The 57,671-nt window shown below is 46.2% G+C and carries 45 protein-coding genes and 1 pseudogene (2 of these 46 running past the window's edge); 33 read left to right on the forward strand and 13 right to left on the reverse strand.

Annotation, left to right across the window (positions count from 1 at the left end; translation table 11 throughout):
* Together MusilaSJ_RS02460 and MusilaSJ_RS02465 are read right to left on the reverse strand one after the other, a co-directional pair.
* Positions 1-475 carry the 5' portion of a histidine phosphatase family protein gene (locus MusilaSJ_RS02460; protein WP_274988492.1) on the reverse strand. Its footprint begins 86 nt before the window's first position, so the window shows 475 of its 561 coding nt (coding positions 1-475); its start codon is at positions 473-475; the stop codon falls past the left edge of the window.
* Positions 476-584: 109 nt separating this feature from the next.
* Positions 585-1,373, reverse strand: coding sequence for an alpha/beta hydrolase (locus MusilaSJ_RS02465; protein WP_274988493.1), 789 nt, complete (start codon positions 1,371-1,373; stop codon positions 585-587).
* Positions 1,374-1,591: 218 nt separating this feature from the next.
* Between MusilaSJ_RS02465 and MusilaSJ_RS02470 the strand changes: the two genes are divergently transcribed.
* From MusilaSJ_RS02470 to MusilaSJ_RS02520, 11 genes are all read left to right on the forward strand, one after another.
* Positions 1,592-1,825, forward strand: a complete 234-nt coding sequence (locus tag MusilaSJ_RS02470) for a hypothetical protein (RefSeq protein WP_274988494.1) — start codon at positions 1,592-1,594, stop codon at positions 1,823-1,825.
* Positions 1,826-2,002: 177 nt separating this feature from the next.
* Positions 2,003-2,713 (forward strand): sigma-70 family RNA polymerase sigma factor, encoded by a 711-nt coding sequence (locus MusilaSJ_RS02475; RefSeq protein ID WP_274988495.1) that lies wholly within the window; start codon positions 2,003-2,005, stop codon positions 2,711-2,713.
* A gap of 10 nt (positions 2,714-2,723) precedes the next feature.
* The gene (gene ppk1, locus MusilaSJ_RS02480; protein ID WP_274988496.1) at positions 2,724-4,838 is read left to right on the forward strand and encodes a polyphosphate kinase 1; all 2,115 of its coding nucleotides are present in this window, start codon (positions 2,724-2,726) and stop codon (positions 4,836-4,838) included.
* Positions 4,795-6,000, forward strand: coding sequence for a Pycsar system effector family protein (locus MusilaSJ_RS02485; protein ID WP_274988497.1), 1,206 nt, complete (start codon positions 4,795-4,797; stop codon positions 5,998-6,000). The genes ppk1 and MusilaSJ_RS02485 overlap by 44 nt, the downstream gene beginning before the upstream one ends.
* 99 nt (positions 6,001-6,099) lie before the next feature.
* Complete coding sequence (locus tag MusilaSJ_RS02490) at positions 6,100-6,618, forward strand: hypothetical protein (RefSeq protein ID WP_274988498.1); 519 nt, start codon at positions 6,100-6,102, stop codon at positions 6,616-6,618.
* Between the two features lie 15 nt (positions 6,619-6,633).
* A complete protein-coding gene (locus tag MusilaSJ_RS02495; protein WP_274988499.1) occupies positions 6,634-7,962 on the forward strand; it encodes a Dyp-type peroxidase in 1,329 nt (442 codons plus the stop codon).
* Between the two features lie 228 nt (positions 7,963-8,190).
* Entirely contained in the window at positions 8,191-9,504 is a 1,314-nt protein-coding gene (locus MusilaSJ_RS02500; protein ID WP_274988500.1) for a TolC family protein, read from the forward strand.
* Positions 9,505-9,512: 8 nt separating this feature from the next.
* Complete coding sequence (locus tag MusilaSJ_RS02505) at positions 9,513-10,595, forward strand: HlyD family secretion protein (protein ID WP_274988501.1); 1,083 nt, start codon at positions 9,513-9,515, stop codon at positions 10,593-10,595.
* The gene (locus MusilaSJ_RS02510; protein WP_274988502.1) at positions 10,595-12,100 is read left to right on the forward strand and encodes an MFS transporter; all 1,506 of its coding nucleotides are present in this window, start codon (positions 10,595-10,597) and stop codon (positions 12,098-12,100) included. The genes MusilaSJ_RS02505 and MusilaSJ_RS02510 overlap by 1 nt, the downstream gene beginning before the upstream one ends.
* A 13-nt stretch (positions 12,101-12,113) precedes the next feature.
* Positions 12,114-12,452: a hypothetical protein gene (locus MusilaSJ_RS02515; protein ID WP_274988503.1), complete on the forward strand. Its 339-nt coding sequence runs from the start codon at positions 12,114-12,116 to the stop codon at positions 12,450-12,452.
* A gap of 4 nt (positions 12,453-12,456) precedes the next feature.
* On the forward strand, positions 12,457-15,063 hold the full coding sequence (locus tag MusilaSJ_RS02520) for a BamA/TamA family outer membrane protein (protein WP_274988504.1): 2,607 nt from the start codon (positions 12,457-12,459) through the stop codon (positions 15,061-15,063).
* A 4-nt stretch (positions 15,064-15,067) separates the two neighbouring features.
* On the opposite strand, the gene MusilaSJ_RS02525 is transcribed toward MusilaSJ_RS02520, so the two are convergent.
* Entirely contained in the window at positions 15,068-16,072 is a 1,005-nt protein-coding gene (locus MusilaSJ_RS02525) for a helix-turn-helix domain-containing protein (protein ID WP_274988505.1), read from the reverse strand.
* A 414-nt stretch (positions 16,073-16,486) separates the two neighbouring features.
* Between MusilaSJ_RS02525 and MusilaSJ_RS02530 the strand changes: the two genes are divergently transcribed.
* From MusilaSJ_RS02530 to MusilaSJ_RS02565, 8 genes are all read left to right on the forward strand, one after another.
* Positions 16,487-19,969 (forward strand): sigma-54-dependent Fis family transcriptional regulator, encoded by a 3,483-nt coding sequence (locus tag MusilaSJ_RS02530; protein ID WP_274988506.1) that lies wholly within the window; start codon positions 16,487-16,489, stop codon positions 19,967-19,969.
* A gap of 150 nt (positions 19,970-20,119) precedes the next feature.
* Positions 20,120-20,569 carry a hypothetical protein gene (locus tag MusilaSJ_RS02535; protein WP_274988507.1) on the forward strand — a complete coding sequence of 150 codons (450 nt, stop codon included), beginning with the start codon at positions 20,120-20,122 and terminating at the stop codon, positions 20,567-20,569.
* Positions 20,570-20,604: 35 nt separating this feature from the next.
* Positions 20,605-21,414 (forward strand): phosphatase PAP2 family protein, encoded by an 810-nt coding sequence (locus MusilaSJ_RS02540; protein ID WP_274988508.1) that lies wholly within the window; start codon positions 20,605-20,607, stop codon positions 21,412-21,414.
* A 135-nt stretch (positions 21,415-21,549) separates the two neighbouring features.
* Complete coding sequence (locus MusilaSJ_RS02545; protein WP_274988509.1) at positions 21,550-21,729, forward strand: hypothetical protein; 180 nt, start codon at positions 21,550-21,552, stop codon at positions 21,727-21,729.
* On the forward strand, positions 21,726-22,658 hold the full coding sequence (locus MusilaSJ_RS02550) for a VOC family protein (protein ID WP_274988510.1): 933 nt from the start codon (positions 21,726-21,728) through the stop codon (positions 22,656-22,658). Before MusilaSJ_RS02545 ends, MusilaSJ_RS02550 begins: the two co-directional genes overlap by 4 nt.
* Before the next feature lie 14 nt (positions 22,659-22,672).
* On the forward strand, positions 22,673-24,898 hold the full coding sequence (locus MusilaSJ_RS02555; RefSeq protein ID WP_274988511.1) for a histidine kinase dimerization/phosphoacceptor domain -containing protein: 2,226 nt from the start codon (positions 22,673-22,675) through the stop codon (positions 24,896-24,898).
* Positions 24,895-26,862, forward strand: a complete 1,968-nt coding sequence (locus tag MusilaSJ_RS02560) for a sigma 54-interacting transcriptional regulator (RefSeq protein WP_274988512.1) — start codon at positions 24,895-24,897, stop codon at positions 26,860-26,862. The genes MusilaSJ_RS02555 and MusilaSJ_RS02560 overlap by 4 nt, the downstream gene beginning before the upstream one ends.
* A 20-nt stretch (positions 26,863-26,882) precedes the next feature.
* Positions 26,883-27,860 (forward strand): AraC family transcriptional regulator, encoded by a 978-nt coding sequence (locus MusilaSJ_RS02565; RefSeq protein WP_274988513.1) that lies wholly within the window; start codon positions 26,883-26,885, stop codon positions 27,858-27,860.
* On the opposite strand, the gene MusilaSJ_RS02570 is transcribed toward MusilaSJ_RS02565, so the two are convergent.
* From MusilaSJ_RS02570 to MusilaSJ_RS02595, 6 genes are all read right to left on the reverse strand, one after another.
* Positions 27,841-28,557, reverse strand: a complete 717-nt coding sequence (locus tag MusilaSJ_RS02570; protein ID WP_274988514.1) for a helix-turn-helix domain-containing protein — start codon at positions 28,555-28,557, stop codon at positions 27,841-27,843. The genes MusilaSJ_RS02565 and MusilaSJ_RS02570 overlap by 20 nt on opposite strands.
* 423 nt (positions 28,558-28,980) lie before the next feature.
* Complete coding sequence (locus MusilaSJ_RS02575) at positions 28,981-29,745, reverse strand: SDR family oxidoreductase (protein WP_274988515.1); 765 nt, start codon at positions 29,743-29,745, stop codon at positions 28,981-28,983.
* A 12-nt stretch (positions 29,746-29,757) separates the two neighbouring features.
* The gene (locus tag MusilaSJ_RS02580) at positions 29,758-31,035 is read right to left on the reverse strand and encodes an NAD(P)/FAD-dependent oxidoreductase (RefSeq protein ID WP_274988516.1); all 1,278 of its coding nucleotides are present in this window, start codon (positions 31,033-31,035) and stop codon (positions 29,758-29,760) included.
* A 68-nt stretch (positions 31,036-31,103) separates the two neighbouring features.
* Complete coding sequence (locus MusilaSJ_RS02585) at positions 31,104-32,060, reverse strand: catalase (RefSeq protein WP_274988517.1); 957 nt, start codon at positions 32,058-32,060, stop codon at positions 31,104-31,106.
* A gap of 314 nt (positions 32,061-32,374) precedes the next feature.
* Positions 32,375-34,711 carry a hypothetical protein gene (locus MusilaSJ_RS02590; protein ID WP_274988518.1) on the reverse strand — a complete coding sequence of 779 codons (2,337 nt, stop codon included), beginning with the start codon at positions 34,709-34,711 and terminating at the stop codon, positions 32,375-32,377.
* Complete coding sequence (locus tag MusilaSJ_RS02595; protein ID WP_274988519.1) at positions 34,711-37,254, reverse strand: DUF5686 and carboxypeptidase-like regulatory domain-containing protein; 2,544 nt, start codon at positions 37,252-37,254, stop codon at positions 34,711-34,713. Before MusilaSJ_RS02595 ends, MusilaSJ_RS02590 begins: the two co-directional genes overlap by 1 nt.
* A 263-nt stretch (positions 37,255-37,517) precedes the next feature.
* Here MusilaSJ_RS02595 and MusilaSJ_RS02600 point away from each other — a divergent pair, with 263 nt between their 5' ends.
* The 4 genes from MusilaSJ_RS02600 to MusilaSJ_RS02615 all read left to right on the forward strand — a co-directional run bounded on the left by MusilaSJ_RS02600 (position 37,518) and on the right by MusilaSJ_RS02615 (position 41,474).
* Positions 37,518-38,831, forward strand: a complete 1,314-nt coding sequence (locus MusilaSJ_RS02600; RefSeq protein WP_274988520.1) for a cytochrome ubiquinol oxidase subunit I — start codon at positions 37,518-37,520, stop codon at positions 38,829-38,831.
* 3 nt (positions 38,832-38,834) lie between these two features.
* Positions 38,835-39,836: a cytochrome d ubiquinol oxidase subunit II gene (locus MusilaSJ_RS02605; protein WP_274988521.1), complete on the forward strand. Its 1,002-nt coding sequence runs from the start codon at positions 38,835-38,837 to the stop codon at positions 39,834-39,836.
* 61 nt (positions 39,837-39,897) lie between these two features.
* Positions 39,898-40,422 (forward strand): hypothetical protein, encoded by a 525-nt coding sequence (locus MusilaSJ_RS02610; RefSeq protein ID WP_274988522.1) that lies wholly within the window; start codon positions 39,898-39,900, stop codon positions 40,420-40,422.
* Positions 40,423-40,463: 41 nt separating this feature from the next.
* A complete protein-coding gene (locus tag MusilaSJ_RS02615; protein ID WP_274988523.1) occupies positions 40,464-41,474 on the forward strand; it encodes a hypothetical protein in 1,011 nt (336 codons plus the stop codon).
* Positions 41,475-41,715: 241 nt separating this feature from the next.
* On the opposite strand, the gene MusilaSJ_RS02620 is transcribed toward MusilaSJ_RS02615, so the two are convergent.
* Positions 41,716-43,632 (reverse strand): hypothetical protein, encoded by a 1,917-nt coding sequence (locus tag MusilaSJ_RS02620; protein ID WP_274988524.1) that lies wholly within the window; start codon positions 43,630-43,632, stop codon positions 41,716-41,718.
* 100 nt (positions 43,633-43,732) lie between these two features.
* Here MusilaSJ_RS02620 and MusilaSJ_RS28045 point away from each other — a divergent pair.
* Positions 43,733-43,888 (forward strand): annotated as a pseudogene (locus tag MusilaSJ_RS28045) (HNH endonuclease); the annotation flags it as partial.
* 75 nt (positions 43,889-43,963) lie between these two features.
* Positions 43,964-44,713, forward strand: coding sequence for a hypothetical protein (locus tag MusilaSJ_RS02625; RefSeq protein WP_274988525.1), 750 nt, complete (start codon positions 43,964-43,966; stop codon positions 44,711-44,713).
* Between the two features lie 386 nt (positions 44,714-45,099).
* Here MusilaSJ_RS02625 and MusilaSJ_RS02630 read toward each other — a convergent pair whose 3' ends face one another.
* Complete coding sequence (locus MusilaSJ_RS02630; RefSeq protein WP_274988526.1) at positions 45,100-45,906, reverse strand: hypothetical protein; 807 nt, start codon at positions 45,904-45,906, stop codon at positions 45,100-45,102.
* Between the two features lie 474 nt (positions 45,907-46,380).
* Positions 46,381-46,725, reverse strand: coding sequence for a hypothetical protein (locus tag MusilaSJ_RS02635; RefSeq protein WP_274988527.1), 345 nt, complete (start codon positions 46,723-46,725; stop codon positions 46,381-46,383).
* 45 nt (positions 46,726-46,770) lie between these two features.
* Here MusilaSJ_RS02635 and MusilaSJ_RS02640 point away from each other — a divergent pair, with 45 nt between their 5' ends.
* The 5 genes from MusilaSJ_RS02640 (at position 46,771) to MusilaSJ_RS02660 (ending at position 51,614) form a co-directional block, all read left to right on the forward strand.
* Positions 46,771-46,995, forward strand: coding sequence for a hypothetical protein (locus MusilaSJ_RS02640; protein ID WP_274988528.1), 225 nt, complete (start codon positions 46,771-46,773; stop codon positions 46,993-46,995).
* Positions 46,996-47,527: 532 nt separating this feature from the next.
* Positions 47,528-47,707 (forward strand): hypothetical protein, encoded by a 180-nt coding sequence (locus MusilaSJ_RS02645; protein WP_274988529.1) that lies wholly within the window; start codon positions 47,528-47,530, stop codon positions 47,705-47,707.
* 784 nt (positions 47,708-48,491) lie between these two features.
* Positions 48,492-50,105: a vitamin K epoxide reductase family protein gene (locus tag MusilaSJ_RS02650; protein WP_274988530.1), complete on the forward strand. Its 1,614-nt coding sequence runs from the start codon at positions 48,492-48,494 to the stop codon at positions 50,103-50,105.
* Positions 50,106-50,187: 82 nt separating this feature from the next.
* On the forward strand, positions 50,188-50,409 hold the full coding sequence (locus MusilaSJ_RS02655; protein ID WP_274988531.1) for a hypothetical protein: 222 nt from the start codon (positions 50,188-50,190) through the stop codon (positions 50,407-50,409).
* Positions 50,410-50,483: 74 nt separating this feature from the next.
* Positions 50,484-51,614 carry a TlpA disulfide reductase family protein gene (locus tag MusilaSJ_RS02660; RefSeq protein ID WP_274988532.1) on the forward strand — a complete coding sequence of 377 codons (1,131 nt, stop codon included), beginning with the start codon at positions 50,484-50,486 and terminating at the stop codon, positions 51,612-51,614.
* Positions 51,615-51,737: 123 nt separating this feature from the next.
* Here MusilaSJ_RS02660 and MusilaSJ_RS02665 read toward each other — a convergent pair whose 3' ends face one another.
* On the reverse strand, positions 51,738-52,439 hold the full coding sequence (locus MusilaSJ_RS02665; RefSeq protein ID WP_274988533.1) for a hypothetical protein: 702 nt from the start codon (positions 52,437-52,439) through the stop codon (positions 51,738-51,740).
* A gap of 188 nt (positions 52,440-52,627) precedes the next feature.
* On the opposite strand from MusilaSJ_RS02665, the gene MusilaSJ_RS02670 reads away from it, so the two are divergent.
* From MusilaSJ_RS02670 to MusilaSJ_RS02680, 3 genes are all read left to right on the forward strand, one after another.
* Positions 52,628-54,331: a hypothetical protein gene (locus MusilaSJ_RS02670; RefSeq protein ID WP_274988534.1), complete on the forward strand. Its 1,704-nt coding sequence runs from the start codon at positions 52,628-52,630 to the stop codon at positions 54,329-54,331.
* Between the two features lie 12 nt (positions 54,332-54,343).
* Positions 54,344-55,330, forward strand: coding sequence for a hypothetical protein (locus MusilaSJ_RS02675; protein ID WP_274988535.1), 987 nt, complete (start codon positions 54,344-54,346; stop codon positions 55,328-55,330).
* 281 nt (positions 55,331-55,611) lie between these two features.
* Positions 55,612-57,671, forward strand: partial view of a peptidase domain-containing ABC transporter gene (locus tag MusilaSJ_RS02680; RefSeq protein WP_274988536.1) — the 5' portion only. 172 nt of this gene lie beyond the right edge of the window; the window shows 2,060 of its 2,232 coding nt (coding positions 1-2,060); it begins with the start codon at positions 55,612-55,614; the stop codon falls past the right edge of the window.

Below are 57,671 nucleotides of genomic sequence, written 5' to 3' on the forward strand. Positions count from 1 at the left end.
GGCTGTCGAAATCATCGCCTTTCCATTTTACCTTTTTACTATCCACGCCCAGTGCCGCGATGATCCCCGGAATATTGTCGTGTTCCCATACCACGATGACCGTACCTGTTCTTTTAAGCAATTCGTCCGCCAGTTTTTTCGTTTGTTCCACCTCGAATTTCGTATTTACGGTCAGGTTGTATTTAACGGCAAGCGGCCATACGGTCTGCATCATCCTGCCGCTTTTAGTGGCCTTTCCAACCGACGGTGCAGGGACGTAAGCGATGCCCGGCACCCCGAATTTTCGGACGATGACAGCGGGGAGTTTGAATGCCCTGTTCAGTCCCATGCAGGAGAGGTTATCACCCTGGGGCGGCTTTTCGGCATGCCGCAGAATGATGATACGTAACGGTTTTTGCTGCGCAGCAGCCATCCGGCATACCAGTGAAAGCGCAAATACTACTAATAGGGTTCGGAGGATCAGGAATTTATTCATAACGATAGATAATAGTATTAATACAAGTTAAGGAACCTGGTGTCATTTACGGCGGTACATCAAAAAAAGAGCCGGCATCGCTGCCGGCCCCCAACCATCACCCTTATATTCAAACCACTTTTTCGATCCATTGGAGGATAAAATCAGCATCTTCCTTCCAGCTTGGCTGGCCGAGGACGAAGTGGTTCCGCCCCGGAAATTCCTTGTATTCGGTGATCGAACCGTTCTGTTGATACCGTTTGAAATTACGTGCGTTCAAATGGGCCGGAATGATGTGATCATTAGAACCGGAGGTGATCAGCAAAGGCACATGTGCTTTTTTAAAATCCACCTTGGCCGCGCTGGTCAGGCCACCACGGGTAACGGTCTTGGATTCGGGCAGGACGTTCCTTTCATAAGCTTTGCGCTGGGTTTCGAGTGGCATACCGTTCACGAAAGCGTATTGAAAATCCTTAAATGACATCAGGTAAGTTTTATCAAGACTGGTGAACAGCCCAAGTGATTTCCATGCGGACCGCAGGAAGGAGAACTCATAGGGGAAAATACCCTGCGGGGGCACCGGGTGGATAGCGACGCCGGCGGCTGCGAACCCGTTATTAACGAGGATCTGCGTAACCAGGCCACCCAGTGAATGGCCGATAATGATCGGCTTCTCATCGAACTTTTGCGCCTCCATGGCATAATGGTGAATGAGTTCGGTAAGTGTCAGCCGGGCAAGCGCCTTGTCGCTGCCCTGACGGGCGCGCAGTTCGGCCGCTGTCCCGTTCTTATGCGGCCATGCCGGGGCACTGGAATGGTACCCTTGTAAGCTGAAATATTCCTGCCATTGCCGCCAACCCTCATGGCTGACGAATGCCCCTGTAATAAACAATACGTTACGTTTCTTCTTTACTTCCATTTGCATATGATCTACAGGACAAAGGTATCCGGCAAGCCGGCTATGTTCCTTTTACATTCAAACAGAAGCCTTTGTAAATCAAACCCTGCCATCCGCGTCATTCAAAACGCCCCGGTTCACCCATAATTGAAAATCAAAGCGTTTCATTTGATAATGAAAGTCCGCCCCCTGTGCCCTGGAATAATTTTGTGATGTGCCCATAAAACGGGTTTAACCACATGAAAAGGACAGGAACATTTATAATGATAGCAGGCGCAGCGATCGTGATCGCCGCCTTGTTCATTTTTCCCGCGGAAGACCCGGTCAACGCGGTAGACAGTGAATTCCCCAAAGTACCTATTACCGGAACAGGATATTTCCCCTGGAAGGTATTTGCCGGTATGATTCTGATGGCGATAGGGTCGGTTTTCCGGTTCGCGGATGCGATAGACCAAAAGGCAACTACCCATTGACCGGCCGGAAACCTTAAAACATCTCCTATAAGACAACTGGTTATCAATACATCCTATACGGTAAGGGAGGACGGGGCGCTTGGCCGGTATTTTAACGATATCGAAAAGCTCGGGGTGTTAAACCCATCGGAAGAGGCGGAACTCTGTGGCCTGGTGGTAGCGGGGGATAAAGAAGCGATGCGCAAACTGGTTCTGAGTAACCTCCGCTTCGTTATTTCGGTCGCCAAAAAATACCAGACCAAAGGCATCAGCCTGAGCGACCTGATCAGCGAGGGTAATATCGGGTTGATCACGGCCGCCTGCCGCTTCGACCATACCCGTGGATTCCGATTCATTTCCTATGCGGTCTGGTGGATACGCCAGGCGATCAGCACGGCTGTCGAGGAACATACCCGCTTATTCCACCTGCCGATGAACCAGGTGAATATGCTTAATCAGTATCTGAAAGCGGTCGCCAGGAAGGAACAGGAATTACACAGGCCACCCTCTACGCAGGAGATCGCGACCGAGATCGGCGTGGACGATCATCTCTTATCGGAACTGCTTCAGCATACGCAGATCAGCGCCTCGCTCGACCATCCGATCAATGAAGAAGGCAGTGCCTGTTTGTATGATAAGATCCCGCACAGGGACCCGCAGCCGGATGACTCCTTGCTGCGTGAATCGGTGGCTACGGAGATCAGCTTAGCCATGCGGATACTGGATAAAAGAGAACGGGAGATCCTGTTGCTGTTCTTCGGGCTTGCCGGCAGTCCCTGCTGCCGTTTGGAAGACATCGCCGAGCGCCTAAAGCTGTCGGTAGAGCATACCCGCCGGGTAAAGGAAACAGCACTCGGTAAACTGCGGCATTCCCCATTCGCACATCAGCTAAGATCATGTATATCATAAACTGAACACGATGAAAAATATATTTTTTGACAGAGACCAGAGCTGGCTCGGATTTAACGGCCGGATACTTGATGAAGCAGCAGACCCGGAGGTCCCCTTGCTGGAACGATTCCGCTTCCTGTCCATATACAGTTCGAACCTTGACGAATTTTACCGGGTACGCTACCCGATCATCCGGGCCTTACACGCGCTGAAGGAAAAAGACCGGCTGAACCATAATGAAAAGGCCGAGTCAACGGCCGACCTGCATGCGGTACGTCAGCTGATCGACATGCAGCAGAACCGCTTCGGGGAGATCCTGCGTCAGGAACTGCTACCGGCCTTGCAGGACCAGGGCATTCAATTCCTGCATTGCAAGCCGCTTTCTGAAGATATCCAAGTGGAAGCCGGGGATATCTTCTTCAATAAGGTCTTAGGCTACCTGCAACCGGTCGCGTTGAAAGGTTCAGGGGAACGTTTCTTCCCGGAGAACAACCGGTCATATTTCCTGGTAGTGCTGGACAACGGCAACCGCCAGCGGCAGGTAGTGGTCAATATTCCAACGGCCCAGCTCGGTCGTTTTTATGAGCTCAAAGGGACTGGCGGTCCGGTGATCCTGTTCCTCGACGATATCATCAGGCATCACCTGCCATACCTGTTCCCGGGAGAGCGGATAGCAGGATGTTACGCGGTGAAGGTGACTCGGGACGCGACCTTGCTACCCGAAGATGACCTTAGCAGTGACCTTGCAGAACTTGTGGAAAAGCAATTATCCAAACGTGATTTCGGTCTGGTTACGCGGTTCATCCACGCACCGGACATGCCTGCGCAACTTTTAAAACGGTCATTAAAATATTTGGAAATAGATGCCGAAAGCGCGGTGACGGGGGGACATTACCATAACCTGACCGACCTGTTCCACCTTCCTTTAAAAGGCAAAGGGATGGTATTTAATGAATGGCCGGCACACCGGCAGGCGGGTCCGCTGATGCCTGAAAGTATCTTCGAGCAGCTTCATGGCAAGGACCTGTTCGTTCATACGCCTTACCAATCGTATGATCCCGTTCTCCGCTTCTTTAATGAGGCCGCGAACCATCCCGAGGTTACCGATATCTGTACGACCGTGTACCGTATCGCCTCCGATTCAAGGATCGGATCGGCACTGATCAGCGCGGCCAGGAACGGAAAACGCGTTCGGGTACTGGTCGAACTCAAAGCGCGGTTCGACGAGCATAATAATCTCCGCTGGGCCAAGCAGATGCAGGAAGCGGGTGTAGAGATCATTTATAGCGGAAAGAAACAAAAGGTTCATGCCAAGGTCACGCTGGTCAAAAGGACAGGAAATTCGCATGCAGGCTATTACGGACTGATCTCGACCGGAAATTTCCACGAAGGGACGGCTAAAAGATATACCGATATCGTATTGATGACCGCCAATGCTGAGCTGCTATGCGAAGTAAAAAAGCTATTCGGTATACTGGCCAGGAAGAAGAAACCATCCTCGGCAAAAAAGGCATTCAATGAACTGATCGTCGCTCCATTCAACCTGCGGTCACGCTTCCTCGAACTCATCAACCGGGAGATCGATAATGCACGGATCGGCAGGAAAGCATCGGTGTTCATCAAGGTCAATAACCTGGAGGAGCGTACACTGATCACGAAATTATACGAGGCTTCACAGGCGGGTGTGGACATACACCTGATGGTCCGTAGCGTGTGCTGCCTTATCCCCGGTATAAAAGGCATGAGCGAAAGGATCACGATCACCAGGATCGTAGACCGGTTCCTTGAGCACAGCCGGATATTCCGTTTCCATAATAACGGTGAGGAAGAAATATTTATCGGCTCTGCCGATTGGATGAACAGGAACGTTTATCACCGGATCGAGGTCTGCGCACCTGTGAAAGACCCTGCGGTGCGTGACCATATCAACCAATGTATCCGCTACTGGAAAGACGATAACCTTAAGGCGGTCTGGCTGAACAGCGGCCTTGAAAATATCAAAAAGGCATCAGGCGGTGCGCCATTACAGGCGCAGGAAGCCATTTACACCTTACTTATGCCATCAGAAAGGAGCATCACACCCATTATTACAAGGACACATGATATACGAGAAGCAATTAAAGAAGACCAGGCGGTACATTGAGACCTATTTCCAGGAGAATAAGAGGCCTGAACTGACCTATCACAACCTGGAGCACACTATCTACGTGGTCAAGGCAGCGGAAAAGATCGCGGCCTACAACCATTTGTCAGAGGATGATATTTTTATTTTATTAACGGCTGCCTGGTTCCATGATATCGGTTATGTACATGGCAAGGAAGAGCATGAGGAAACCGGGATCAAGATAGCGCGTACCTACCTTGAAGAACAGGGAATGGAGGAATCGCAGCTCAGCAAGATCCTTTCCCTGATCAGGATCACCCAGCGGAAAGAAATACCTTCGGACCTGCTGGAGCAGATCATTCTCGACGCGGACACCTTTCACCTGGGCAAAAAGTCCTTCCTGAAAAAAAGCGAATTGTTGCGTAAAGAAACCGAACTGGACTGCAAAAAACTGATCCCGAGGAATGACTGGTACAAAGAGACCATCGGGTTCATGGAACACCATCAATTTTATACGATCTACAGCAATACGCTGCTGGCCGATCAGAAATCAGAGAACCTTTACCACCTGAAGGCCCTTACGGTACAGTATGACCACAATGCATCGCTGACCCCGGCAAACATGCTGACGAAAAGCACCGAGCGGGCGGAAAAATCGATCGATACCGCGTTTCGGATCGCTTCGCAGAATAACCAGCGCCTGAGCAGCCTTGCCGATAACAAGGCACACATACTGATCACGGTCAATTCTATCATCCTGTCTGCGATCATCAGCCTTGTGCTGCGTAAACTCGCTGACAATAGTTATCTCGTTATCCCGACCTTCATTCTGCTGGCCATCAGTCTTTCAACCATGGTGCTGGCGATCATCACCACGCGGCCTACGGTCAGTAAGGGAACCTTTAGCCGCGGAGAGATCGAACAAAAGAAGATCAACCTGCTCTTTTTCGGTAATTATTTCAAAATGCTGCCCGAAGAGTATACGAGCGGCATGTGGATGATGCTGGACGATAAAGTATATATATATAATTCCATCATGCTGGACATCTACTACCAGGGAACGGTTATCGGCCGTAAATACCATTACCTGCGGCTTGCCTACAATATTTTCATGTGGGGACTGGTGATCGCAGTGCTGGCATTTTTCATCGCCGCGATGGTGCATAACGGCGGTGCGGGAGTTATCGAAGAGCCTGCCTGAATCGGGCTTTGATTTTAAAAGAGGATGCGGGGATATTCAAAGTTCAGGCATACCGCTATCCGATAAGTTTGTACTGTATCAATTAAAAATATAAAAACTATGGAAACGAAAGAAATCATCCAAAACGAAGCAACAGCGGAAATGATCCCGGTTACACAGCAACCGGACGGTCCCGGCCTGAGAATGGGTAAAAAGGGCGAACTGACCATGATCGGCAACCTGTTACCCGGCGGCGCGGAAAAATTCCGTGAACGTGTTGCCCAGTTCCAGGCAGAAGCCAATTATTATGAGTCAAGGGTTGGCACCGTACAGGATTTTCGCGGGCTGATCTTCGATAACGATACACGTTTTATCCTCACGGTAGTGTATGACGGTGACTTTAAGCCATACCTTGACGATATCGCTACCCACGCCGGCCCATGGCTTGATGCTTTAGGTACCGATGTCCTGGAAGGTTATCCGGGCATGGATTCGCCGCATGTAGGCGAATGGGTGGTCAGCCTGCTGATCCCTGCCGAGTTCTTCTGGGCGGCCAATTCACACCTCAGCGGCCGTGATGTTAAAAAAATTGAAAAGGTGGCTAAGGCCGTTGATGCACTTTTTGATGCAGCACAATAAATAAATTAAACCGATATGAGCGTACCATTGGATTTTGAAAATATACAGGGAACCGTACTCCGTAACAGGCCGATGCCGTACTACGGTTCCTATCTGTTATTTCGTATAGATAACGCTCCGGAGGCAAAATCGGTCATCGCCAGCCTGTTGCCGCTGATCACTTCCGCAAAGGACTGGGAGAACCCTGCCGAACATGCCTGGATCAACGTGGTGTTTACGTATGAGGGGTTGAGGCTGCTTGGTCTGCCGCAGGAGATACTTGATGAGTTTCCGATCGAGTTCCGTCAAGGCATGGCAGCACGCAAGCACCTGCTTGGGGATGTCGGTGAAAGCGACCCGGCCCACTGGAATATGCCGCATGGCAATAACGGGTTCCATTTCGGCCTGCTGATCATGGCCGGTTCTGATGAGGTAAAGGAAGAAAAGCTGGCTATCGGGCGAAAAGCGATCGCCGGGCTGAAAAGCATTACCATGATCAACCGCCTTGATATCGGTATCCCGCCGACCATGAGGGAGCATTTCGGATATGCCGACGGATTGAGCAGGCCATTTATTGAGGGAGAAGGTGGTTCGCCGAAGCCGGGACAGGGCGAACCCGTCAAAGCCGGGGAATTCGTCCTTGGCTACGAGAACGAACTTGGCCACATCGCGGAAGGCCCGGGACCCGAGGCCTTCTGGAAGAATGGTACCTACCTTGCGATCAGGAAACTGAAACAGCACGTTCACCGTTTCCGGGAGTTCCTTAAAGAGCAATCCACGACGCACGAAGGCCAGGAATTCGCGGCAGCGAAAATGATGGGCAGATGGCGGAGCGGTTGCCCAATGGCCTTGTCACCTGAAAAGGATAACCCGGAGCTGGCTACGGACGGTCAGCGCAATAACGCGTTCCAGTATTTCGATGACGATAAGGAAGGCGTTAAAACCCCGATGGGCAGCCATATCAGGAGGGTCAACCCAAGGGACGGCCTTAAGGACACGGCCACTAATGCAAGGCTTCACCTGCTGCTTCGCAGAGGTGCGGCTTACGGACCAATATTACCGGAAGAGGCTACTTCGGACGATAATATTGAACGCGGTATCGTCCTGGCCCTGGTCAATGCTAACCCGGGAAGGCAATTTGAATTCGTGCAGACCCAATGGGTCAATGACGGGGATTTTATCTCACAGGGTACGCGTACCGACCCGATCGTGGGCAGACGCGATGTATCGGACGATTTCACCTATCCATCGAAACCTATCCGCAAAAAGATCAACGGACTGAAGGATTTCGCTGTGACCCGTGGTGGTGAACATGTTTTCCTGCCCGGCATCAATGGCTTACACTGGATGAAAGATAACCTTTGACCCCGGAGATCATCTTTGATAGGAAGGAAGTGCATGCACTTCCTTTTTTTGTTTGGCGGCACCAGCAACTATTTAACTTGTACGATCATAGCCGAGAACATTCCTACCTGTCACTGCGTGATTTTAAAAGTCTATCATTTGATTTTAAAAGACATTCACGCAGCAGATCAAAGAAGTTTGTGTCAGTGAACGGCCCGTCCGGGGCCAAGTATCAGAACAACCTCTAAAATGAAAAGACTTACGATCATTACGACCATGCTGCTTTACGCAGGCCTATCCAGGGCGCAGGACACGCTGAGTACGCGCGTACTGACGCTGAAAGAGGTAATGGAGCTTTCGGAAAAGAACAGCACCCAGCTTAAAGTGGTGGAAAAGAACACCGAACTCGCCAAACAAAAGGTAGAGATCGCCAAACTTTACCAATTGCCTGACCTGGGCGCGCAGCTCAGCCACGGGTACCTGAGTAATACGGATATCTGGACCCCATCTTTCGATAAGCATCAGAAAGGTAAGAACCCGCACCAGTTCGCGCAGTTCACTATCCAGGCATCACAGGTGCTTTTTGCCGGTGGCAAAATCAGTAATGAGATCAAAAAGACCGATATAGAGGCACAGGTCGCATTCCTGGTACAGGAAAAGAATACACAGGACATCAAGTTCCTTGCGGCCGCCCAATATCTCGATATCTACCGGATGATCAATCTCCGCCAGGTCTACGCCAGCAACGCGAAGCTTGCCGAAGAACGATTGAAGAACATCCAGGTCATGCGTAAACAGGGTATGGTGACCGAAAACGATGTGCTGCGGAGCAAACTGATCCTTTCAGACCTGAACCTTTCGGTTAGAAAGACCGAAAATAATATCGCCATTCTGAACCGCCAGCTGAATATGCTGACCGGGAGGCCCGATAATGCATCCCTGCTGCCCGATAGTGCCATGCTAAAGAACTTTCCTTCCGCAGGTTCACTGGAAGGCTGGCTTGATACAGCGTTGAACCGCAACCATGAACTAAAGATCTTGGCGAACGAGAATCGGGTGGCTGAAGCCAATGTAAAGATCGCTGGTGCTGACCGTTACCCTGCGCTGGCCGCTTTCGCGGGCAGCAACCTGCAACGTCCGTTCACCTATACTATTCCATCGGTAGATGTCTATTACAATGTGTGGCAGGCAGGCCTGACCCTGAAATACAATATATCTTCCATTTACCAGGCCCCGAGAAAGATACGCGCGGCAAAACTGGCCGCTGAACAAAGTATCCAGAAAGAAACCTTGCAAAAACAGCAGGTAAACGTCGAGGTAAGTTCCAGATTCATTAAGTACCGGGAAGCGGACGATGAACGTCAGACCCTGGAAAGCGACCTGAAAGCGGCTGAAGAGACCTACCGGATCGTTGAAAAGAAATACTTCAACCAACTGGCCCTGCTGACCGATCTCGTGGATGCGACAAGCACCAAGATCGAGGCGGAGATCAAGGTTTCCACCGCAAGGATCAATATGGTCTATACATACCTTCAATTACAAAAATCAGTCGGCACTTTATAACTATCCATATGAGCGAGAACAATACAGCACCGGCAGGTGCACCGAACAAAAAAAGATCTATTTACGCCATCAATATTATCCTGATCGCCTTGCTGATCTCCGCGGTTATCTGGGGTATCTTAACTTATACGGGGCTGGATAGCAGCGCCTATACCAATGACGCGCAGGTAGAAGAATACATCAACCCGGTAAATTCAAGGATACCCGGTTATATCCGGGAGGTCCGTTTCCAGGAACACCAGCCGGTAAAAAAGGGCGATACGCTGGTGCTGATCGATGACCGCGAATATAAGATCGCTGTCGAACAGGCCGAAGCGGCCTATCTATCGGCTCAGGCCGCCCGTAATGTTACCACATCGGGTGTAACTACCGTGGGCAGCAATATCGAGGTATCGGCGGCTAATCTCAAAGCCGTGGAAGCCAGGTTATGGAATGCCAAACAGCAATACCAGCGTTATACCGCGCTGCTCAGGGAAGGCGCAGCAACCCAGCAACAATTCGACCAGGTAAAGGCCGATTATGATGCGCTTGTGGCACAAACCGCGGCTTCCAGGCAACAGCGCCAGACCGCAGGCCTTTCTGCCAGGGAGGCGGGCACGAGGGTCAACGTGAATGATGCCGAGATCAAGCGCGCCCACGCCGCCCTCGAACTGGCAAAACTTAACCTGTCCTATACGGTGATCCGTGCGCCTTATAACGGGCTTACCGGCCGCCGGTCTATACAGGAAGGACAACTGGTGCAGCCGGGACAGAACCTGCTGTCCTTCGTCAGAAATGATAATAAATGGATCGTGGCCAATTATAAAGAACGCCAGCTTTCCCGTTTGAAGATCGGGCAACTGGTCAGTTTAAAGATCGATGCGCTGGAAGACGCACAGCTGACCGGCCGGATCACGGCCATTTCAGGAGCCACAGGCTCCCGCTACTCCGCCGTGCCTGTGGACAATTCGACAGGGAATTTTGTGAAGGTCCAGCAACGGATACCTGTGAAGATCGAATTGGTGGCCGGGAACGAGGAACAGCGAAAGCTGATCGATGAGTTGCGGGCCGGTATGAATGTGGAAGTACGCTTAGCAAAAGACCAGAACTAATGGAACTGTATGACCTGTTTTACAAGTGGGTGCCCGTATGGGTGAGGTTGCCGGTATTGTTCATACTCTTTTTCGTGATCCTGACGGCGAACGGGATATTCCTTGGGAACAGCGGGGATATATCGAACGATCTCGGGGTTTATTCAGAGGCGTATACCCAATCCTTTAACGCGATCTATATCGGCATGGGCCTGGGGCTTTTGTTCGACCTCCGGCTTAAAATGCGGTTCACCAGTAAAAAACTGCTGCTGTTCGGCCTTTTCTCCCTGCTGGTACTGAATATCGTTTGCGCGACCACCGGTAATACCAGCGTATTTATCATCGCCTGCCTGCTGATCGGGTTCACCAAGATGATGGCGCTTACCGAGGTCTATGTGATCTGGTTGCTGGTCTGGAGCAAGCAACTGGACACCAGCCGCATGTACCCGTTCGTGTATTTTACCGCCCTGGCCGGGTTACACTTCATGACCTGGCTGACCTCGGTACTTGCCTTTGAATATAACTGGCGTTATGCCTATATCTGTGTCCTGATCATGGTGGCGGTCTGTATCATACTGGCGGTGGTCTTCGTTGAGGAACATCCCCTGAAAAAAAAGATCCCCTTTTACCAGGTAGACACCATCGGGCTGATCCTGCTGGCCACGGCCATGATGTTGCTGAATTACGCCTTTGTGAACGGCCGCGTAGAGGACTGGTTCAGTTCGCGGGCAATCATCGCATCTTTTTGGGGCGGCATCGCCAGTTTTATTCTGTTCCTGATCAGGCAGCTGAATATCAAACGCCCGATATTCAACCTTGCTTTGCTCAGGCGAAGGAACCTGCGTTTCGGCCTTTTCCTTTTTGTACTGCTCGGCTTTTTTTCGGTGAGTACCTTTCAATCCTCCTTCTCCGCCGGTACCCTGCATTATGAATCCATGCGCAACATGGAACTAAACCTTTATATGGTCCCCGGTATCCTTGCCGGCTGTGTGTTGTGCTGGTTCTGGTATTATTTCGGGCTGGATGCTGATATCCTGATCATTTCCGGTTTTTTAAGCTTCGTGGTCTATCACTGGATCATGTACCTCGGTTTCTCCAACCAGTTCGCCTTGGAGAATTTTTGGCTGCCAGCCCTGATCAAGGGCTTCGGCACAGCGCTGATCTATATCGCCGTAGGCTTATATACGAATAAGAAATTACCGCTGACACTGGTTATGACCGGTGCCGGGGCAATGATCATCGTCCGCTCCTTTATCGGTAGCGGTATATGCGGGGCCATGTATGGTTTTTGGTATTACCAGGAACGGATCAGGCATTTTGAACAACTGGCCCTTCAGACGGACCAGTCATCCATCCCGGGTGGCCCGGCCGGCGTAAGCAATTACTTTGTCAGCCTCCAGCAACAGGCATCACTGACCGCATCTAAAGAACTGACCGGGTATATCATCCTGGGCGGGCTGGTACTTGTAGGGCTGCTGACCGTCAAATACCTCTACCAGAAACAGAAAGGCACCTTGTTCACCTAAATAGCAACGACCTATGAACGACAAAGACATCGAACTTAAGCTTTCAAAGGTCATCATCCTGCTGCACGAATGCGGATATGACCGGGATTTTATGATGTGCCCTGAAGATCAGCGGATCGCCGGAAGCAGTGGCGGCGAACGATTCAAGGCCTCTGAGATCGACCTGTCCCTTGTCAGTGCTTATTATCATGACCAGAGCGGTCTGTCGACGGCGATCTTTACCGTTGATGCACCGAATGGTGAAAAGGGGATCTTGCTGGCCCGGCACAACGGCGGGAAAGACCGCTTATATGTGCAGACCCTGGCAAGCCACCTGATGATCCCACCGGGAAAACACTACCCAAAAACATAAGTATATGAATAAACATAAAATGATCGGACAAGGCGGAACGGCCATTCTCCTGGTGGCCGGTATCCTGTGTGGCTTTAACGCCGCAGGCCAGGGCATACAAAAAAAATATGACCGCGTAAGCGGGATAACCGATAGTACTACGGTGAGCGTGCATGCCAGCTACAATGATGTCAGCGGGGTACACCGGTGGTTCTTCGGCGAGAACTACCGCCGCGAATGGGCGGTTCCGGTCAAGCTTCCTGTATTGCATATCGGGAAGATCAATGGCGGGCTGACCCCGGTGCGCCAGGGAGGCGGCATGCAATCCAAATCCCTGCGGCTGAAAGCTGCCAACGGCGAAGAGTGGGTGATCCGAAGTGTGGAAAAGGTGCCGGATAAGCTTTTGCCGCCGGGACTGATGAATACCTTCGTGATCGATTGGGTCGGTGACGAATTCAGCGCACAACATCCGTTCTCCGCGCTGGTCGTGCCGCCATTAGCCGATGCGGCAGGTGTTCCCCATGCCAACCCCGTGATCGGTGTTGTGGCGGATGACCCGGATCTGGGTGAATACCGGAAGACCTTTGCGGGACTTGTCTGCCTCCTCGAAGAACGGGAACCGACCGGCCATTCCGATGCTACTTTTAAAATGGAGGAAAAACTCGTTAAAAGTTATAATAACCGCCTGGACGGTGAAGGCTTTTTACGGGCAAGGATGCTGGACATGCTGATGGGCGACTGGGATCGTCATGAGGACCAATGGCGGTTCAGCGATTCTACGGTCAACGGCACGACGCTTTGGACAGGTGTACCCCGTGACCGGGACCAGGTGTTCCATCTTGCCGAGGGGTTGTTCCCGTCCATCGCTTCGCTTTCCTGGCTTGATCCTACGCTGGAGCATTTTGAAGGACATATCACTCGGGTAAAATGGTCACTCTTTAAAACACGTTTCATCAAGGCTTTTCCTGATCAGCAGATCAGCTATGAGCGCTGGATGCAACTGGCCAATGATTTCGTCAAAGCTGAAAATGATGAGGTACTGGAAACCGCGCTCCGCCGCTTACCGAGGGAAACCTATGTGATGCGGCATGACGTACTTTTCGCTAAACTCAGGGCCCGCAGGGATGACATACCGCGGGCTATGAGTGAATACTATAAATTCATTAACCGGATCGCCGATCTCCGCCTGACGGCACATGCAGAACATGTGCTGGTCAGCGATGCTGCGGATAAAGGGTTGGATATTACCGTCCTGAAATCAGATAAAAAAGGTGATCCAGGTGATACCTTGTGGAAGGTCCATTATTACCCGGACATCACTAAAGAACTCCGGCTTTATACCTCAGGCGGGGCCGATCAGGTCAGTATCAATACCCCCAATTCACCGATCAAACTGAGGTTGGTTGACAGCACGGGAGAAAACACCATCCATGTAGCCGCGTCCGGCAAGCGCATAAAGGTCTACGGGCTGGAGAAAGGGACGTTGATCACAGGGGATCAGGGGCGTGTAAGTGCCAGGTTCTCGGCCGATACGCTGAACAACCGGTTCCAGCCAACGAACCTGTATAATATCTGGATGCCTTTGGCCACTGCGGCCGCCAATGCTGACGACGGTTTCCTGCTTGGGCTTGGATTCAAATATACCGGGGTTGATGGCTTCAGGAAGTTGCCTTATTCTACCAGCCAGTCCCTGATGCTTACGCATGCCTTTGCCAGCGACGCGTTCCGTATACAATATACCGGGGAATGGATCGACGCGATCGGAAAAGCCGACCTTGTTTTAAAAGCGGATCTTCAGGGGCCTGCCAACCGGATCAATTTCTTCGGGCTTGGTAATGAGACCGCTCTTGATAAATCCGGGAACTATCATCGTTTTTACCGCGCCCGTTATGACCTTTATAATTTCAGCCCTTCGCTGAGATGGCATACCGGCGCAGGCTCAGATCTCAGCGCAGGTCCGGCGATACAGCATTACCGCTATAATTCCGAGGATAACACCGACAGGTTCATAGGCAGCGCGCAGGCCAGGCAGTTCGCCTATGACAGCCTTACCCTCGGGAATACCAAAACACATGTCGGATTGGCCTTGAATTTTACTTCCAACAGGCGGGACAATAATATCCTGCCGAAAAGCGGTTATTTCTTTACTGTGGACGTGGCGAGCTTCAAGGGGATCAATGACGCGGCGAACAGCTATGCCCAGATCCGCCCGGAGTTCACGTATTACCAAAAGCTGAATTCGCGCGGGACGATCGTTTTATCGGACCGCATCGGCGGCGGTGTAACGCTCGGAAAACCGGAATTCTACCAGTCGCTCTACCTTGGCGGTCAGGGAAACCTCCTGGGTTACCTGAAGTATCGTTTCGCCGGTCAGCAGATGGTGTTCAATAACCTGCAGGCACGGATGAAGCTGTTCGATGTAGCCAGCTATATATTACCGGGGCAATTCGGTATAACCGGTTTTTACGACGCGGGCAGGATTTGGGTAAAAGGAGAAGATTCGGATAAATGGCACCAGGGAGCCGGTGGCGGATTATATTTCTCCCCGGCAGGGCTTACGGTATTACAGGTATTGGCCGGACACTCGGAAGAAGGCTGGTACCCTTATATCTCGTTGAATTTCCGGTTATGACGGTTCATGAGGCCGCGAGCTGTTCGTTAGCTTGTTGCTGAACATCCGTACTTCTGAAAGATGCCGGCGAACAGCCGGTATTTTTTTGGAAGAAGGTCGAGAAATTATTCGGGTCGTCAAAGCCTACGCGGTGGGCGACATCCTTGACCATCAGCCCGGAAAGTGCCAATAAGGATTTAGCTTCAAGAACGATGCGGTTATTGATGCTTTCCTTGGCATTCACGGCACTATATTTTTTCAACAAGTAGTTCAGGTGATTGGGGTGTACACAGAGCTGGTCGGCATACCATTGCACATTACGGATCTCCGCGAAATGCATTTCGACCAGTTCGTTGAACTTCTCGATCACCGGGTGCCGTACCACTTCGTCACAGGTCAGCCCTGCTTTTTGAAAGGCGCGTTCACAGGCGATCAGCAGTTCCAGCACCTTTAGCGGCAACAACTCATTTTGGGCGATATCATCGCAATTGAATTCCTCGATGATCCTCTCAAATAATTGCTGCACGAACGGCCCGGCCTGTTCATCGAGGTGGAGGCATGGGGTCTGAAGGCCTTTGAACAATTTCCTGCCAAATATCTGGTCGGCAGGGAAATTCCGCTGGTCAAAAAAATCTGCGTTGAAATTAATGATGTAACCCGTGGTATCCGTTGACCAGGTACGGCTGGAATGCACCATTCTTTTAGGAATAAAATACAGGGCGTGCCTGCACAGGTCATAAGAACGTGCGCCGATGATCTTTTCACCTTTTCCGGATGTGATCAGTACCATCATGTAATTGGAACTTCTGACCGGCGGCAGACTGCCCGGCTCGGGCGCAAAGGCCAGTATATCCTCCAGCTTGCAGGCGGTAAACTCACCCTTCTCCTTTAACCGCCGGTCCATATCGATGATGCCGTCAGCGCGATAGTTGTGAAAGACCGTTCTGTACCGGTTCAGAATGGCAGGTTTGTCAAATTGCTTTGCGATCGCCCCGCCATTGGCCGGGTCATTTTTAAAGATAGTTTTCATAAATCGGATAGGTGTAAGACGCAAACACCTATTCAATTGTAATGCCATGATTTAAAAAACTAAAAATCAGATACTTATACTATTTTAATCAATGAGAGATTTTCTATATATCGGCAATTACCGAAAAGATTTTTCTATATTTAAAGAATTTGAAGATCCTACATAATAATTGCCATGAACGAATCGACCGTCAGTAATGCCCAGAAGTCCAACCTTGAAAATCTTCTCCATTTAAATATCCTGCTTTCGAAGGTGAGGGACAAGAAAGATCTGCTGGATATTATCAACGGGCAACTGAAAAAGTTTTTCGACTTCAATTACAGTTCCGCGATGAGTATCGCGACGGACCGGCAGACCTTCAATGTCTTTTTACTGGACCCGGCTTCACTGGCATTCAACCATCCGAGTTACCGGTTGATCACCAGCGCGGAGCTACCTGTAAAAGACGGGCTGTTCGATATGGTGCTGGAAAAAGGCTGTCCTGAGATCATAGACGTCGAAAAGGAATACCTGAAAGGCCCTGATAACCACCCGAGGTATATCCCGATGCACTATGAAAGCGGGATCAAGGAACTGCTCGCCGCGCCGTTGTACAATGAGCAGGGTTCATTCGGAATGATCGTTTTTTATGGGGATAAAAAGAAACAATTCAGGAACATTGACAAGGAGCTGATCAGCGGGATCGTCGGACTGGTCGCCATCGCCGCCTGGAACGTGCTCGCCAATGAGGAGATCGCGACCAGGGACAGGGAACGGGATATCCTGCTTTCGTTAAGCTCGAAAATGGCAAGGATCAGGGATAAGGAAGAGCTGCTTGGTCTGATCAATTCCGAAATGAAAGAGCTGTTCTATTTCACCCATTGCAGTATCTCAAAGGTCAGCGAGGACCGGCAAACATTTACGGTTTTCCTGACAGACCCGGGTTCGCCATCGAGGGGACACCAGTCCTTTCATAAAATGATCGCTACACAATTCCCGGTAAACGATGGCATATTTGAACATTTTCTCCGGACAGACATACCCATTATTAATAGTGTCGAAGAGGTTATCAGCAGGGAAACATACCCGCTTTACAGCCAGATCCATTATCAAAGCGGTTTAAGGGAGGCAGTTTCCATACCATTGCAGGATGAAAACGACACCTGGGGTGTCCTGCATTTCTATTCCGACAAATTGAAGACCTTTTCGCCGTCCCAGTTCCACACCTTTACCATTGTAGCCAACCAGGTTACCGTCGCCGTTCTGAATATCATGGCCAATGAAGATATCCGAAAACGGGAAGCCGAAAAGAACAACATGCTGATGGTCGCGGAGAAGGTCGGAAAGATCCGTGACAAGAACGACCTGGCAGGGTTCCTTGCCGACGACCTGCGTTCTGTGCTGTATTACGCTACGGCTTCGGTGATCGCTTTCACCGAAGATCTCAGTGGCTTTCAATTCTACATCACCGATCCGCTGGCCCGGACCACCGTTTACAGGAGCCGCCAGACCAGGGCGGTAAAACCCATGCTGCCTGTAGAGGGTATATACTTTGAGCGGCTGAGCCGGACAAGGGAGCCTATCGTGATCGATCTGGCAAAAGCCGGATCGTCGGAAATCGTTCCTGAGCACATCCTTGCCTTCCAGGAAAGCGGCCAGCAGGAAGCTATTATTGTACCGCTATACGGGGAAAGGTACGTTTGGGGGGCATTATTTTTAACGTCTGAGGTCGCAGGGACCTTTACCCCGGAGTATGCGCGCACCATATCCGGCATCGCCAACCAGGTCAGTGTGGCTATTTCCAATATAAACGCAAATGCGGACATCAGTTTACGCAAACAGGAAAAAGAGAACCTGTTGACCGTTAGCCATGAACTCGGAACGGTGCGCCAATTCAATGAGCTGTTACAACTATTGAATACCCGCTTGAAACACCTGTTCTACTTTACAAATTGCCTGGTATCCGTATCACAGGATGAGGGCCGCACATTCACCTGTTACAGTATCGATGCAAAGGATAACGAAATGGCACTGCTGCCTGATCTGAGAACACAGATCGTGCCTGCATCTGACGATTTCTTTAGTAAACTGATCCATGACCAGTCACCGCAGATGGTAGATTCCGGTGCCCATATCAAGCAAATGGGGCTGCTTTGTGGCCTGGAAAAGGGCAATATCGAACGCATTTCGATCATGCTTTATAACGAGAAGGGCTTTTTTGGCGTGCTAAGTTTCTTTTCCGATGTTAAGAACTGCTTCAACGATACCAATATTGACATGATCACCGGGGTCGGCAGCCAGGTCGCTATTGCGCTTTCCAACATCATTGCGAATGAGGAGATCAAACAAAGTGAACGTGAAAAATCGATGTTATTGTCATTCAGCTACGAACTTGCGGAGGCCCATGAGATGGCCGACCTCAAACGGGTGCTCAGCCACTATTTAAAGGAAGTATTTCAGATCAGGGAATTTACCTTATCGGTGCTGAGCGATGATAAGCGCTCGCATTCCTATTTTATGTACGATGTCTCTCCGCAATACGAGCAAAGCGATGCATTCCAGTCCATCAAGGATAAGACCTTTGCCGTGGAGGGTGCGCTTGCCGGGGTTATCCTCGCATCAGACCAACCGGTCACTTTCGATATTGAGAAAACGCTCGCGGAAGGTAAAGTGAGCTATGTAACCGGTAGGAACTGGCTGGAAATGGGCGCTAAGGAAGTACTTGGTGTGCCATTAAGAGCGGGGAATGAGAACATCGGCATCCTTTGGACACAGCCGCACCTTTTGGCTGTCCGTATGATCATGGGCCTTGGGGCACAGATCGCTATCGCCTTATCGAATGCCCTGGCGATGGAAAAGAACAGGAAACAACTGGCCGAGATCCAGAAATACAAACAACAACTGGAAGAAGAGAATCTCTATTTACAGGAGGAGATCGTTGGCAGCCAGGGAAACGATATTATCGGTAGCGGAGACGAAATGAAAAAGGTCTATCACCTGTTATCCCAGGTAGCGCCTACCGGAAGTACCGTTCTTATCCTTGGAGAAACAGGAACGGGTAAAGAGTTGATCGCCCGTGCCATCCATAACGGCTCCCCGAGAAAGGAAAAACTAATGGTCAAGGTGAACTGTGCGGCCCTTCCTGCCAATCTGATCGAAAGTGAATTGTTCGGTCACGAAAAGGGAAGCTTTACCGGCGCGATCGAAAGAAGGATCGGTAAGTTCGAACTGGCTAACCGCAGTACGCTGTTCCTGGACGAAGTGGGCGAACTTCCCCTGGACCTTCAGGCTAAGTTATTGCGTGTGCTTCAGGAAAAAGAGATCGAGCGTCTTGGCGGTAAGGAAACCTTAAAGGTCGATGTAAGGATCATTGCCGCCACCAACAGGAACCTGCAAAAAGAGGTTGAGGCCGGTCGTTTCCGAAGTGACCTGTTCTACCGCTTGAACGTGGTGCCGATCAGCCTTCCTGCCCTGCGCGAACGCAAGGAGGACATCCCGGTGCTGGTTACCCATTTTATCGGCAGGTACGCCAAGAATGCCGGTAAAAAGATCTCCAATATCAGCCACAAGGTACTGGACGACCTGATGGCCTACAACTGGCCCGGCAATGTACGTGAGCTGGAACACCTCATTGAAAGAAGCGTGCTGCTCACCAATGGGACCACGATCCGTGAGATGCACCTGCCCGTAAAGGAACGGGCAGAAAAAAGCGGGCAGCATGTCAATGACTACCGGATCAGGACCATCGCCGAGAATGAACGGGACCACATCCTGAATGTATTGCAACGTTGCGGCGGTAAGGTCTCAGGGCCCGGCGGGGCTGCCGAACTGCTTGGTGTCCCTCATTCTACGCTCACCTCCAAGATGGCCAAACTCGGCATTAAGAAGGCGCATATCATCCACGGCAACGATCAGTGAAACAGACCATTGGAGCATTCCTCAAAAGGTATGGCCCAATGAAGCACATGGTTGGAAATTCAAAGGGTACTATTTGTTTTTCAAAGTTTTTTCAGGTGCGCTTGACCGTATTTTGATCTAAAGATCAATACGACATTTAGCACCATTCGCATGAAAAAAGCAGACTGGGCGGTCCTGCTGCCAACGCAGGCCGACCTTGCCATCGGCATATCAGAAAAAGAAGAAGAGCAGACCTTATTATCCCTGTATGGCAGAAGCAGGCGGTCAGTGATCGGCAGCCATATCAGGATCGGTAAAAAAGCCGGTGAAGCATTTTGGGACCTTTACCAGGAGTTCCAGGATAAGAAAAGGAAAATACTGACCGCCAACAAATCGCCTCTTGCCGGGGAGCCTGCCGCCATAGAAAACCCGGTAAAGAACAGCAAACCTAAAAAGGAGAAAAAGATTCAGTCGGCCATGGCCGCGCTCTATGCCCGTTTTTCGAAAAAATTCGGTAAACTGATCGGCAGGTCTGGGGCCAGCAAGTTGTTGCTGGTGGAGCTGCAACTGGACAGCAGCCTGGCCGTATATGCCTATCACAAGGAAAGGGCCGGATCATGATCAGACCTTTCTTAGGTTGGATAGCCTGTTCAATATTGATCGCCTACACACCCCCGGCTTCAGCGCAGGTCAGGGACAGCAGCAGGCGGGTAAATATCGCTGACACCATCAGGAAAGATCTTTTTACGGCACCGGATACGGTTTCCCGGCTAAGAAGCAAAGCCTGGACCTTACTTCCACCTGCGATTTTTGTTGCATACGGTGCATCATCCTTCTATATCCATCCGTTACGTCGTTTCGACAATTTTATCAACGACAATGCGCAGGAACATAACTTCGTCCCCAAGCCCGTCACAGAGAATTACCTGCAATATGCACCGGTCATTATCACCTATGGCGTGAACCTGGTTGGGGTCCACGGAAAGAACACCTTTGTTGACCGCACGCTGATCTACGTGCTTGCCCAGGGGATGCTGAATCTGAGTGTATTCGGATTGAAGAATGCCACACACCGGTTAAGGCCGAACGGGGCTAATAACTATTCTTTCCCATCCGGTCATACCGCGAATGCCTTCGCTGGCGCGGAATTCATGGCCCAGGAACTTGGCGACCAATCCTGGTTGTACAGCTTCGCCGGGTATGCCTTCGCTACGACCACCGGTATCTTCAGGATATACCATACCGATCATTGGTTCAGTGATGTCGTGGCCGGCGCGGGTTTCGGTATCCTTGCCACCAAAGGCGCTTATTTGCTCTACCCGGTGATCAGGAACAGTTTGAGTAAAAAACACCGGAAGTCGTCACCGGTAGCTGGCGAAAAGCCGGAACAGGAACGCTCAGGTTTTATGCTGATGCCATCGTATTCGAACGGTGTCGCGGGAATTCAGTTCGCCATGGTGTTTTAAGAAGTCCCGAATTATCGGAGATCCTCGGAATATCGCAATAGATATATCTAATAAAAAATTGTAAAACATTGAATTACAAGGCAATAGTATTGGCATTGTGCATGCTGTATGTTTTTCAGATAAAAACATACAGTTATGAACTCGACAACAATTCCTGTAGGTACATTCCAATCACCCCCGCAAAAGACGGGAGAAGATCATTCGGCCGACACCTCAGCGGCAAAGGTTTACAAAGAGATGTGGAGGTCGGTGGCCGGAACTTATTTCAGCGTATACCTCAATTTACTGGAGATCCTGTATATCGTTTACCGATGAGTATATCCAGGAATGAGCCCGCCGGGAACGGAGATATAGCTCTGTCCGGCTTTCACCATATTACCTCTATAGCAGGTTCCGCCCAGGCCACAGCGGGATTTTACAGGGAGATCATCCGTTTACAGCTGGTCAAACGATCGGTCAATCCTGAAGATCCCTATTGCTATCATCTGTATTTCGGCGACGGGCAGGCCGCTCCCGGTACGCTATTGAGTTTCATGAACTGGCCGGGGGCCGTAAGTGGCAGACGCGGACACGGCGAAGCGGTTTCGGTGAGCCTTAACCTGAACGGAACGGCTTTCCGGCAACTTTTGGAAGCTATCATCATGAGGGAGATCGGGATAACCCGGCATAATGATCGTCAGCTGACCCTGTCCGATCCTGACGGCATGGAACTTCATATCCACTGTACGGATAACGAATGGCTTCTGCCGCAGAAGCACAAATGCGCCGCGGTGAGGATCGGGGGTGTTTCGCTTCGTGTACCTGAACCGGGGATCAGCGTTGATTTTTTTAAGGACCAGTTAGGCATGGTCCAAACAGGAAGTTCCGGTGAAAAGGCTGTCTTAGGTTTCAGAAATGGCCAGGACAGCTGGCTAAGGGTGACCGGTGGCCAGGAAGACCCTGCGTTAACGGCCTGCGGAAGTATCCATCACATCGCTTTTACGGTCCAGGACCGGGCAACCCTTACGGCTTTTTATGACTCACTGAAAACAGCAGGTTTCAATCCCTCGGCGATCATTGACCGCAGGTATTACGAATCCCTGTACGTACGGGAGCCGGGAGGCGTATTGGTCGAACTGGCTACCGCAGGCCCGGGTTTTCATACCGACGAGCTTTTGTCCGAACTGGGAACGAAACTAATGCTGCCAGAACATCTTGAATCGTGGCGGAACGAGATCGTTGCAAAACTTCCCCACATCAGTTAAATGGATCACCAAAGATGAGAAAATGGATCGGACCGATATGTTTAACCCTGTTATTGTTCATCAGACAGGCCGTGACCGCCCAGGAAAGGGCGGTCACGGTGAAGGTCTTGCTGGATAGTGCATACCGGCTGGTAAACAAACCTGGAGAGCAAAAAAATGACCTTTCCAAAGCCAGGGCTTACGCCATACAAGCCTTTAACCGGAGCCTGGATGAAAAGGATCTTCGGTCAGAAGGCCGGGCCGCGACGCTTTTATCACAGGTGTTCCGCGAGGGTGGCGACAGGAATGAGGGCCATAAATGGTCAGAAAAAGCTTATAAACTTCTTGAACGGACCAGGTTTCATGAAGCCTTCGCCGATGCGGCTGTGGAGGCATCTTCCTATTATACACTTGAAGGTGAAGACCTGAAAAAAAAGGTCGGACTGTACAAGGTCGTTGTCGAGCGTTATCGCCAGGCCGGTACCAAGCTTAAACAGGCGGATGCACTCAAGTATCTCGGGGACCTAACCACGCTTACCGGTGATTTCGTTGCAAGCTACAAATTCCTTACCTCCGCACTGAACATTTACCAGGCTCTCGGGCATAAGGAAATACGTGACCTGTATGACCTCCTGGGTTATAACTGCATGTCCTTATCCATGAGCCACGATGCGCTGAAATATGGCTTGGAGGCTGTCAAGATGATCGAAGCACAGGGGGACACCAGCATCAGTACCAGCACGAGTTATAACCGGTTGGGGATCACTTACCAGGTCTTAAAGGACTATTCCCATGCCGGTATATTCTTTGAAAAAGCGCTCAGGATAGCGGAGCGTTACCATGACACCAGCAGTGTGCTGGTCATCGCTGCGAATTTAAGTGAATCATACCGGGCAAGGTCGATGTACCGCAAACAATTATCGATCCTGCAGCAAACGGAACGAAATTACCAAATAAAGGACCCTTACTACCGGATGCTGTTCTGGTCTAAATCCATGGATGTGTATGCCCGGATGAAGGACATGGACAATGCCGCTGTTTACGCGAAAAGACTGGCTGATTTTTTATCAGGAATAGACAGGCATGATGTTAAATATGCTAACCTCACCATCAAACTTGCCCAATATTATCTTTTAGAGAATCAGTTCCTGAAGGCCAGGGGGATGCTTAAAGACGTTTCCGAGATCTGCGAAAAGCAGGGGAATATATCACAGCTGGCGGCGGTCAGCCTTTGCCTGTTCAGGGCGGACTCGGCACAAGGTGACCTTAAGGGAGCTATAGCGCATTTCAAAAAATATAAATTCTGGCAGGACTCGCTATTGAATCAGAAAAGCAAGCATGACCTTGGGCAAATGAATGCGCTTTACGAATCCGAAAAAAAGGACCGTGAGTTGCAGACCAACTCCAGGGATATCGCCTTGCTGAGGGAAAAGGATAAACTGAGTGAGAGTCAAATTAAGAATGAAATATTGCTCCGCAACATTACGGTGATCGGCACCTGCCTGGCCATTCTGATCGCCTTCATTATTTACAGGCGCTACCGCTCTAAGCAACGAACGAACGAACGGCTGGAAAGGCAGCAGGAAGAGATCAATGACCAGAACAGCTCGCTGAAAACCCTGCTTCTCGAACGCGAATGGCTGTTGAAAGAGATCCATCACCGGGTAAAAAATAACCTTCAGATCGTGATCAGCCTGCTGAATACCCAGTCCGCTTTTCTGAATGATGAACAGGCCCTGTTCGCGATCAGGAACAGCCAGCACCGCATGCATGCCATGTCCCTGATCCATCAAAAACTGTATCAGTCGGAAAGCCTTTCAGGGATCGATCTGGCCGTTTATATCCGTGAACTGGTGGCCTATCTGAGGGACAGTTATGAAACGGAAAGTAAGATCAGCTACCAGGTAGATGCTCAGAGCCTCATGCTGGATGTATCACAGGCCGTACCGATCGGCCTGATCCTGAATGAGGCGATCACCAATTCGATCAAATACGCATTCCCGGACGATGGCAGAGGCACGATCAGTATCAGTTTAAAACAGCCTGGCCCAGCTGAGGCGCTTTTGTCGATCGCCGACTCTGGTGTCGGCATCCCGGATGATTTCGACCCGGATGAAAGTCCATCGTTAGGAATGAACCTCATCCGTGGATTGAGCCGGCAGCTTGGTGGCAAACTAAAGATCAGTAACTCACCGGGGCTGACGATCATACTTGAATTCCCCATCGATAATCCGATCAATACACAAGTACCGAAGACATGAATAACATAAAGCATAAACCCGCATCGATCCTGATCGTAGAAGATGAATATATCGTGGCGAACGATCTTAAAATGATGCTGATGAAGGCAGGCCGCAGGGTTTGCGGCATCGCCCAGTCCTATGATGAGGCCATGATGCTGATCGGGGAAAAAAAACCGGAATGGGTACTCCTGGATATTTTCCTTAAAGGCGAAAAGAACGGGATAGACATTGCCAAAGAATTAGGAAAGACGGATATCGGCTTCCTGTATATATCCGCCAACTCCGATCAGGCCGTATTGGAGCAGGTCAAGGAAACGGACCCTTACGGTTTCCTGGTCAAGCCCTTCCGGGAAAAGGACCTGTTGACCATGCTATCCATCGCCGAACATAAGCATAAGCAGAACCTGGCCATCGCGGCCCAGCAGGAATCCGCGATCAGGGTCAAACTTGAAAAAATGGTCGCGCGTGCAGGGAATGAGGGTTGGGTCGATATTTTCAGGGCGATCCAGCCGATGATCCCATTCGATGTACTGACGGTCTATCCTCAGAGAAAACGTGATGGTCAGATCAGGGAGTTCACCCTGATCAGGAACAGTGGTGATGAATACGTGTTGTATGATGCCGGAGAACTGATGGCGAAGATCGGCGCGCAGACGAGCGACCTTAAGAAACTAAGCTTTGCGGTACCCATTCAGCAAAAGATCACTGCTTACAATGGCCACGAGTTCAGGCGGCTCAGGCTGGATAACCCTTACATCAAACTGCTTAGTGATCATACCGGCACCTTTTCGGCGCTACAGGTACCGGCAGGCGATCTTTTCGGACAACCATACCTGTTGACCTTTCATTCATCGAAACCCGAAGCCTATCCCCAAAAGGTGACCGAACTGGCCGGGAGGCTGGCAGTATCCCTCAAAGCTTGCCTGCGCACCCTTTTTAGCGTGGACCGTGAAGAGTACCTGCCGCAGGTCAAGGCACCGGGGCAGGTAGCCAACCACCTCACCGGTTCCGGGGCAGATTTCGAGGGCATCATCGGGCAATCGCCTTTACTGATGACCGTACTGGATAAGATCAGGATAGTCGCGCCTACGGACTCGACGGTATTGATCCAGGGCGAGAGCGGCACGGGCAAGGAAAGGATCGCTTCCTGTATCCATAAACTATCTTACAGAAGAGCGCAACCCTACATCACGCTGAACTGTGCTGCTTTGCCATCCAGCCTGATCGAATCGGAGCTTTTCGGCCATGAAAAAGGAGCATTTACAGGGGCGATCGATAAGCGTATCGGCAAATTCGAGCAGGCGGACAAAGGCACGATATTCCTTGATGAGGTCGGCGAGCTTTCACTGGAGGTACAGGTAAAATTACTGCGTGTTCTACAGGAAAGAGAGATCGAAAGGCTGGGCGGGTCGAACACGATCAAGGTCAACGTCCGCGTGATAACAGCTACGAACCGGAACCTCGAAAAAGAGGTTGCCGAAGGCAGGTTCCGCCTGGACCTGTATTACCGGCTTAACGTTTTTCCGATGGTCCTTCCGCCGCTTCGGGAACGCCGGGAGGACATCCCTTTGCTGACCGCACATTTTATCAAAAAGTTCAATGTTCTGATGAACAGGTCGGTCAAAGGTGTTTCCGCGATAGCGGCCGATCAGATGGCGCGTTACCAGTGGCCGGGGAATATCAGGGAACTCGAACACCTGATGGAAAGAAATGTCCTGCTATGCGCGGACGAGGTGATCCAGCAGATCGACCTGCCGGTAACGAAAGAGCAAAAGAATTCGGTTATCACGGTGGACGGGTTACTGACCATGGAAGAAATGGAACGTAATTATATCATCAATGTACTGAACCGCTGTAATGGTAAGATCTCGGGGCCGGGCGGTGCAGCGGAAGTACTGGGAATGCCATCATCCACATTAACGTCCAGGATGGGTAAACTTGGGATCAAAAAGTCAGATGTTTATTATTCAGGAGATCAATAAAGCTACTAACACCGGAAGAAATGCGCGAGCGATCAAATAAAAAAAAGCATGTGGAAGGTATCACCCGTTGCGGAACAGCCTTCGAAAGGCATCTTCATGAAGGGATCGTTGATCTTGACAAAGGTTATGAGGACGATCCCCTGATCACCATTTACAAGCTGGAAGACATTTTGCCGCAACTGAACAATTACCTTCCGCCTGTCCGGCAATCGGGACAATGGATCAGCCTGGTGACTAAGGGGGCCGGGGAAAAATCGATAGCTGACCATTATTTCGAGATCAGGGACCATACGCTTTTCCTGGCCGGCAAACGTGCCTCCCAGTCCAGCAGGTATTACTTCCCACATGTGCAAGGGTACACCGTCATCTTTGATATTGAAAAATTAAGTTCCTTGCTGCATAAAGGGGGTATCATCCGCGAGCGTAAGGTACTGACCGCATTACTGAGGCCTTACCTGTACCTGACCACGAATCAATCCCAAAGATTGGCCGAGATCATGAATGCCATCTATGAGGAAAAGATCCATGCGAAAGGTGCGGTCACCGAGCTGATGGCCCTGAAGATAGCCGAATTACTGATCCAGTGTGATCGTTTATTTGAGCGTGAACGGCTAATACGTCATGATAACCAGCATTTTCCGGTCCTGCAAAAATTCCTTTCCCTGGTCGATGAAAATGTACACCGTCAGCATAGGTCCACCTTTTATCACCGAACCTTAGATCTGCAGGCCAGTCAATTGAATATGATCCTCAGGTCGCACGGTATGGGCAATTCCGGGGAGATCATCAGGAATAAACTGATCACGGATATGAAGCTGCTGCTGCACACGACCAGGTTATCGGTAGGTGCCATCGCCAACGCGCTTGGTTTTAATTCGGCAAGAAGCTGCTCCCAGTACTTTACAAGGAATACCGGGATCTCCCCATCCACTTTTCGGGGCAATCAGGACGCGGTGATCAGAACCCTGGGAGATCAGGTTAGGCCGAAGCGCTTCTGAAGGCGACCGGTGAGATACCGGCATACTTCTGAAAGAATGTTGAAAAGTTATTGGGGTCCTCAAAACCAAGCTGGTAGGCGATCTCCTTAATGATCAGGCCGGACTGGGCAAGCAATTGTTTGGATCGTTGTACCACGCGGTTATTGATGCTTTCCTTGGCATTTAAACGGGTATGTTTTTTAACGAGGTAATTCAAATGATTGGGATGGATACCCAGTGTGTCCGCATAATACCTGACACTTCTTTCCCTTGTATAATTCCGTTCAAGGAGGTTGTTGAACTGTTCGATGACCGGGTGAGTTTCCAATGTTTCCTCCTCATCCGCTGTTTCGCTGTTCATGCTCTCACAAAGGATCAGCAGTTCGAGGATCTTGATGGCGATCATATCATTTCTTTCCGGGTGATTACAGGTCAGTTCATCGGCGATCGCGCCAACGATCTGTTGTACACGGAAACTATCTAAGGCAGAGAGCAGGAAAGTGGCCACACTACATTTTTTGAGCGATCTCCTGTGGTTCAAACAGGTCCTGGCCACCGATGAATCAGCGAACAACTGGTCATTGAAATGGATCAGCAGCCCGTCCAAGCCATTGATCGCGTCACGCACCGGTGTTCCGGGCGGAATGATACAAACGCGCCGGCCATGGTCTTTTTGCTTCCGGGAACTGCCTTTTTGCCGCTGTTCCGCTTCGACCATTATCGTAAAACCATTAACTGAGCCTTGGAATGCACGCATCTGAGCAATCTGGGATGTGCTGCAGAAAGTGACGCCTTCCTGGACTTGCCACGGTCTTCCGGTCATGCCACCGGTAAATAAATCCCGGGTTATAGTTCGTTTTGATAAAGGGAATTGCCCCGCGGCAATTGGATCGTTCGGGTAGGTTTGATATTGGATCATGGCGATGTTTTTACACCTCCATATCCAACTACCGTACCGTTCGTTATATAGTTGATTTACAGGTATTTATTAAAATATCAACTATTTTAGTTTGCCGATATATCGGCAAGTGCCGAAAATATTTTTTTATATTTCGAAATATCGGCCGAACAGGGCCCTTTTATTACCAAAAAAGGCGGCTTGGGAAGGCCGCCTTAGCATGTTGATCTTTGGGGTATTTCTTTATTTTTCGTCCAGGCCCAGTTTGTAGGCCCGGCGCTGTACAAGCAGTTCCATATACTTTTCATAATCCTGCCCTTTGACCTGGTACAGTTTCCAGATCTTTTCATGCGTGTTGATCATAAATTGTTCAGCTTCCATTCCCTTTACGACCATATCCGCAACTTCTTCGGGTTGCAGCGCATCTTCCTGCATGGCGGCAACGCCTGCTGCCATTGGCGTATTTACAGGGCCAGGGCAAAGCACGCTGACGGTAACACCTTTATCCTTATAGGCAGAGCCGAGCCATTCGGCCAAACCTATGGCGGCATGTTTGGTCGTACTGTACATCGCGGAATGGAACTCGACCAATAACCCGGCTGCCGAAGCGACATTCAGGAGGTAGCCGCTTCCACGTTCCACCATTTGCGGTAGTGCATATTTCGCTGCATAAACATGGGACATCAGGTTGATCTGCCATGGCAGGTCCCATTCGGCTTCCGTGGAAAACACATCGCCGAACTTCGCGATACCGGCATTGGAAACGAATACATCAACACGTCCGAATGCAGCGGTCGCTTTTTCGACAAGTGCCTTGATATCTTCTTCTTTGGCAACATTGGCCGGTATGCCCTTTGCACCGATGAGCGCTGCTTTTTCAGCAAGTGCTGTTTCATTGATATCCGAGATCACGACAATAGCGCCTTCATGAATGAACCTGACCGCGAGCGCCAGGCCAATGCCGCTTGCGCCACCGGTAATGATGGCGACTTTTCCTTTTAATTCCATAGTCTTCGTTTTTTAATTGTTCTTCTTTTTGGTTTCAGGATGTATGATCATTCGCAGTGCCTGATCTTTTGAAAAATACGCACCGGTCCAGTTGAAAAGCGTGGTGATCATGTTCCGGGTATTGATAAGGGAAACAAGGTGAACGAACAGCCACATGAACCAGGCGATGAACCCCCTGAAATGGGTCTTGTTACCCGGCAGGTCTACGACCGCCTTATGCCTGCCGATAATGGCCATACTACCTTTATCCCAATATTTAAAAGGGCGGCGTTTTGAACCCGACTCCTGGTTCTTCAGGTTTGCGGCGAGGTTACTGCCTTGCTGAATGGCCGGTTGGGCGAGCTGCGGGTGGCCATTCGGAAAAAGGGTTTCGTGTTGTTGCAGGGCGCAATCACCGATGGCGTAGATATTTTCCAGCCCTTTTACCTGGTTATATTCATCGACCATCAGCCTGTTCCCACGACCGTATGCCGTTTCAGGCATGCCGCTGAAACGCGGGCAGGTAACACCAGCGGCCCATACCAGTGTTTTGGCAACGATCGTTTCCCCATTTGAAAATGTGACCGTTTCACCATCATAATCCTTGACCTGGACCTGCAACTTTACCTTGATGCCCATGTCGGTCAGGTTCTTTAGCGTATCCTGCTGTGATCGCTGACTCATGGGTTTCAATACCGCGTCCGTTCCGTCAACGAGGTAGATACCGGCCTCGCTATCCAGAGCGGCCATTTCCGGGTAATCCTTGGGGAAGACCGAGTGCCTGATATCGGCAAGCATTCCTGAAACCTCGACGCCTGTCGGACCACCTCCGGCCACAACGATATTCAGGAACTTCCGGCGTTGCGAGATCTCTGTGATCTTGGATGCCTCTTCCATTTGTAGTAGCAGATGGTTCTTGAGCTCAAGGGCATCATTGACCGTTTTCATCGGCATGGCATGCGCCCTGACATTTTCCATCCCGAAATAATTGGTGGATGCGCCCACCGCGAAGATTAAGACATCATAGGGAAGCATCCCGTCTTCAAGGAGCAACAGGTTCTTTTGGGTATCCACGCCTGTCACTTCCCCCATATGGAACCGGCTGTTACGCATTTTGCGCATCAGTTTCCGAAAGGGATAACTGATATTGGCCACCTCAAGAAAACCCGTCGCCAGCTGATAAAGCAATGGCGGAAAAAAATTATAGTTATTGCGGTCAACGAGCGTGACCCTGAACTCCCCGGAACCGGCGAGGCCCTTCATCACGCTGATACCACCGAAACCGCCGCCAACAATGACAATTCGTTTCATTAAACTTCTGTTAATTTAGATTACCAAACCCATTCAGGGAACGGGGCATTATCTGTTATGAACCGGTATTAGTGGGCAAATGGACATGCTCCACGGCCGACGCTGCTACGCTGCGCAGCAGAAACCTCGTAAACACCGCGCCGTATTTGCAGTATCGGGTCATCTGTCGGATCGATACCATCGGTAAGCTGCGACGGATCATGGTTCATCACCTTATCGGTCAGGTCATCTTCCTTCAGGGTATCGGTTAGTGTCAACCTCCCAATGACCACGCGTTTACGGTCTTCCGGCCATAGCGCGGTGGCATCATTAAGGGGATCACCATCCTCTGCGAGTTCAAGTACCAGGTCAAATTCGGCCGTTCCACGGCTGAGTCGTGAAGCCAGTTCGGTGAACAGGACATCGCCTGCCATGGCGCTCAGAACCTCCACGGGCTGCCCTTTGATGCCGGCAACCGGTACCCAATGTAAACGGCCCGGGGTCACTTCATCCGCAGCATCACGGAACAGGAAAGCATGAACGGAGTTAAATTCGGTATGTGCGAAACTTACCGGGGCGAGGCTTTCGGCCCGCATCTTGAATACTTTCGCACTGTTCAGGTTACTGGCAAGGAAGGCCTGCAATCCTGCCTTGTTCACCGGCCCTCCGGGTTCCGTTGGCAGTCCGGCTTCCAAAAGTGCCAGGAATTGCTCCACGGTATTGGCGATAAACAGTTTCTGGCTAAGCATCACCAGGTTGCTGACCATCCCTTTGGGCATATAGAACCGCACGGCCATACCTACGGTCGCACTAAAATTGGCATAGGGATCACCTCCACCTTTAGAGAACCTTACGGAAACGGGTATCTCTTCCCCCTGGAGGAAGAGTGCTCTCGTATAATCCCTGGCGGCTACATTACCCTTGAAATATCCTTTAAAAAAGCGCCCGTCCGCGTGCAGCGAACGGTAGCCGGGAAAATACCCTAAGATCTTGCCGATCTTTTCAACGATCTCGATCGAATGTTGGTACTGGCTGTTCTGTGACATATTGCTGTTTTTTTTGTTTAAATAAGTGTGTTCAGTTTTACAAACTTATCGCTGCATTCACCGCCTACTCTTTGAAAATCAATTGAAACCCTTTGAAAAACAACGGTGTCATAACCAGCTGTTATCTTCACGGACCGGCTCACTTCCACAGATCCCGGCATACAGGATAATGCTGACGCAGGCGGCTGATACCAGCCTTGTTGAAATTAAAATGATCAGGTACATAGCTTTATGGTTTTGTTTGTATAAAGGTCAGGAATACGGTTGCGGATGAACTTTCAAAAACCAACAGAAACCTTTAGAAATCAAGGCTTTTACTGCTGGTTTATGGTCAGGCGTATGGCCTTAAGTCCGACCACACCTTGCATCGCCTCTAATTCCAGGTATTCCAGCTGATCCGCTATCCCTCCTTCGGCCTGCAGGAAACGGATATGGACCAGGAACTCATCAAGATCTTTTTGTGAAAAATAGACCAGCGCGATCTTACCGGGACAGGTCAACCGCTCACTGCTGCCTTTGATGACCGCCTTATCAATCCTTTTTTTCAGGATATGGTACCGGATATTGTACGCGCCCTCTACATCGAAGCGCCGCTCATCGCGCCGGAAACGGATATCGATATTATAAGGGTGAACAAAAATAAGTTGGGTGATCTCGATCGGGTATTCCAGCGCCGGCCGGAGTTCATCCACTTCCAATGCTATGCTGACCAGGTTCAGTAATTGGAGCAAGCGGAGGTTTTGGATATACATCTGGTCAAATGGCCTTTCAGGAGCGATGGACTGACCGATATAAATATCATACTCCACACCGTCTGTACGGAACTTTTCAAAGAAAGCCGGGAAATGTTCCAGTGCATCGTTCTTTAGCTGGTCCACCTTTTTGTTCACCGCAGCGATCACCGTGGTCATGGAACGCTCCAGCTTACGTTGGCTTGCGCCATATTTGCCGCTTCCCGGTAATTTTAATTCGCTCAGGAGTTCCGCGATAACCTCGTATTGACCAGGACAAGCCCCCCGTAAACCTTCAAAGAACCGGACCATTTCCGTTTCGAGGAAATAGGCAAGTTCTCCGCTGTGCAGGGTATCCGCATCAGCGTTCACCCTTTGCGTCCATTCCCTGCAAAGGAAACTCTTTTCCTTCAGCAGGCTAAAACCGGTCGCCCTGAAACAGGTATCCAGGATAACTGTCATTGCTTCCAGTTGGCGGTGGCAATCCTCCGACAAGGCCGTATTCCTGTTGACAGTAGAATTTCTGATATCTATGGCCGCGTATAGCGGGTACACCTGGTCGAAGCTGATCTCTTCCGGCTCCGCGTGAGGATCATCGGTCCTGATAAAATTCAGGGCCGCTTCATTGAAGCGCCATTGAACCGCTTCCTGAAGGGAGGTGAACTGGTCCCGGATCACGCGGTCAAGCGAATCATTAAAACGATCAACGCTGCGTTTGTAAAGCAGGCCGAGTACCGGTAAGAAGTTTTCAATCCTGAACAGGTTGACCTTTTGCAGGGGATTGTCCCGGTCTGCCAGGATCTCCAATGCGCCTACAAATTCCCCCATATAGAGGACAGGTAAAAGCGCGTAAGCGCAGACACCCTGGCTCTGCAAACTTCTCAGGTATGCGTACGTCGAAGTGCGCTCAGCAATATCCCGAAGATAGATCAGGTCTTTCCGGTGCCTGAACACCTGTTCAAGGAAGCCGAACAATTCAGCCTGTTGCTGACCGTCCACCAATGGACCGGGATGAACGGCGGTAGCTTTCCGGGGATCATCAAATATATAACTGCCATTCAAACGGAGCATCGGGTAAAAGCCATATTGGAAATGCCGGTCTCCGCTTAACAGGTCAAGAACTTCTCTGACCTCGGCGATGGCCTGGATATTGTCCTGCTCGTTATTGCTGACCACAGCCTGCTGGGTAATGGACTTCAACAAATGTTCAACAGAATGGTCGCTGATCTTCCAGGTGAAAAATCCCCGGAGCCTGATCTGATCTATGGGGATCGCCGCTTTAAGCAAGTGGACCAGCGATCCCTGGTCCACAGAGCGATCGTCCGCGTCCGTAAGGAGGCGAACCATTTCCTCAACGGCGGTGGCGGTTACCGCCTCGGCGAACCTGCCTTCGGAGGCCACCGCAAAATATAGTGTACGTCCTTGGTCTGTAAGAACACGGATGTAGGTATTGGTCGATATAGGGCTTGGCGTGGTAAGATAACTTTGCCAGAGGGTATGGTAAATGATACTTTCCATGAATTCATGGCCGGAAGCAAACAGCAGGGCAATCTCCTGTTCTATCTTTAGGGTCACCTGCCTGTCCGCCGCATATTTAAATGTTGACCAGTTAAAGTAATGTTCCTGGGTAGCACATGGCGAAAGCAGGACACGTCCCATATCTGTCAGGGCATCATCACCTGTGAAAAGGGTCTGATCGGCGAGTTCAAGTACTGTAGGAACGGCCGCGTCCTTCGGTAACTTATCAAATGCGCGGATCGACTCCTGGTACAATTTGCGGGCAAGTCCCTTTGCATTTTTACATTGCGTATTCAGGTAGTCGACCAGCCTGGTGACCGAGAATTCGCCATGCCCGATGCATGTGGCCCCACCAACGTGCAGTTCGCTTTTGCTTTGATCATTTTCAGGTAAGGTATTCATCAGAAATCGAATTTTACGTAAAACCTGATACCGCTTTTGGCGATACCCGGGTGATCGAGGTAAGTGAACCGCCTCACGTAGTCCACCCTGAGTAATTTGAAGATATTGGCTACCCCGACACTGCCTTCCACGTACGGGTCGCGGTCCAGTGCATAGGTTACCGGAGCACCCGTGCTTGTCCTCGGAAATTGCAACAGGCCTATGTTGTTCGAGGGATCATTTTCCGCGCGGACGCCGCCCCAAAGTCCTTTCACATTGATGACCTCACGCCATTTAAGTTCTTTCAGCAAGGGTACGCGGTTAAAGATCAAACCGTTAAAATGGTGGTCTACGCTGATCGCGGCGTAATGATCGCTCACGAACTCCAGGAAGTTCATCAGGTTATAGGACTGGAACTGGAAAGCATAGCTTTGATTCGCACGATGGATATCCAGCAAGGGGAACGGTGCGGTTCCGAACAGTTGACTACCTTCAGTTACCACATCGGTATAGCCCAAACGGCCGAGGTAGAAACGTTTGTTCAGGTTAAGGGTGATATTCTGGTAATTATGATCGCCGCCGAAAAGGTCTTTGATACCCTGGTTATACCGTAGCGTGATGATCGGGTATTTATCGATGATGGGGGTCCGGTAAAGCTTACCCTGGTAAAATTTCTCATTCGGGGCATATCGCAGTTCAGCGGATACCTCCGAGGTCCTTACATCGTTCACCGGATTATTCGCGCCGTCAATAAAGCGCAGCTCGCCCGCCGGGTTCTGATCCCATTTTTTAAAGCCCAACCGGAAAGAAAGGTGGTTCTCATATTCCTGTACATAATCCAGCCTGAAGATGTCGTTATACAGCCAGAGGTTATTCTCACCGCGCTTAAAGGATAAAAGAAAGTTATCCTCCTGTACGAATTGCAATTCCTGCCCGGGTATTTTGGTATCGTGCTGAAAGCTGGCCCTGACATAGTGCTGCGGGAATTTATAGATAGATTTATCGTTGATGGAATAAGTGGCACTCAGGAAATACTTCATCCTTTCGTCCTTGAAGCCATACGCGGCATATGTTTCAAAATAATAGCGTTTACTGAGGTCGGTGGTCGTCCGACCGCCGAGCCTGAGGCGGAAGCCCTCGACAGGATTGAAGCTATAGAAGGTATTCACAGGGCCGACCTCGAACCAGTTGAATTTTTTGTACCCCGCCAGTAATAATGTGGCAATGTCCATCGTCCGTTTGAAGGAAGGAATGGTTTGCAGGCTATCGATATTCTTGTAAATATCAGCCTCGGCCTGTTTGAGGGTATCCAGGCGGTTCTTAACCCAGAAATCATCACTTTTTTCATCCGCGCCCTGTTCAACGACCACATCCTTGCCGTCGAAGAACGAGATGGGTTTGGGCGGAGCGATGCGAAAGTCATTGATCACGACATTCCGTTCACCGAATATGCCGCCGCCTTTCTGCTTATTGATACCAAAGTCGATCTTCAGGTCGCTGTTACTCAGGTAATATTTACCATCTGCCGAACGGTCGAACTTCAGGATGGTCTCCATCCGCCTGATGAAGTTCAGGTTAATGTTTTTATTAGCGCTTAGCACGGCATGCTCGACCGCATAATGCCCGTCAAGGGTGATGTAGATCCGCCCTTCAAAGAGCATATCGGTCGTATTCCTCGGGGTAAAGCTCAGTTCGATCAGCTGCGGTGTCTGATTCCTGATGGTATCTGTGATAAAGAACTTATAAGCACCCGGCGCGTTATCAGATATCGGGCTGAGCAACTGGTTGCTCAATAAACTGATATTGTTGTCATAGATATCGATATCCTGGTACATCCGGTTGAAGTAGCTTTGCAATCCCTGGTTGTCCACGAAATTCTCATCATACTTGACCTGCTTGGTCGCCCGCACGACCTGCTTTTTCCGCTCAGGCTGTTTACTGATAAAGTTATCGGAAAGCTTTTCCTCCATATACAGGGGAAGCAGATTCTTGCCGCCAATAGCGGTAGAATCCTGTTCCCGGAACAGGAACTGGTAATTCTTGAAGATCTTTTTGTGCATGAACTTTTCAGAAAGATTACTGAGCGAAAAGATCATCTTCTCATAGGAAGTGTATTGCTGGTAAGGGTAACTCTCCGGCCTGTTCTCCGGCTTATGGGCGATCACCTTGCGGATCAGTTCAACTGCCGGATTATTCTTGTTCGTATACTTTTTCTTTTTACCTGAATGAACGGTCACTACCTGTAACTGTTGAGAGGAAGCGCGGAGGACAAAGTTCAGGGCCTGTTCCCGGCCCGGCAGAAAGTTCTTTAGTTGTTCACCATAACCAACGGAACTAACCCGCACCTGGGTATAGCTTCCGCTTAGTACCAGCCTGAATCTTCCGTCGACGGAGGAACTCGTTCCCTGGCTGGAGCCGACCACGGCAATACTCGCATTTGGTATTGGTTGTTTATCAGCAGCATCAGTGATCACACCCGTAATGACAGTGTTTTGAGCATCTGCGCGTGCATTTGCGAAGATCAGTGCGATCATGAACAGGAAAGAACTAATTAGTTTTTGCATGGCAGATATGAATGTAAATTTGAAGCCGGATAAACCCCGGTCGTTCGATACCAAAGGTCAGCCAAAAGGCTCTCGGCTAACTTTTACTTTCAAATAAAAGCCTGTTGAAATCAAGGAGAACATAAGTTCTGAAAACGATTGACCAGAGGCTATCCCACTGTCGGTACAGATTGATTTTCAAAGCGGTTTATTTGAAACCCAAAGGCCATGCGAACCGCAGCAGCATAGCTTTGACGGTATCAAGCTGAAATCAAATCTTCCTTATGAACGATCTTATAGCTGCACGATCACAAATGGCCTTATCATTGGGCTTCCATATTGTTTTTTCCTGTATCGGAATGGTTATGCCGTTCTTCATGGCGACCGCCCACTACAAATTTCTCCGTACCGGGGAGGTACGCTACCGTAATGTAGCTAAAGCCTGGAGCAAGGGCGTCGCTATTTTCTTTGCTACCGGGGCGGTTTCAGGAACTGCGTTATCGTTTGAGCTTGGTTTGTTATGGCCGGGATTCATGAAGTATGCGGGGCCGATCATCGGGATGCCATTTTCACTGGAAGGTACCGCGTTCTTTATAGAAGCGATCGCATTGGGATTTTTCCTTTATGGCTGGAAAAGGCTGAATGCCTGGTTCCATTGGTTCACCGGCATCGTTGTGGGCCTGACAGGTATATTGTCAGGCGTGCTCGTCGTATCCGCGAACAGCTGGATGAACTCGCCCGCGGGCTTCACCTATCATAACGGCATTTTTGGTGAGATCGATCCGCTGGCTGCGATGTTCAATCCCGGCTGGTTCTCACAAGCCCTGCACATGGCGATAGCGGCATTCGCGGCAACAGGATTTGCTGTTGCCGGTATCCATGCCCTGATGCTGCTGAAGAACAAGAATACCGAATTTCATTTGACAGCCTTCAGGATATCGATCGTCTTTGCCATCGTCGCAGCTTTGATCCAGCCTTTCAGCGGCGATATTTCCGCGAAATTCGTTGCTAAGAACCAACCCGCCAAGTTGGCGGCAATGGAAGCTCACTTCAAAACGGAATCAAATGCCTCACTGATCATCGGCGGGATACCGGACGAAAAGAAAGAAGCAGTGAACTATGCCCTGAAGGTGCCCGGTATGCTCAGCCTGATGGTCTATGGAAATACCAAAGGCACCGTTACCGGTCTTGATAAGATCGCACCTGCAAATAAACCGCCTGTTCCGATTGTCCATTACGCATTCCAGATCATGGTCGGTTTGGGGATGTTCATGGCAGGCCTTGCCGTTCTGTACCTGATAGCGATCTGGAAAAAACGAAGCTGGCTATCCCGAAAGTGGTTCAGGTGGCTGTTCGTACTGGCCACCCCGGCGGGTTTCATCGCCGTAGAGGCCGGCTGGACGGTTACAGAGGTTGGCCGTCAGCCATGGATCATTCAGGGGATCATGCGCACAAAGGACGCGGTAACCCCGATGCCGGGAATAAGCTATTCCTTTTACCTGTTCACACTGGTCTATTTTACGCTGAGCATCGCCGTGATCTTCCTTTTGTTGCGACAGATCAGAATGGTCCCGGAATTATATGATCAAAACCAATAAGCTATGTTAACAGTCATCATTATATTTTTATGGTCATCACTACTGGTCTACCTGCTGATGGGAGGTGCTGATTTCGGCGCAGGTATCCTTGAATTGTTCGCACGAGGGCGGCATCGTAAAGGTATCCAACAAGCGGCCTACCGTGCCATAGGGCCGATCTGGGAAGCGAACCATATGTGGCTGATCATTGCCGTTGTGATCCTTTTTGTTGGTTTTCCATCGGTATATTATACCGTTTCCATACACCTGCACATACCCTTGGTCATCATGTTATTCGGTATCATTGCCAGGGGTACTGCATTTACTTTCAGAAACTATGATGCCGTTCATGACCAGATGCAAAGGGTCTATGACCGCATCTTTATTTACTCCAGTTTTATAACTCCGCTGTTCCTCGGGATCATTATTGGCAGTGCCGTTGGTGGCACGATCGATCCCGGGTCATCAGATTTCCGGTCTGCCTATCTTGATGGCTGGCTGAATTGGTTCTCAGTCTGTGTTGGGTTTGCTACCGTATGCCTTTGCGGCCTTCTTGCCGCCATCTACCTTATCGGGGTGGTAAGCGAAAACAATGAGCGGCGGTACCTGGTCCGCAGGATCAGGTTGTTTTCCATCAGTCTACTGGGATGGGGTATCGCCGCGCTGATGATCGCCGCGCACCGCCAATTACCCTTAGCCGGATTTCTGTGGGCTGGCACCTTACAGCAGGTCATGACCTGCGGCAGTATGGTCAGCCTTGTGATGTTATGGATAGCCCTTAACCGAGGAAAGATCATACAAATGCGATTGGCCGCAGGTGGATTCCTGTTTTTCATCTTAGTGGCCGCGACACATAGCCATTATCCCGGTATATTATTGCTCAAAGACGGCTCCACTTTATCGCTCTTGGAAGAACACGCGCCGGAAAGGACCATAACCGTCCTTGCTACGGCATTGCTTGGCGGCAGTGTATTGATCCTTCCTGCGCTTGTATACCTGCTGTACCGGTTCGGTTCAAAAGAATAACAAGGAATTACGGTGATTTAGTTATCTTCATTCCTTTAACTCAACTAAACTCCATCGCATCATGAACTACCCATTACTGCTAAGTTGTATCAGTACTTTCATAGCGGTCTGTGCGTTTATCCTCGGTTTTTTGAACTATTGGATGAGCAGAAAACTTCCTAATGAAAATAAAATATTTGAAGAAAAGATCAAGGCATACCAAGTGCTGATCAAAGTATTGAACGAAACAGCAGCGACATTTATTGAATGTTCCAATGAATTTGAGGACATCCGGTCAGAGGGCGGAAATATAAAGTCGGCCAAAGAAGAGTTAAACGGTCAACTGGACGAAAGCTATTATAAGCTGGAGGATACGATCTACGAACAATCTTTAGTGGTGCCAGATAGTATTTTGGAAAAGATCTATGATTATTTCGACCTGTTAGACCATGAGGAATTTCTGGAGGAAATGGCTACGGGCGGAAAGGTCGAGGAATTTGAGGAAAAAACAAACGATTATTTTGATGCCATTGTCAATGAAATGCGTAGGGACCTTTCCTTTGACAAACTTAATGTGGGCTTAAAAAAGCGAATTGGCGGTAAATAATTATTTCAATACATTCACCTCATGAACCGTAATCATCAAAAATGAGTGAGATCGACCTTGACCAATACCTTGGAAGTAATGACCCGCATTTTAATGTTAATGCACAGGGATGGTATTTTGAATTTACAGGACATAAGAAGCCACATTGTCAAATAAGTTTTGAAACCTTTGTTGCTGCGGTACACGAGGCGTATCATTTTGTACTTCAGAATAGGGATAAACCATTTGCCTGCCTTAACCTGCTGAAATCATTTCCCGAAAAATATCGACTATTAGAGGATGACCATGTGGTCATTATTGACCGTCTGTTAGGTGCGTTGAGTCACCATCCGGAATTTGCGGATTTAAGGATACCATTTATGCAAATTGTTGATTACAGGCATATTTTAAAGCCATATGATCAGGATGAAGATATTATTAACCACCGCTGGGAATTTGATTTTGATATTTTAAAACAAGAGGTCAATAAGCTGACATCCACGAATGAAAAAATGGCGTATATCGTGAATACGCTAACGGATTTTCGCCAAAAAATGCCGGCAATGGACGAAATAACCACAGCCTACTATTTAGACACACAATTTATTGAGAAGTGTGTAAGTGAAGGTAAAAGAATCCAGATGCTCGATCAGTTAAGATCCGGGCAAGCCTATGCAGCATCAATAATTAATGAAGGAAAAACCCTTGAGGATAAAAAGCTGGTCATGGAAGAAATACTCAGGTATATGTCCGGCTTTAATCATGCCGGTCGAAAGATCATGAAGGAAGATGATTACCAATTGTTATTGAGTTACACTGTGGCCTATCTTGAAACTGAAAATGTTCCGGTCATAACAAAAAGGCTTCCACAGCTTGAGATCCCCATCGAATATATCCGCTACTCTTATTATCTGATCCATAAATCACTTTACGGCACAAGAAAAATAAAAATGTCGATGATCGATTTCCTTCATGCCGTTTTTAGCCAGTTCGACAATACTGAGAAAACCACTACCAAGATAAAATTTTCTACAGAGCCCAAAACATACAAAGCAGATACAGGTCACCAGTAATCCGGTAATATTGGTTTTAGGGAATTACCTGTTAGTTACCATCATATTACCATGGTGATTTGCTGGTATGAAAAAATTAAAAAAAACAAACTTTGAAACGATCAGGAAGTGGGCAAGTATTGTGATTGCCCTAATTGAAATTTTGTTGAAGATCATGAGTCTTTAGGCCATAAGTTAAATTCCGAACTGAGTAAATCGAAAATACCTGTTGAAGAGTAAAAAGTATTGGATGTTAAAGAAGTCAGCATAATACACTATACTGTTCCAAATCATCCTTTAACTTTAATAAGATCAGAATTGTCGTCCTTAAAAAATAAAGGTAGTCCATCTCTTGTTTTGCACTATCTCTATTGTTCGAGCCGTGAAGATATTTGTTCCTCAGATCTTTGCCATTAGTGAATTCTTTCTTGTTAAGGTAGTAATTGATATAGCTGACTTCTTCCTTAGTAAATAAACTGTCTGAGGTTAGGAGGAAACCATTGGAGATCATTCGGTCGATCTCTTGCTGAATAACCGGTACAACATGCCCATAATTTATGCTTCCATTTTCCCAAATTTTACCGGAAACCCAAATTAGGATAGGATCGGTCATTATCAACTCACCCATGTCATTAACTTTTAAAAAACCGTCTGAGATAAGATGATCCAAGTGATCGATCTGATAGCTTTCAAAATCGGACTTTTTTAATCTATCTTTTCTAAAGGATTGAAATAGATTTGACCGTTGTTTTGAACCTTTTTTTCTTTCCGCTAATATGCTGTTCTTATCGAAGAATAGGTGACCGATCATTCTGATAACTTGGTGGTCAGAGGTCACATATTTTTGCTTTATAAGGCTTTTAAGGTCGCTGTAATTTATCGGGTTGGAATCTACCTGAAGCAGATCATGATCGATGTTGCCTTCAGATGCCAAATTTTTATATTGCTTCAGCAAGTATTCCATTTCTGGTGCGAACAACCTGATCTTTTCAAAGGCGTTCAAATCGGCCGAAGGTGCGTGAAAGGTCAAATTTTCCACTTTACATTTCTCTTTGAAAAAAGTTATTACAAACCCCTGCAAAATATTTTCAATAGAAAGTTTACGCTCTTTTAAATAGTGGATGAATATCCCCAGTTGCGCAAGCGAGATCATGTCTTTACGGGCAAAAATCATTCCCGTATGGTACTCGCTTTTGGATTGCATAAATACCTTTTCAAGGGTATCCATTTGAGAATCTTTATTAACCAGTTCGATCAGTTCCTCATCGTTTGTATAAAAAAACAGATCTGAAAAGACTGAGAATAGCTCAAATTGTGTTTGTAAGCAGTTAAAATACTTTCGACTGTAAGTATAAGTTGTGCCTTCTTCCTCATCATGTGTGACAACAACCGGCTCCTCCTGGTTATCGACCAGGCTTGCACTGATCTTTACACTTATGCTATTTTCATCATTAAGGAATAGCTCCTTAATGTCGTCAGCTTTGTTATGGGCTTTTAATATTGTTTTTGGGGGAAGCTTCAAGTACTTGGCGTGCTTTGCCAATTCAATATAATTTAGATTTGAATCGGCAGAATCCAGGTAAGCATCAATGATGTCAACTTTGTCAGCATCCGTTAGACTTTTGGGGAAATTATAATTATTGGGTTCATGATCATGCTTTTGCTCATAATGAGAAAGTAATAATTCTGCACTCTCCTCGTAATCCATTAAAAATGTCCTGATCTCATGATTATAATGGTCTACGATCTGTTTTAATGGTAGGATATATCGAATATGGTTTGGAAAAATACCCAAAAGTTGAACGAAAATATCGCGATCAATTTTTTTGTATAACTCAAAATATCTGAAGAGTACCCAAAAATTCTCTCTATTGTCGTATTCAAGATTCGCAATTTCTTCCTTAAAACGATCAGGAGCCAATTGAAAAAAATAGACCCGTAACTGAGCGATCGCTGTTTTTACTATCGATGAATATTTGCTTTTTTGTTCAGCGGACCAACTGTGGAGAAATAGCCCGCTTTCAAAATACTCCTGAATATGATGAAACTCTAAAAGGCTATTCAGATCCAATATCTTAAGATCAAGGTCGCTTTCCAACAGTCTTTCTGCTTTCTGGAGCATTGTATGTCCCATTAGATCTTGCTTAGAAAAAAAGACAACTCGGTTCAATCCCTTCATAAAATATTGTGATGTTTAGTAAATGATAAAATTAAATAAATGGAGTCATTTTTATCATATAGCAATTAGTGCGATCTTTATTAAAAAAGGAATTTACCAAATGGATAGTTGTTATAGCTGCGGTGTGCGATTCGACGGTACTAATAATAGCCTTGAGCATATCATTAACAATAGTATTGGGGGAAGGTGGAAAACAAGAGGCCTTTTATGTATTGCTTGTAACAATCTTTTTGGCAGTGGCATCGATCAAGTCTTAAATGACCAGCTTGAAAATTTTACAGACCTTTTGGGGATCAGCAGGCAGAGGGAACGAAAGAATATAGCCGTCGCCATGAAAAGTTCTGAAGGCGATTTTAAGATAGTAGGTAAAGGGCTTAGACCTCATTCCAAGCTGACTACGATATTACCCGATGGTAGAAAAATTACAGAATTTGTGGAGGATTCCCAATTTAAGGAGTTCATAGAGGAAAAGAAAGCACAGCTAAAAAAGAAATACTCAATATCTTCAGAAAGATACTATGAGGAAAAGCCTGCTGGTGAGTATTATAAAATTCAGAATTCGCTATCTAATGAAGAGTTTGATATTGGGTTCGGAGGGGAAGACTTCTTTAGATCGGTAATTAAAATTGCGGTCAATTTCTACATAAAATTGGGATATGAAATCGAGTGGGTTCAACGGGCTATTAGCGTAATAAGAAAAGAAGCTCCAAATGAAATGGCATATTTCTTTTACGTCAGGCCGGAACGGTACGAAATTCATAATCTTGGAGAAAATGAGGTTTCTCATATCATACACTTGAGAGGAGATAAAAGTAAACGTGTATTATATGCGTACGTGGAATTATTCAATATGCAAAACGTTTTGATCCGGCTAAACTCAGACTATCAGGGCCCAGACATCAATAAGACCTATGCAATTGACCTTAAAACTGGGGAGGAAATGCAAAAGGATGTAAACATAATATTAGGTAGACATCATTTCGAAATTCTTCACCTAATTGGACGCGATAATATGAAGGAGAAGGAGGCGCGCTATCGAAGAGTTGAAAAATTGATTGAAAAAATGCAGTTAAGGGAGTGATCTTTCTAAGATTGATTTGTGATTTTGAAATCGTTTAAGGCATTTGAAAAATTACAATTCTTCACAAATACTTCACAGACCATTCTTGACCAAATCGAAAAATAGTCTTAAATTAGCCTCTGTAAGTCAGAAACTTACTTTTTGCCCCACTGTAAAGTGGTTACCCCGAAAGACTCATAATCTTTTGGTCCCTGGTTCGAGCCCAGGTGGGCGCACTGAAAATGAAGCAGTTACATGAATAATGTGGCTGCTTTTTTGTTTTGGTACGAAATAGGTACGAAAATAATCCACGTGAATACCAATTCTCTATATTAGCGAGTGTTCTTTTTTTTGATACTTAGGGGCTTTTTGTTAGATTGACTTACACAAATTTCATTTAAACTTATTTAAATCCGCATTGAGCGATCATTCTCAAAGCCGTTCTCAAAATAATAACCTGCATTAAATGGTATATGATCCTCTATCCACCACTCGCCGTTTTCATACGATAAATCTAATTCGACGAATTGATGAACGGTCAACTCAAAATCTTTGGGGAAAAGTGCTTTATATTCTGCTCTATTAGATTTTGCAAAATTCAGTAATAGATCCACGAATTCAACACTAAATAAACTTCTAATAGACAAATCTTTTAACCCGTTAATGCCACTTTGTTCAGCCAATCTAATGAATGAATTAACATCTTTCGCAAATTCAACGATTAACTCTATTTTATGGTCCTCAAATAACAATCTTTTTAATTCATCAGATGTCCGTGATAAAACGTTTTGTTCATACCCAACAAAACAATAGGCTTCTGGCCGCTGATGATAACTATCAAACCGTGCGCGAACTTGAGAGATGCTGAGAAGATTAATTTCAAATGTGAAGTGATACTGTGCCGCGAAATCTAACGGATTATTATTCCAATCGCGTTGTCGAGTATTTAAACTTAGCATTTCAAAAGCTTCTATATACTTTCCATTGGATAGTAACGACATGTATTTCGTTACAACCGCAAGCATTTCATTTGTATTTAATAAAATATCATCAGGAATTACACTGGTTTTATTAGAATCTTGAGCGTTTTCGTCTGCTGAGATTAAGGTATCAGGAGAATTTTGCTGTAAGACGACGCCGAACTTACCGGTTAACCTATCGAAAACCTTTAATTCAGGAAAAGTAGAAAACAAAACAGGTTCATAAGCTTCCAAATATAGCTGTAACATTAATTGGCATCTTTCTATCGGCTCTAATGCACTCCATGAATTTAACTGTCCCGGTCTCCGTAATTGTAAAAGTTTATAACACGCTCTAAAAAAAATATCATCTTTTAGTGTCACAAATTCTACATCGTCTTTTGTTGAATCTAAAAATTTATTGTATCAATATTTCGGCGAAATATTGATAGGCGCAAACAACTTGGCTATTACATATTGAGTTGTTGTATTCGGAACTAATTCATACCATATTACATTGTCGCGATTTTGTACTGCCTTACGCCTCGGCTCACTCAAATGTTTCAAAAATTCAGTTTTAATCGCATTGTAAAACTTCCTATAGATAAGGTTGGGTATGTCCATAATTGGATAGATATAAGTTCAAATAAATATAGAATTTTCCAATTTTATTATTGGAAATTCCAAAAGACTTTAAAACGTTCTTATCATATCAATTTTGCATCGTAATCAATCTGGTTGAGGATCGGGATTGAGTATCTGATTCTCGTTTACATACGATAAAAAATTTGATTTATGAAGATAAAGTTTTTCAAAGTTATTTCTCACTCGAGTGAGTGGTTTTCGGCTCGTGCCGAATTCAGGTCTTGTATCAAAAAGTCCATATTCGAGTTCATTCACAAAATCTTGAATTGCACGTATGTACCCTATCGCTTGCTCACGTCCATGTGTGGCTATAAATTGATCAATTGTCGTTTCATCCAAAGGTCGATTATTCTCGCCTTGAATGCGCCAGTTTTGACTAAAATCGTCTGCGTGGTCCAAAATAACACCTCTCAACAGAAACTTATACATAATAATACAAAAGTTGTCAAGCATTAAAAACAGAAAATCCGAGGAATGGAAGAAAATAAAAAGAAGCCGGAATACTGGGAGTTACCGCCGATTGAGCCGTCCACTCCGATAACAAGTTACCAGGTATTCTCACTGCTAAACGACCTGGAGCAGTGCATTGGCGGCGCGCCCGAGCAACTCGAAAAGATCAACAATTTAGACAGGCGTTGCACCAGTTGGAGTTGGCTTGCCGAAGAAGCAGAAAATGAAGCGGAAGAGGACAGTGGTTAATTTAAGAACCAATACATGGTGAGGACTAAAAACAAAAAACGCCGTAAATCATTTATTTACAGCGCTTTTGATCCTAATTGAATAATACTTGGCGGAGAGTTAGGGAACAATAATCTGTCCAACGTCCGCTGTAAATCAATGCTTTGTATTTCTATTCAATTTGAGGTCACCTAATAGATCACCCTTAAATAATCAAATCGCTTGTGCTTGATAAACAAAGATAAATATTTTAAATATAAAACTACAAACCTTACACAAAGGAATTCAAAGACGCGTTAGTCGCTAATGCGCATCTGGAAGCATGTCGGTTCGACTCTGGTTTAGAGTATTATTTTAGGCAAGTTGTCAAAATTATTGACACTTTCTTTTATTGAGAATGCAAAGTCTTGGAAAATCTTCTGGTTAACGATACAGAAAATTTTGTTAAAACTTAAATAATGATGTTTAGGTATTCATGCAAATGTCAAGTGTTAAAAATTGATTTGAAAAGGGCAAACTTATCTATCCAATAATTTTATTGGTACATTGCGCAATGGCTTACAACAAAAATATGGAAGTTGACCATTTATCTTTTGGCGCGACCAACCATATCAAGGCGGCCTTTTTTTATAGAGTTCTGGGTGCAGGTGATTTCATTAACGGTTTGTCAGGTAACGGATTAAGTAAAAAATATGATTTTCAAGAAATCAAGATTGCGAAAGCTGCATTGTAATATTATATCACCGAGCCGTTTGAATTGACGCGGAATTATGCGAAGGAATGGCAAGCTGAATTGTTTGTAAACCGGTAGCTGATTTCAACGTTAAAATTTTGATCATCTAAGATATTTTGTGCATCAATTTTTGTGGTAACCTTATTATCAGTGAACAGATCCGCTGACATTACATACTTTTTTTGTATCGGGAAATTAGTACCAACCGTAACGAATTCTGATTGTCAAATAAATATGGGCCTTGTTGTTCACTAACATTCGCTATGGGTGGCCCTGAATCACAGCTAGAAAGGGGAAAACCCCATTACTCGAAAACGCAATCAATGCAGTCATTTTATTTGTTGCAATGTGATTATGCAATAGCGTATTACAACGGGTGATTCCTGCCTGTAATGCAATTTATAAAGACTATTCCGCCAAAATATCCAATCGACCGCAGTCGCAGAAAATATTGACTGATCTTGAACGTAACAGAAATTAAGCCGGTAGCCCTCGATTATTCAACTTCTACACGGAATTGTCTGGGTATTGGTCCTTTAGTCTTATATGGTTTAATATAAGGGGCCGTATAGCGGAAATAGACGTTGGTTTTTTGTTGGATATTAAAAAAAAGAGAAATATTTTAATATTAAAAATGAATAAATTTATATATTTATAAAAAATAGAAGGAATATTAGTGATTCTTTCGTTTTTTTATGTAATCTAAGCTCTATTATAAATTATGTGGTATTTTTTCAGCCGATTTCTGGAAGTTCGTAGCAATTGTCCGGAAATAGTGTTCCTCATGACCCGAATTCTTAATGTATCCATAACAGCGACAACTTTGACTGAGGAACTTGAAGAACACCCCGATTACCCAAGTTTATTAAGTGTCAGTGACGTTTTGGCTAATTACGGAATAAACAATATCAGCCTCAGTTTCAAGCCGGAAAAGCTGACCAGTGTACCTGTTCCGTTTATTACCCAGATCAAAGGCATAAAGGATAATCTTGATTTTTTTACTATTGTTAAGGCGATAGATTCAGAAGAGATTTGCTTCTTTGATCCCGAAGACCATAAATGGGTTATAAAGCGAACCCCGGAATTTTTATCCAGGTGTTCCAATATAGTCCTACTGACAGAAGTAGGCTATGGCGCAGGTGATAAGGATTTTAAAGTTAAGGAAAAAGAGGAAAAACGGCGATCTATAGTCAATTCTGTAACTGGGCTTGCACTTCCAATTTTTGCTTTGCTGATTGCCTTAAACTGGATCGTTGTCGGTGGTACGGAGGCAATACCTTCATTTTTATACATTCTGCTGACTATGTGCGGCACGGCGGCGGGCATGTTACTGATTTGGTATGAGCATGATCAGCATAATCCATTGTTGCGTCAAATATGTAGTACGGGTAGCAAAGTTAACTGTGGGGCTGTACTTCAATCCTCCGGTGCTAAAATTTACGGTATTCCCTGGAGCAGAATTGGCTTCAGCTATTTTGCCGGTTTAGTGATGACTATGCTTTTTGAGGGAGGAATGAATCAAAATACCTTGGCGATCATTAGCTGGATAAATATATTAGCCTTGCCTTACATATTTTATTCTATTTATTACCAGGGGTATGTTATCAAGCAATGGTGTGTTTTGTGCCTTATTGTACAGGTGACATTGTTTCTTCAGTTCATTGTGTCCGCAAGCGCAGGCTGGTTGAGTTTATCTTTATTGGGTGTATTAAAAACGGAAACAGTGCTGCATCTGTTGATGTTTTTTTCCATCCCCTTTGTTACGCTCTCGATCTTTTTGCCGGCCTTAAATGCAAAAAAGGAAAAGAAAAACCTGAGCATTGAGTTACAGCGGTTAAAGCAGAACCCTATCGTATTTGAAGCAATGTTATCCAAGCAACGCTCGATTAATATAGACCCTTCGGGCTTAGGTATCACTCTTGGTAACCGAAATGCTTCCCGTAAATTGATTAAAGTTTGCAGCCCATATTGTAATCCTTGTGCTAAAGCGCATATACCAATGGAGGCATTGCTTAATAATAATGACGATCTGCAAATTCAAATTATCTTCACTGCTTCTCTAAACGAAAGTGATATCAAGCGAAAACCGGTAAGCCATTTACTGGCAATTGCCAATGGATTTAACGATGATACCATAAAAGGTGCCCTAGACGACTGGTATTTGGCCGAAAAAAAAGACTATGCGGCTTTTGCCCTCAAATATCCGATGAACGGTGAGCTCGCTAAACAGGAAGAAAAAATTCGCGCGATGTGGGAATGGTGTGAGGAATCTGAGATTGAATATACGCCAACTTTCTTTCTTTCCGGAAATTCAGTTAATGGTATTCCAAGTACAACCTATTACGAACTGCCGTTACTTTATAGTGTGGCTGATTTAAAATATTTTCTTTCTGTTTAACTCGAGTAAAAACAAAAGAGGATGACCGTAACATCTCCGGGTCTTAAAAAAGGCGATGAAAACAAATCTAAAATTTATCAAAATGAAAAAGCTAAAATTAATGGCAATCAATTTGGGCGCGGATGAGGTGCTTTCAAGGGTGCAATTAAAAAATGTATTGGGTGGTACAGTTACAACATCAACTGGTCAGGGAGTGCCTGCGTGTGTTGGGAAAGCATGTGATCCGGTAACGGGCAGTTTTTGTGATTCACTCTGTTTTTGTAACATCGATAGCCAGGGCAGGGACATCTGTGCTAAAAGATAGTTATGACCACGGTAGCCAGGCCAGCTACTGTGGTTTAATTTAATTCTTCGATTTCTTATCCAAAATAGCTAAGAATGAAAAAACAGGTTTTAATTTTTTTTGCTCTGATAATCATTTCATTTCACGTAGTTGGAAAGGCAGGATATACCCTTAATGTGAACGTTAAAGGCAGCCATGGGGGGGGATTGGAACTAAGGAAGTTTTATCAAGAATTATTGGATGAAAAGAACTCTTCAACGGAGAAGCTTGAAAATTCTAAATGTAAATTTGAAGGCACGATCGGTAATCCAATCAGGGTATTTTTAATTTTTACCGGGACAGACGGTACCCGGCTTTATTCTCCCGTTTTCTATATTGATTTAGGAAAACAGGAAGTCATATTGGATAGCGCGACATTTGAGCATGGCGTTCCTGTTTTTAAAGGATCGCGGACTAACGATCTTAATCTACATTATCTTGAGGCTTTTCGGGCATCTGAGGTGAAATTGAGGTGGCTAACTGACAGCCTTGACCGCCTCAGTATAAATCTCTCGAGTAATAATGACCCAGGGCTCAAAAAAAAACTTGGAGAATTAAAACAATCGATAAATGATAAACGTGATGATTTTACCGACTCTTTGGTTAATGTCTATAAGAATGAATATTTATCTGTATGGATAATTGACAGTTGTTTAAGGGAACGGTTTTCTCCCAAATTGGAACGTACATTTAATCGTTTATCTCCTGAAATTAAACAAAGTAGGCTTGGGCTAGCTGTCAAAAAATCTTTTCTTGATGTGCAAGCCGTCTTACCCGGAGGCCATTTGCCTGAACTTTCACTTATAGATACAACTGGTAGGAAATATAAAGAGACATTTAAGCGGGAAGGTAAATATTTGTTTGTAGAACTTTGGTTCAGCCATTGTGCTCCATGCTTAGCCCGACTGCCGGCATTGAAAGATATCTATAAGAGAAGGGATGAATTTAATCTTGAATTTGTTGGGATATCAGTGAGGGAAACAAGTACACAAGACTGGAAAGGTGCAATAGACCGATATAAAATCCCCTGGTCCCAGCGTTTTGACTACAGCAGGCTGTTTTTAGATACTTACAAGATACATTTTTTTCCTTCAAATCTGATTGTTGACCCAACAGGTAAAATTGTCGCACGCGACTTGGAACCTGCAGAAGTTATGCGATTTCTTGAACATTCCAAGTATCCGTGATATCATGTATATAAAGAATTCTCATAACGTATAGATATGTTACAGAAGGCGGTCAGCAATAGCTTTACAAACAAATCGAGCGCTTGATCTTGGAAGGAACGGAGATATTTAGCGAGATTCTTTTTATAATGTGTTGAAAACCGGAATTGGGGCGATGATCCGATCTCCGTGGTCGTAAGATAGTGATCTGTATTCATCGAAGTGATCAGGTTTATAGCTGTGGCCACTTGTCTTGTATAGTAAGACCTCATCGCTCCAGTTATAAATTAACGTTGATTTTCCATCTTCATCTACATAGATATCGCTATCAGCCAGCAGTGGTTCTAACCATTTTAAATGTTGATCGGTTGTAGTACGATGAAAACCGTATTTAAAGATATGACTTGCTTTTACAAAAATAGACGGTTCAAATGTATTGCGCTCTTTTGTCATTCCTGCTTGAGTTCTAAAATAGGAAGATGCCGGTTTGTAGGCTGTTTTTCCGCCTCTGATGAGCCCCCTTATTCCTTCGCTCAGATGATCATCAAAAAACAAATCGTCGTCGTCCCAAAATGTAACAATATCAGTGTCAACTGGCAAATGTTTAATCGCATCATTGTAAATAGCTCCAAGACTTATATATGGTTGGTGAGTATTCATGTCCATGCTATTGTTTACTAAGGTAACAAGGCTTGGATCAATGCATTCACTCAAACGCTGTTGAACTTCTGAATTTTGATAAATTAATAAGTGCTTGTCTTGATAATTTTGTTCAAGGAATAATGATAGACTTCTTTCCGAACAATAATGCCTTCCGCATGTCGCCATGATAGCTGTAATTTTCATAGTGACAAGTTAATCAAAAATAATAAAGATATAATTACAGGAAGGAAGAAACAAACTAAAATTTTATTGATAAACAGCCAAAATCTGTGAATGAGATGATGTTTTTGACTTTATTAAATAAAACCGCTTGAAAATCTAATGCAAATGTTTTTTGTGAATTTTAACCCTAAACTAACTATTACCTGTAAATGATCTACCTTTCTGCGCAGCCAGACGAATATTATTTTTTGTGGCAATTAAAATTACAGCTTTTTAATTTTGTACGTTTGGGAATACCGGAGGACAGCATTCATATTTTAATAGGATTCGATCAGGAACGAGGGCTTTCGCAGGAATTTCAGAAGTTTAAGCTTGAATATCCCTCTGTCAATATCTATGATTATCCGGATACAAGAATCTGTAAAGAATACATACCTTCAATCAGGCCACATATAATTGCGAAACATTTTACGTTGTTCCCACAATTGCAATATGAAACATTATTTTATCATGACTCCGATGTTCTGTTTAGCAACCTGCCTGATTTTCTCGCGCTAAATGAAGACGAAACTTGGTATTGTTCGGATACGCGGGGATATTTAAGCGCTCAATACATCAAAAGCACAGTCGATGACGAAGTGTTTAAAGAGGCGTGTTTAGCGGTAGGCATTTCGCCATCTATGGTTGAATCTGACGATGAAAATGCAGGTGGCGCGCAATATCTGCTAAAAAATGTGTCTGCCTTATTTTGGCAAAAAATCGAACGGGACAGCACGAGTATTTTCTCAATATTTGAGGCAGATAATGACCGTGATGGATTTTGCGCCAGGCTTCAACCTAACGTCAGGATTCAGTCATGGTGTGCAGATATGTGGGCAATCTGGTGGAATGCTCTCTTTTTTAAAATTCCTTTCAAAATAAGCAAGGAGCTGGATTTTGCTTGGGCCGGGAGCCCAATTGATGAATGGGTTAGCAAAAGGATTCTTCATTACACGGGCTCGGCTGAAAAAGAAGATAAATCTGTGTTTAGAAAAAGCAACTATACGAGATATCCGCCGTTCCACGACGATTTAAGTGCCATTAGCGAACTTAATTGCAGTTTTCCGCTAAAGCAGCTTATAGAAGATTACAATAGCCTGCAGCAAAAAAAGAGAATTGATTTAAGCGATTTTACGTATTTGTTTGTTTGTAGGATTCGATCCGAGTATCATCTTGAAAACCTTTACACGATCGTAAAGCATCTCACGATAAACTATACTACGAACATTATAATCATCGAGGCCGACGGATTTCCTCTTATTTCTCCGCATAGACTGCCGAAAGAAGTCAATTATTTCTTCTTTGAAGATGACAACCCCCAATTCCATATTACACGTTTTAATAATTTAGGTGCGCTAAAGGCTAAAACCAAGTTTATCGGCCTTTGCGATGATGCATGTGTTATTGTACCGGAAAAACAGATAACGCAAGGGGTCTCAATGCTGCGTAATGGGGCTTCCATCATCTCACCGTATGATGGCAATCTTTTAAACATAGATATTTTATTAAAATCTCTATATGTCCATATTCAAGATACAAAGTTGTTAGAAGAGAACGTAAACAAACTAAAAACATTATCAAAAAGATCCTACGCGGGTATGCTAATGGTCAACCGGGAAGTTTTTCTATCTGCAGGGGGCGATAACCAACGCATTATTTCTCCAGGAGTTCAGATAATGGAGCGTATTAAGCGAATGCAGATACTTGGCTTTCAGATAAAGCGTGTGTCGGGTAATCTTTATTGGCTACCTCCGAAAGTGAAAAGTAAGGAAATGGCCGATACTGGCTATGAAGAATCAATGACAGAATATCTAATGATATGCACTTTGACAGAGAAAGAATTAATGAAACATATCGAAACATGGCGACCATAATTTATGTGTTATATGCAGGAAGATCAATTTAAAAGAAAGCTGGAAATGCTTGAAAGAGAGTTTGCAGATTGTTATGGCTTATATAATGGTAAAACTGGTTTGGCAATATCTTGGTTTTTAATGGGAAGCCTTACCGATAATCAATATTATTCAGATAAAGGACAATTTTTGCTGGATGAATTGGGCGATAATATTTTAAAGGTAAAAGGAACGAGTTTCCATGAAGGCCTTGCAGGAGTCGGCTGGGGTATCGAATGGTTGGTCCAAAATAATTTCATTTCAGCAAACACTGATGACATACTCAGTGATTTAGATGATGAATTGTATAAAACAGTTGTCTACGAAAAATCACCCAACATATCCTTATACGACGGCACCATAGGCAAGGCAATGTATTTCTACAAAAGATGGTTTGCAAAAAATCCTGATACGCCGAGAAGCCGGATAATATGCAATGAGGAATGTCTTATATTACTTACCGATGAAATAAGTGAGGCTTTAGATAAAAGTTATAATGATGATCACCTTAAATTGGAAGAATCAAGAGGTGATTATTTGATTTCAATTTGCCAGGCGCTCATATTTTTATGTAAATTGAGAGATTGTAAAATAAATCTGGAAGTCGCTGCCAAATCAATTTGTCAGGGTATTGCCGTTCTGGAGGCTGAATTTGAAAACTATGAATCGGCTGACATTCCTAATCCAGAATACATTATTTACCTGATTTATGCATACTTGAACGTTGGTTTGAAGCTTAAGGATCGTGCTATTGAACGACGCGCAAAAAAATTACTGTTGTGTCATCAGTCGCGTGATAAGCCGTACTTATTGAAACCACATCACGTTTATGTAGAGAACAAACTGCTGCACAGTGTAAGCAAGGGATATGATGGTAATTACCAACAAATGATAGGGCACGGGAACTTTAAGATGCTTTGCGAAATTACCATGTCGTCGAAGTTTCAAATGAAATCATGGGACGAGGCCTGGATCTTGTAGAAATTTGCTTAAGACTTGATACTCTGCGAATCAAAACACTGGAAATGCAACAAGCTTCTTCAATTGACATTGCTTAGTCAATTCCGCGTTAAAATGTTTATAAGCGTCGTTGTTTCTTGTTAATTGGTTTAAAAAAAAGATTCGTCAGTAAACTGATAGTCAGAGGAATTCAAGGAAAAAAACAAAACTGATTGTTTGGCTTTAATTTTATTAAAACGTTCTTTTAAATAAGTGAATTAAGTATTTTACGCCTTTAATTATATTATCTTCAGTTTATTCAAATGCCTTTCCCTTATTATAAACAATTAAATGCAATGGATTGTGGGCCGACGTGCTTGCGTATGGTGGCCAAATATTACGGCAGACATTATAATGCAGACACCTTGCGGCAAAAAACCGGTTTTGCCAAACAAGGGGTCTCATTATTGGGCATAAGCGAAACGGCAGAAAAATTGGGCTTCAGGACAAGAGGGGTTAAAATCGGCTACAGTCAGCTTGAAGCAGTGACAACTCCTGCGATTCTACATTGGGATCAGAACCACTTTGTAGTACTGGTTGACATTTCTTCAAAAAAAGTAAAAATAGCCGATCCTGGAAACGGGATGCTCAATTTTACCAAAGATGAGTTTTTAAACCATTGGATTTCGTCAAATAGTCAGGACGAATTGCAAACCGGAATAGCGCTTTTAATGGAGCCTACACCCACTTTTTTTGAAAGCGACGGAGAGAAAGAAAGTAAAATTACTTGGCATTTGTTGTTTCGATACCTCGCGCAAAGTAAGTCACAGATTTTACAGGTCTTAATTGCTTTTGTTATCACTTCGTTGTTGCAGCTTATTTTTCCATTTTTAACACAAAGTATAGTTGACACAGGTATCAATACCCAAAACCTCCAATATGTCGTAATCGTACTTGTCGCACAGATGATGCTAACTTTCAGCCAGACTGTGGTTGCATTTATTAGGAGTACATTATTATTACGAATCTCTAATATTCTTAATCTCCAAATACTTTCCGATTTCTGGATAAAACTGACGAAGCTTCCGGTAGCGTATTTCGATGTCCATCATACTGGTGATACCATGCAGCGTATAAGCGACCACAATACCATTAAAGATTTTCTTACTGGAACGGTGCTAAGCACGCTTTTTTCCTTTTTTAATTTTGTGGTATATGCCATCGTTTTGGTAATGTATAACTTAGGGTTGTTTATTGTCTTTATAATTGGTAGTCTCATTTATTTTGCGTGGGTTTTATTATTTATGCGTATGCGCCGCAAAATTAACTACCAAACCTTTCACCTCTCCGCGAAGGAAAACAATGCGACTTTGCAGCTGATACAGGGAATGCAGGAAATCAGATTAAATAATGCAGAAAGGCAAAAACGATGGGATTGGGAAAATACACAAGCCTCTATTTTTAAATTAAACTTCAAATCGTTAAATTACAGTCAATTGCAATCTATTGGCGCTACATTGATTAATCAATTGCAGAACATCGCGATCAGCTTCCTTGTATCAAAATTAGTTATTGAAGGTCGTCTCACATTAGGCGCAATGCTGGCCATACAGTATATAATTGGCCAATTGAGCGGCCCGATTAGCCAATGGGTGGTCCTTATTCAAAATATGCAAGATGCTAAGATCAGCATGGAACGTTTAAATGAAATACATCAGTTGTCCGACGAGGAAAACTCTGATAAGTTTTATATTTCACAGCTATCGACAAGTAAGAGTATTTCGATTAGTGATTTGTCATATGCTTACCCCGGAGCCGGAAATGAGCCTGTACTTGAAGATATAAGTTTATTTATTCCTGAAGGCAAAGTTACCGCCATCGTCGGGGTAAGCGGAAGTGGAAAAACAACGCTTTTAAAAATTCTGCTAAAAGTATATGAACAATATAGCGGCGTGATACGTATCGGGGCGAACGAGCCAAAACAAGATTTGGATACCGATAAAAATACTGATGGTTTAAGGTTTGATAATATTCGTCATTCGTATTGGAGAAGTATCTGCGGTGCCGTAATGCAGGACGGGTATATCTTTAACGATACGATTGCCAGAAATATAGCTGTAGGACAGGAAGAAATTGAATATGAACGATTGATACAAAGCTGCAGGACTTCCAATATTTATTCATTTATAGAATCCCTTCCGAATGGATTTTATACACTGTTGGGTTCAGAAGGGGTGGGGTTAAGTCAGGGACAAAAACAAAGATTGCTAATTGCAAGGGCAGTCTACAAAGATCCCGAATATTTATTCTTCGACGAAGCTACCAATTCACTGGACGCCAATAATGAGCGCGAAATCGTGGGCAATCTCTCAAGGGTCTTTAA

Source organism: Mucilaginibacter sp. SJ (genome assembly GCF_028993635.1).
Classification (GTDB): Bacteria; Bacteroidota; Bacteroidia; order Sphingobacteriales; family Sphingobacteriaceae; genus Mucilaginibacter.

What these genes read in the sequence shown, in the direction of transcription:
- MusilaSJ_RS02465 (WP_274988493.1), bottom strand. Translation starts at nt 1,373, where the DNA reads ATGGAAGTAAAGAAGAAACGTAACGTATTGTTTATTACAGGGGCATTC.
- MusilaSJ_RS02470 (WP_274988494.1), top strand. Translation starts at nt 1,592, where the DNA reads ATGAAAAGGACAGGAACATTTATAATGATAGCAGGCGCAGCGATCGTG.
- MusilaSJ_RS02475 (WP_274988495.1), top strand. Translation starts at nt 2,003, where the DNA reads ATGCGCAAACTGGTTCTGAGTAACCTCCGCTTCGTTATTTCGGTCGCC.
- ppk1 (WP_274988496.1), top strand. Translation starts at nt 2,724, where the DNA reads ATGAAAAATATATTTTTTGACAGAGACCAGAGCTGGCTCGGATTTAAC.
- MusilaSJ_RS02485 (WP_274988497.1), top strand. Translation starts at nt 4,795, where the DNA reads ATGATATACGAGAAGCAATTAAAGAAGACCAGGCGGTACATTGAGACC.
- MusilaSJ_RS02490 (WP_274988498.1), top strand. Translation starts at nt 6,100, where the DNA reads ATGGAAACGAAAGAAATCATCCAAAACGAAGCAACAGCGGAAATGATC.
- MusilaSJ_RS02495 (WP_274988499.1), top strand. Translation starts at nt 6,634, where the DNA reads ATGAGCGTACCATTGGATTTTGAAAATATACAGGGAACCGTACTCCGT.
- MusilaSJ_RS02500 (WP_274988500.1), top strand. Translation starts at nt 8,191, where the DNA reads ATGAAAAGACTTACGATCATTACGACCATGCTGCTTTACGCAGGCCTA.
- MusilaSJ_RS02505 (WP_274988501.1), top strand. Translation starts at nt 9,513, where the DNA reads ATGAGCGAGAACAATACAGCACCGGCAGGTGCACCGAACAAAAAAAGA.
- MusilaSJ_RS02510 (WP_274988502.1), top strand. Translation starts at nt 10,595, where the DNA reads ATGGAACTGTATGACCTGTTTTACAAGTGGGTGCCCGTATGGGTGAGG.
- MusilaSJ_RS02515 (WP_274988503.1), top strand. Translation starts at nt 12,114, where the DNA reads ATGAACGACAAAGACATCGAACTTAAGCTTTCAAAGGTCATCATCCTG.
- MusilaSJ_RS02520 (WP_274988504.1), top strand. Translation starts at nt 12,457, where the DNA reads ATGAATAAACATAAAATGATCGGACAAGGCGGAACGGCCATTCTCCTG.
- MusilaSJ_RS02525 (WP_274988505.1), bottom strand. Translation starts at nt 16,072, where the DNA reads ATGAAAACTATCTTTAAAAATGACCCGGCCAATGGCGGGGCGATCGCA.
- MusilaSJ_RS02535 (WP_274988507.1), top strand. Translation starts at nt 20,120, where the DNA reads ATGAAAAAAGCAGACTGGGCGGTCCTGCTGCCAACGCAGGCCGACCTT.
- MusilaSJ_RS02545 (WP_274988509.1), top strand. Translation starts at nt 21,550, where the DNA reads ATGAACTCGACAACAATTCCTGTAGGTACATTCCAATCACCCCCGCAA.
- MusilaSJ_RS02550 (WP_274988510.1), top strand. Translation starts at nt 21,726, where the DNA reads ATGAGTATATCCAGGAATGAGCCCGCCGGGAACGGAGATATAGCTCTG.
- MusilaSJ_RS02555 (WP_274988511.1), top strand. Translation starts at nt 22,673, where the DNA reads ATGAGAAAATGGATCGGACCGATATGTTTAACCCTGTTATTGTTCATC.
- MusilaSJ_RS02560 (WP_274988512.1), top strand. Translation starts at nt 24,895, where the DNA reads ATGAATAACATAAAGCATAAACCCGCATCGATCCTGATCGTAGAAGAT.
- MusilaSJ_RS02565 (WP_274988513.1), top strand. Translation starts at nt 26,883, where the DNA reads ATGCGCGAGCGATCAAATAAAAAAAAGCATGTGGAAGGTATCACCCGT.
- MusilaSJ_RS02570 (WP_274988514.1), bottom strand. Translation starts at nt 28,557, where the DNA reads ATGGTCGAAGCGGAACAGCGGCAAAAAGGCAGTTCCCGGAAGCAAAAA.
- MusilaSJ_RS02575 (WP_274988515.1), bottom strand. Translation starts at nt 29,745, where the DNA reads ATGGAATTAAAAGGAAAAGTCGCCATCATTACCGGTGGCGCAAGCGGC.
- MusilaSJ_RS02580 (WP_274988516.1), bottom strand. Translation starts at nt 31,035, where the DNA reads ATGAAACGAATTGTCATTGTTGGCGGCGGTTTCGGTGGTATCAGCGTG.
- MusilaSJ_RS02585 (WP_274988517.1), bottom strand. Translation starts at nt 32,060, where the DNA reads ATGTCACAGAACAGCCAGTACCAACATTCGATCGAGATCGTTGAAAAG.
- MusilaSJ_RS02590 (WP_274988518.1), bottom strand. Translation starts at nt 34,711, where the DNA reads ATGAATACCTTACCTGAAAATGATCAAAGCAAAAGCGAACTGCACGTT.
- MusilaSJ_RS02595 (WP_274988519.1), bottom strand. Translation starts at nt 37,254, where the DNA reads ATGCAAAAACTAATTAGTTCTTTCCTGTTCATGATCGCACTGATCTTC.
- MusilaSJ_RS02600 (WP_274988520.1), top strand. Translation starts at nt 37,518, where the DNA reads ATGAACGATCTTATAGCTGCACGATCACAAATGGCCTTATCATTGGGC.
- MusilaSJ_RS02605 (WP_274988521.1), top strand. Translation starts at nt 38,835, where the DNA reads ATGTTAACAGTCATCATTATATTTTTATGGTCATCACTACTGGTCTAC.
- MusilaSJ_RS02610 (WP_274988522.1), top strand. Translation starts at nt 39,898, where the DNA reads ATGAACTACCCATTACTGCTAAGTTGTATCAGTACTTTCATAGCGGTC.
- MusilaSJ_RS02615 (WP_274988523.1), top strand. Translation starts at nt 40,464, where the DNA reads ATGAGTGAGATCGACCTTGACCAATACCTTGGAAGTAATGACCCGCAT.
- MusilaSJ_RS02620 (WP_274988524.1), bottom strand. Translation starts at nt 43,632, where the DNA reads ATGAAGGGATTGAACCGAGTTGTCTTTTTTTCTAAGCAAGATCTAATG.
- MusilaSJ_RS02625 (WP_274988525.1), top strand. Translation starts at nt 43,964, where the DNA reads ATGAAAAGTTCTGAAGGCGATTTTAAGATAGTAGGTAAAGGGCTTAGA.
- MusilaSJ_RS02635 (WP_274988527.1), bottom strand. Translation starts at nt 46,725, where the DNA reads ATGTATAAGTTTCTGTTGAGAGGTGTTATTTTGGACCACGCAGACGAT.
- MusilaSJ_RS02640 (WP_274988528.1), top strand. Translation starts at nt 46,771, where the DNA reads ATGGAAGAAAATAAAAAGAAGCCGGAATACTGGGAGTTACCGCCGATT.
- MusilaSJ_RS02645 (WP_274988529.1), top strand. Translation starts at nt 47,528, where the DNA reads ATGGCTTACAACAAAAATATGGAAGTTGACCATTTATCTTTTGGCGCG.
- MusilaSJ_RS02650 (WP_274988530.1), top strand. Translation starts at nt 48,492, where the DNA reads ATGACCCGAATTCTTAATGTATCCATAACAGCGACAACTTTGACTGAG.
- MusilaSJ_RS02655 (WP_274988531.1), top strand. Translation starts at nt 50,188, where the DNA reads ATGAAAAAGCTAAAATTAATGGCAATCAATTTGGGCGCGGATGAGGTG.
- MusilaSJ_RS02660 (WP_274988532.1), top strand. Translation starts at nt 50,484, where the DNA reads ATGAAAAAACAGGTTTTAATTTTTTTTGCTCTGATAATCATTTCATTT.
- MusilaSJ_RS02665 (WP_274988533.1), bottom strand. Translation starts at nt 52,439, where the DNA reads ATGAAAATTACAGCTATCATGGCGACATGCGGAAGGCATTATTGTTCG.
- MusilaSJ_RS02670 (WP_274988534.1), top strand. Translation starts at nt 52,628, where the DNA reads ATGATCTACCTTTCTGCGCAGCCAGACGAATATTATTTTTTGTGGCAA.
- MusilaSJ_RS02675 (WP_274988535.1), top strand. Translation starts at nt 54,344, where the DNA reads ATGCAGGAAGATCAATTTAAAAGAAAGCTGGAAATGCTTGAAAGAGAG.